The organism is Myroides pelagicus (assembly GCF_009711055.1).
GTDB lineage: Bacteria > Bacteroidota > Bacteroidia > Flavobacteriales > Flavobacteriaceae > Flavobacterium > Flavobacterium pelagicum.
Map to the genome: position 1 here is coordinate 57,672 of NZ_WMJY01000004.1, position 57,671 is coordinate 115,342.

Genomic DNA, 57,671 nt, shown 5'->3' on the forward strand with positions numbered 1-57,671 from the left:
CTCACAAAGTTCTTTACGGGCATCATATAAACGTCTTCCTAAGCGTAATCCTCTATATTTTGGATGAATAAAGACATCAATACCATAAAGGACATTTCCTTCTGGATCGTGAGTGTCAAACGTACTGTATCCTGTGATCTGATCATAGGTATGGGCAGACATAGCTTTCTTTTCATCAATAATCAAAGATAGTGCAGAGCCTACAACTACATTGTCTACTAAAATTACTAATTGACCTTCAGGAAAAACATCTAATAGCTTTTCTATCTCGTCTTTATCCCAATATGGGTCTTCCAAACCTTTATAAGATTCGAGCATTGAACGTTTAAGTTCTATATAATCGTCAATCTGTAGATTTCGTAGCTCAATCTTATTAATTGTATTATCCATGATTTTTTCTTGCAATTTACAAAGATTTAAAGATAGCTGTAGAGTAAAATAGATAAAATATTTGTAAAAATGTTAATTTCTGGTGTGTTTTTTGTGGTTGATTAGTACAGTAATACCACTTTTTATTCCTGAACTATTAATCTAAAATTATATAATTATGAGTTCATTAAAAAATCGCGTGCAGTTAATTGGACGTGTTGGTCAAGATCTTGATTTGAAACGTTTTGAAAGCGATAATATTCGCGCCAGTTTCTCTATTGCGATCAATGAAGTGTATTACAACGAAAAAAATGAGCGAGTGGAAAACACCCAGTGGCACAATGTCATTCTATGGGGAAAATTAGCTGAGATTGCAGAGAAATTTGTTGTAAAAGGAAAAGAAGTTGCTATTGAAGGTAAGTTGGTTAATCGGTCATTTACGGATAAGGAAGGCAATAAAAAGTATATTACTGAAATAGTGGTTGGTGAGTTATTGTTATTGGGTAGTAAATAAGCTTCTTTTTTTATATTCTAACACAAGGGTACTTATATGGTGTGTTTTTTGATACCTGTTTAAGTACTCTTATTTTATTTAAACAAAGCAAGGGTAAAAATAGTAACTTGCATAAAACTATAAATTTCTTACGGTGATTTCTATTTTAGTAATTGAAGATGATATTCGAGTAGCTGAATTATTGCAGCGCAGTTTGGAAGAACAGCACTATCATGTAGATGTTGTATACGATGGGTATATGGGAAGAAGGTTAGCGCTACAGCGTACGTACGATTTGATTATTACAGATGTGATTCTCCCCAAAATCAATGGGATTGATTTATGTAAGGAGTTGAAGAGGGAATTACCTCATATACCTATAGTCATGTTGACGGCTCTTGGGACTACAGATGATAAAGTAGAAGGATTTGATGCAGGAGCAGATGATTATCTTGTAAAGCCTTTTGAATTGAGGGAATTATATGTACGTATAAGGGCTTTGTTAAAGCGTTTTGAACACAAGAATACAACGCAATCAGCAGTATTGACATACGCTGATATGGCATTGGATTTAAATGAAAAGAGATTTACTCGTGATGGACAAGAAATACACTTAACTCCCAAAGAGTTTAACCTGTTGCAATATTTTATGGAGAATCCAGAGCGCGTTTTGTCTCGTAGTGAAATAGCGGAGAAGGTATGGGATACTCATTTTGATACAGGAACAAATTTCATTGATGTATATATTAACTATTTGAGAAAGAAGGTAGAGATTGACATTAATAATAAATTAATTCACACCAAATCAGGTATGGGTTTTATCCTGAAATTAAATGAAAATTAGAACACGCTTAACTTTACTTTTTACTGTACTTGTCGCTTCCTTGTTTATAGTTTTTGCCAGTATTTTATATTGGTCTTCTGCACAGCATAGAGAAAATGAGTTCTATGGGCAGTTAGAACGTGAGGCTATAACGAAAGCTAAATTATTTTTTGAGGCCAAAGTAAAACCTCAAACACTACATCGTATCTATAAGAATAATAGCCAACACATCAACGAGGTTGAAGTAGCCATTTATAACCGTGCGTTTGAATTACTGTACCACGATGATGTTGAGATTGATCGCGTTAAGGAAACTGAAGAAATGTTAGCTTCTATTATTGCAAATAAGATATTGCACTTTGAACAAGAAGAATGGCAGGTCGTAGGTTTGCGACTTACTTTTGACGATAAAGATTATATTATTACAGCTGCTGCCTACGATGAATATGGTTTTACGAAACTTCAAAATTTATTATATACTATCGCTGTACTGGCTTTATTATCTATTATTGTTATTGGTACAGCTGGAGTTTTTTTTGCGAATAGGGCTTTATCTCCTATTAAAAAAATGATTAATGAAGTTAATGAGATAACTGCGACTAGTCTAAACTTGCGATTGAGCCACGAACAAAATAAGGACGAATTAGCTCTATTGGCAAATACGTTTAATGAGATGCTCAACCGGCTGGAATATTCTTTTGATGCACAGAAGCAGTTTGTTTCCAATATCTCACATGAACTTCGTACACCATTAGCCGCTATTATTGCTGAACTAGAGCTGTCTTTAGCAAAGGAGCAAACAAGAGAGCAATATGTAATGACGATTGAAAATGCTCTAGCCGATGCGAGGCGATTAGTTCGACTGTCAAATAGTTTATTGGATTTCGCTAAGGCAAGTTATGACCCTACAGAAATAGCTTTTAAACCGGTATGCTTAGATGAGGTTGTGTTAGATGCTTGTCAGAAACTGCAACGCATTAATAAATCTTATAAGTTTAGTTTTTTTATTGAGGATTCGGTTAGCCGAGAAGAGATGATGGTTGTTTCTGCTAATCTTTATCTAATTCAAGTTGCCTTCGTGAATTTACTTGAAAATGCATGTAAATATTCTGAAAACGAGCAATGTAATGTATCAATTTTATATAAGGACAATCACTTAATAGTCAAAGTTAGTGATACGGGTATAGGGATTAAACCTGAGGATATGGAAGCCATTTTTGTACCTTTTTACCGTGGAGAGAACGAGTATTTTAAACAAGGAAATGGTATAGGTTTACCTCTAACGAAGAAAATTATAGACCTTCACAAGGCAAGGATTGCCGTAGAGTCTTTAGTAGGAAAGGGAACTACATTTACTATTCATTTTCCACCAGGCTAATTAATTTCTTTTACCCAATTTTGAGGGGATGTGTAGTTAATGTGTATATGTTCTAAAAAAGAAGCTTACCAAAGCCAATGATATTGGTTGTAATAGTGAAATTCTAAGTATTTTAAAGCTTTTAGTCTTTTTAGGAGTCTATTTATGAGTTAGTTAGTTAGGTAAGTTGGTCATTTAGGGAAATATTAATTAGGTTACAAAAAAACTGTATATTTGTATAGTACAAGTTTTAAAGGGGGTATAAATTATACTATTCAAAGCATAGAAACTTCTCTTTATTTAAGTAAAAAAATCAATACAAGAAAGTGTTTAATCTTCTCATTTTGCCCTATCTGTTTTGTTCAAATAGCTATCAAAAGTACAGCTAATCCTTGTGTTTACTAAGCTTTGTCCAATGTTTCTCTGAGTGTTCTTCGGTAACCCCCCTGATTTTTGAGACTTCTATCGAAGGTTCTCCGAATAACACTTGCATAAACCGTTTTGACCTCCTGATATTGTTGGGTTTGATGCTGGTTCGGTAGTTGTTGAACTAACTTTTCAGAATAAATTATTAAGGCTTTTTGCGAACAGTACAATACACCCAACAGAGGTTTGTATTAGCTTATAGATTTATACAAATCAAATATCATTAAAAGATCGATTTTTCTTAATTCAAAAACTTAATAGGATTGTCTTGGTTTATTATTTATAGCCGTACAAAGGTTTATTGTTTTTATTAAACAAACAATTTTTGAGTTAGGCCCTTGAATGTTTCCTTTTCGTACACATTTAATCTTTCTAATAGAATTCTAATTTTTTTCTAAAAGCTTTCTAATATGGTTTAGAAAGGGGAGTCAGTACTTTTGCCTCGTCAAAAAATAAAAATATGGACACAGAATCCCGATTGTATCACCCCGATTGTTAAACCATCTTTCTGAAAGACAATAATAAAAAGTTGCTCAGGAAGAGCAAAATTTTAAATCATGTTAATTTCAGTATTTATAGGAAGATTAGTTCTTGCATTTGTTTTAGGAGCTTTGATAGGAGTAGAAAGACAAGCAAGACAAAAAAGTGCGGGCTTGCGTACAAACACGCTAGTAAGCATAGGAGCAGCAGGCTTTGTATTAATGGCACATACGATAGGAGATGATGCTGTAGGACGGGTAGCTTCTTACGTTGTGAGTGGTATTGGTTTCTTAGGAGCAGGAGTCATCATGAAAGATGGTTTTAGTATTCGTGGCTTGAATACTGCTGCAACGATTTGGTGCTCGGCTTCAGTTGGATCAATGTGTGCAGTAGGGATGTGGAAGGAAGCTCTTGTCATGACGTTTTTGATTGTAGGGGCACATGTTTTACTTCGCCCAATTAGCGCTATCATTAATAAATTATCTTTTGCCACTGAGACTGATTCAGCTGAGGTTGTATATGAAGTTGTTATAGGATGTAAAGAAGAGATCGAAAACGATTTACGTGTGATGGTCTTAGGGCAATTAAAATCAGATAGCGAATTGCAATTGCGTTCACTTAAAAGTTCAGATAATGGTAACCCAGCTTTTTCTTATCTAAGATTTGAAATGTATTGTATTGGGAGGAAAGATGAAATTTTAGAAAGAATCACTAAGAAGCTTTCTTTAGAGCGTGGTGTTTCGGAAGTCTCTTGGGAGTTAAATACTTATTAATTAATCAATTATTTTTTAACATATTGCTAAACTAGCATAGTTATTGCGCTAACAATAGTAGATATGAAAAAAATGCGGATATAGGCTATGTATATTGAGCTATAGAAGATAAAAAGCAAGGGAATTGTGATTAGTATTAAATTGTCAGTAGCTAGAATAGGTGGCTTGTTTGCGATAATTAACAGAATAAGCTGTAAATTTATTGTTAAATACAGCTATATAAATAGAATTAAAGTAGAATTTTAAAATAACAAACATAATGGCTAAAAAAATACAACTAGCAAGTGTTTTAGGATTGAGTTTCTTATTGAGCTTTTGTGCAGATAAAAGTGAACAGAGTAATGATACAGCTCAGTATGTGGTGGAAAATAAAGTGATTTCACTAACTGAAAATTCAAATTTAAAGAGCAGAATAAAGACAATTCAAGTCAGTGAGGAAGACTTTACGTTTGATTTATTGACTGCAGGAGTAGTAAAAGCTATTCCAAACCATTATGCGGAGATTGCTTCTCCATTTTCTGGTAGAATCGTCAAATCACATGTGAAATTAGGACAAAAGGTAAGTGTCAATACACCTTTGTTTGAAGTTTCTTCCCCTGATTATTTTGAAGCACAGAAAGATTATTTTGACTCGAAACAAGAGTTCAAGCAAGCATTATTGAACTTAAAGCGACAAGCAGATTTATTAGAAAATGGTGTAGGAGTTCGTCAGGAATTTGAAGAAGCTGAGACTGAAAATTCGATAGCAAAGGCTGCTTTTGACAATGCTTCAGCAGCTATACGTATTTATAATGTTGAGCCATCTGGTCTTGTTTTAGGACAGCCGTTGATTGTTCGTTCGCCAATCTCTGGTGAAATCCTTGAAAATAATGTAGTTATTGGACAGTATATCAATGACGACTCAGAGCCCGTGATTAAAATCGCTTCGCTGAATAAGATATGGATTGTTGGAAAAGTAAAAGAAAAAGACATTCAGCATTTGTCAAAGATGGATAAGGTGCAAGTAGAGTTATCTGCTTATCCTAATCAGCCTTTTGAAGGAAAGATATTTCATATTAATGAAATTGTTGATGAAGACACGAGAAGTATAGATGTATTAATCGAAGTGAACAATGAACAACGTATATTAAAACCAGGTATGTATGTGAGTGTACGCTTTATTGATCAGCCAGAAAAAGTGATTCTAGTTCCCTCACGTGCTATTTTACAAGGAGAAGATGACTCTTATGTTTTTGTAGAAGTAGCGGAGAATAGCTATATCCGAAAAAATGTAAAAATTGGAGGAGTGTCTGGAGATAAAACAGTGATTTTATCAGGAATAGAAAAGGGAGATCGCGTAGTTAATGAAGGAGGAATATACTTACCACAACTTTAATAATTACAAAACACGGGAGAGATGAAGAAAAATATTATAGATACGGCTATTCATAAGAGATGGCTAGTTTCGGCTTTATTTGTACTGTTATGTGTATTTGGATACTACTCATGGAAGCAGTTATCTATTGAAGCATATCCAGATATTGCAGATACGACCTCTCAGGTAGTAACACAAGTACCTGGACTAGCAGCAGAGGAAATAGAATTACAAATTACGATACCGGTAGAGCGTGCGTTAAATGGAATGCCAGGAATGCACGTGATGCGTAGTAATAGTACATTTGGGCTATCCATGATTACATTGGTATTTGAAGACGGAATTGATGATTACTTTGCGAGACAACGTATTCAAGAACGTCTAAACGGACTTGATTTACCCTACGATGCAGTGCCAGAGCTAGACCCATTAACTTCGCCGATTGGAGAGGTGTATCGCTATATCATAGAAGGAGATGGGTATAGTTTAAGAGAATTGACAGATCTTCAAAATTTCGTGATTATTCCTAAGTTAAACCAAGTAGCAGGGGTAGCTGAGGTAACCAATTTTGGAGGTGTAACTACACAGTTTCAAATAGAATTAGATCCACATAAGTTAGAACAATACGACTTATCGTTAAGTGATATTACCGAAACTATTGAAGAGAATAACGTTAATGCAGGTGGAAGTGTTCTGACGAGAGGAGACTTAGGGTATGTAGTACGCGGGATTGGTCTTATCAAGGATTTAGAGGATTTAGGAAAGATTGTAGTAAAGGCAGAGAATGGGATTCCGGTATTTCTAAATGACTTAGGACAATTAAAATATGGAAATGTAGAGCGCAAAGGGGTATTAGGTTATTCAGATCGTGAACGAAATTACTCAGACAGTATTGAAGGGATTGTCTTGTTGTTAAAGCACGAAAATCCATCGGTTGTACTAGAGAAGATTCATCAATATGTAGATGAATTGAATAATGGGTTATTACCTGAAGGAGTGAAGATACATACATTTCTGGATCGTACAGACCTTGTTGACACAACCTTGAGTACAGTATCCACTACATTGATTGAAGGAATTAGTTTAGTTGTTATTGTCTTGATTGTTTTCTTGGGGAGTTGGAGAGGAGCTCTGCTAGTAGCAATTACAATTCCAGTATCACTTTTGTTTGCTTTTATCATGATGCGTTTTACGGATATACCAGCAAACTTACTGTCATTAGGCGGAATAGACTTTGGAATTATTGTCGATGGAGCGATAGTGATGATGGAGTCAATATTGAAGAAGCGTGAGGACAATCCTAAGGAGGAATTAAAAGAAAAATCCATTGCAGAACGCGCAAAAGAGGTTGCAAAACCAGTTTTTTTCGCTACGATTATCATCATAACTGCATATTTACCATTGTTTGCCTTTGAGCGTGTAGAGAAAAAGTTATTTACACCAATGGCTTTTACTGTTGGTTATGCCTTGGCAGGAGCATTATTGGTTGCCCTTATTTTAATTCCAGGCTTGGCTTATGCGGTGTATAGAAAACCGAGGAAAATTTACCACAATAAATGGCTAGAAAAGCTAACAGCTATATATCATAAGCGCATTGTAAAAATAGTAAGCAGACCGAAACAAGTATTTGTTCCTTTACTAGTTGTATTGGCAGTTACGATAGGATTAACAGTTAAGGTTGGGAAAGATTTCTTACCACCACTAGATGAAGGGTCGATTTGGCTTCAGGTCACTCTTCCTCCAGGAATTTCATTAGATAAGTCTAAAGAGTTGAGTGATACTTTACGTGCTAGAACAATGAAATATGATGAAGTAACGTATGTGATGGTACAAGCAGGTCGTAATGATGACGGTACGGATCCGTTTACTCCATCTCACTTTGAGTGTTCTATTGGTATTAAGCCGTATAAGGAATGGCCAAGTGGAAAGACAAAAGATGATTTGATTGAGGAATTAGCAGCAGAATATGAGAGCCTACCAGGTTTTACAGTAGGGTTTGCTCAGCCAATGATTGACGGAGTAATGGATAAGATTTCTGGCGCGCACTCTGAGTTGGTTGTTAAGGTATTTGGAGAAGATTTTCACGAGACAAGACGTATAGCAAATGAAGTATTGAGTACGTTGCGTACTGTAGATGGGGCTGTAGATTTAGCGATTGATCAGGAACCACCGCTACCTCAGTTACAGATTCATGCAAATCGCGATAAGATAGCACAGTATGGATTGAATGTTTCTGATGTAGCTGAGTTAATTGAGGTAGCGATTGGAGGAAAGGCTATTTCACAGATATTCATTGGTAATAAAGTGTACGATATTAGTGCTCGTTATACGGAGGAAAGTAGAAATACACCAGAAAAAATTGCGAACTTGATGTTGACTTCGAGTACTGGAGCAAAGATTCCATTATCACAAGTAGCTGATGTCAAAACGAGTACTGGAGAGAGTACCATTACACGTGAGATGAATAGACGCCATTTAACAGTTAAATTGAATGTAAGAAATCGCGATTTGGGTTCGCTATTGAAAGAAGCGCAACAAAAGATAGAGGAAAATGTTAGTTATGATCACGAGAAGTTCCATATTGAATGGGGAGGACAGTTTGAAAATCAAAACAGAGCATATAGTCGTTTAGCTGTTATTGTACCGCTGACATTATGTTTGATGTTTGTGCTGTTGTATGGGGCATTTGGACAGTTTAGACAGGCAGGATTGTTGATGGTCGTTGTTCCATTAGCATTATTTGGAGGGATGTTAGCTCTTAATGTGAGAGGTATGTCATTGAATGTTTCATCTGCAGTTGGTTTTATAGCCTTGTTTGGTGTTGCTATTCAGAATGGAGTGATTATGATTTCACATATAAACGATTTAAGGAAAAAGGGTACACAACTCAAAGAAGCAGTATTGTTAGGAGCCGAACAACGTTTTCGTCCGGTATTAATGACAGCTACGGTAGCAGTACTTGGATTGTTCCCAGCGTCTTTAGCAACAGGTATTGGGTCTGATGTACAGCGTCCATTAGCTACTGTAATTGTGTATGGATTATTATTCGCGACGTTATTGACCTTGTTTGTGCTACCAGCTTTGTATTATTTGGTAGAGCGCAAATGGGGGAAAGATAGTGATTTTGTAAAAAGTGAAACAGAAGAAAACTAAGCACTACAATGAGAGTATTGAAAAAATATATAGGAATAAGTCTAATTTTCTTTTCAGCAGGGACTAGTCTTGTTGCACAAGAATTGGAAAATACAGCGACAACGATTACATACAAGGATTTTTTAGGACGTATGATTACAAATAACCTTGCTTATTCTGCTGAACGGTTTAACCTTGATATAGCTGAAGCTGAGGTACAAGCGGCTAAGGCATTTCCTGATCCAGAGTTAAGTTTTGGTTGGGCGGATAATCAGCAGAAGCGTATGCAAATGGGCTATGCTTTTGAAGCAGAGTTATCATGGGATCTTGAATTAGGAGGAAAGCGAAAAGCGAGAAAGAATCTAGCAAATGATCAGAAGGTGTTAGCTGAATTATCGTTGCAAGAGTTTTTTCATACACTAAGAGCTGAATCAACTATTGTTTATTTAGAAGGACTTCAGAATAAGATGTTGTACGATATACAGAAAGATTCGTATTTGTCCATGATGCAAGTTGCAGAGTCAGATAGTATTCGTTATAAATTAGGGCAAATCAGTAAAGTAGATGCTATTCAAAGTAAACTTGAAGCTCGCTCAATGTTTAATGATTTGCAAGATGCAGCTGATGAATGGAAGAATAGTTTAGAGGAGATAAGAACGATTATTAGTGTAGTACACAATGATACACTATATACTCCAACGGGAAGTTTTGGAAAATTTGATCGCTTATTTACTCTTCAAGACTTGATAATAGAAGCACAAAATAATCGTGCTGATTTTCTAGTAGCAAGACAAAATAGAGTAGTTGCTGGTCGTCAAGTATCCTTGGCAAAAGCTGAGCGAGTGATCGATTTAGGACTTAATTTAGGAGTAGAGAATAATTCATTTGTAAAAAATGCTGTAGCACCAACTCCTGGAAATACCGTTGTTAAAGCAGGCATTAGTGTACCTTTGAAGTTTTCAAACCGAAAAGAGGCAGGTCTTAAGACTGCATTGTTTGAAGAAAAGCAAGCAGATTTAGAGTATGCATTAATAGAATTAGAGTTAGAAAAAGAAATAAAGCAAGCTTATCGAAATTATCTAACAAAGCAAAAGCAGATTAAGCAATTTGAGAAAGGTATGCTACAAGATGCAAAGACTGTGTATGAGGGGATAAAATATAGCTATCAACGTGGTGCGAGTAGTTTACTAGAAGTACTTGATGCACAACGTACATACAACGAGACACAACAAGCTTATGCAGAGACTTTATTTGCTTATGCATCTGCTTTAGTAGAATTGGAGAAAGCAGTAGGTATTTGGGATATCGACTTTTAAAACATTAGATCATGAGAAAGTATATAGTAAGTTTGTTATTATTAGTTACAACAATAGGAGTAGCTCAGGACATTAATGACGATTTGAAAGGGAATACAACTTTTGCTATTAAAGGAGGTTGGATACAATCAACTCTTAAAGGAGATGATTTAAGTTATTTGGCAGTAGATGGGAGAGTAGAAGCACGCAATAGTTTTTTTGGAGGATTAAGTGTTGATAATAGTATCGGAAAGTATTTTGGTTTAAAACATGAGTTGTTTTATCAAAATCAAGGAGCTTCTTTTACACGAGAGGTAGATGAAGTGTTATTAGATGCAACTTTGAGTATGCATAGTTTGCGTTTAAACCCGATTAGTGGGGTGTTTAAAATAGGTGGACTACAAGTTTATGGAGGACCTTATGTCAATATGCTGCTTTATTCGTCTATAACAGCAGTTGATGAAGCAGGGAATACATATAAAGATCACGGTATTTTTGGGAGTACAGAAGATGGGCAGTATTTACAAAAGATGGATTATGGTGTTGTAGCAGGATTGGAGTATCAGTTTAAATTTGGGTTAGTAATAGGAGCTCAATTTACTCGAGGCTTTGCCTCAATCTTTGATAACTCTAATACTTTTGGTTTAGAAGAAAATCCAGGAGTAGCTGATTTGAAGATATATAATCAGAATTTTAATGTATCTATAGGCTATCGTTTTTAAGTTAGCTATTTATATAACAAAAGCCTCCAATTTGGAGGCTTTTTGTTGTTTATAATAAGATATTTTTGACTTCTGAAAGTTTTTTGATCGTTTTGAAATTATTATGGATAATTGGGTGATCAACGTGTTCATGTAACCAAGTGGTATGAAAAGGCACATGCACGGCATGTCCTCCTAACTCTAAAACAGGTAACACATCAGACCTTAGGGAATTGCCAATCATAATAAATTCACTTGGATGAATATCTAGACGCTTAAGGAGTTTTTGATAGTCTATTTCCTCTTTGTCTGTCATTACTTCAATGTGGTGAAAATAAGAACCTAGTCCAGACTTGTGAAGTTTGCGGTGTTGATCTTTTAGATCTCCTTTTGTAGCGACTACAAGTTTGTACTTGGCTTGTAATTCTTCTAATATATTTTCAACATCATCGATTAGTTCAACTGGTTTTGTCAATAGTTCTTTTCCTAAATTTACAATTTTGCTGTAGATTGTTGGGTTGAGTGTGCCTTTAGAAATAATATTAGCAGATTCGATCATGGAAAGGGTAAAACCTTTAATTCCATAGCCATAGAGAGGTAAATTGTCGATCTGTGTTTTGAATAAGACTTGAGAAATACTTTGGTGCGTAAGATAGTCTTCAAGTAGAACACAGAAAGCTTTTTCAGCTTCATTAAAATAGGGTTCATTAACCCATAAGGTATCGTCAGCATCAAATGCAACTACTTTAATGTTCTTCATAGTAGATTAGTTTGCGTGTCATGCAAAGATAGGTGAAATTGTACCAAGGCAAGCCAATTTACTTTTCTTTTCGGATACGGCTTAGACTGACTTGTGTAATCCCAAGATAAGAGGCAATGTGTTTTAGTGGGACTCTTTGTAAGAGCGATGGTTGATTTTGTAAAAGCGTTAAATATCGTTCTTTAGCGGATAATACATCTCTCATGATCATGCGTCTTTCCACATTTAATAATTCTTTTTCGGCTAACTTTCTTCCCAAGTTAGCTAAGTGAATATCGGTTAGATAAAAATTAGTTAACTGGACAAAGTCAAGTTCATAAAGTTCGCAGTCAACTATGAGCTCGATACTTTCATAACTTTTTTTGTTTTCAACGTAATTCTGCATGGATAAGATAGTATCTCCTTCTTCTCCAAACCAGAAAGTACTCTCTCTTTGTTCACTTTGTGAAAATGCACGTACAACTCCTTTTTTGATGAAGTATAGTTTGTTTTCAATGCGGTCAGCATGTAGTAGAATATGTCCTTTTTGAAAATGTCTTTCTACTGCTATATCTTGTATCCGTTGAATCGAGGAAGGAGGTAGCAGATAGATAGTGTTGAGTATTTCTTTTAAGGTCATTTTGTGTAGAGTTATGCTTAGTAAAGATACTATTTTAGAAAGGACTGATTATGTAATCGAATCGTTTTTTGGATAAATAGTAGAGAAATCTGTTAGTCAAGTAGTAAAGAGGAGGGGTGCTGAGAAGCTTATTATATGCAAAGTTTTGAGTACAATGGATTTAAGGTGAGTTTATATTACTGTTAATATTTGTAATTTTAGGCAATGACTTTTTTTTTCAAAGAGTTACTTTAATAGATTTGTAACTCATAAATTACTTACAAGTAAAAAACACCTATAAAATGAATTTTAAATCAACTATGTATGCTGCTGTATGCTGCTTATTTTCAGTAGTAGCAATGGCAAATGAAACATTAGAAAAACCGAAATTAGTTGTCGGAGTTGTTGTAGATCAGATGAGATGGGATTATCTATATCGCTATTACGATCGTTACTCGGATGATGGGTTTAAACGTTTATTAAAAGAGGGATTCTCAAGTGAGAATAATTATATAGACTATGTTCCAACGTTTACGGCGATCGGACATAGTACTGTTTATACAGGAAGTGTACCAGCTATACACGGAATAGCAGGAAATGATTTTATTATTCAAGCTACAGGAGAGAGTATGTATTGTACACAAGATGATTCTGTAGTAGGAGTAGGTGGAGGAGAAGGAAAGATAGGAAAGCAATCTCCACGTAATTTATTGGTTTCTACTGTAACAGATCAGTTGAAATTAGCAACAAATTTTAGATCAAAAGTGATCGGTATTGCAATTAAGGATCGTGGAGGAATTTTACCAGCAGGGCATTTTGCTAATGCAGCCTATTGGTTAGATGGTAACACAGGAGATTGGATTACGAGTACTTACTATATGGAAGAATTGCCAAAATGGGTTAAGTCATTTAACAAGAAAGAGTTGGCAGATAAGTATTTTAAAGAGGGATGGAAAACATTGTATCCAATTAACAGTTACGTATTAAGTACGGCAGATGATAATGAATACGAACAGTCTTTTAAAGGAGAAGATAGACCAGTATTTCCTAGAAACTTGAAGAAACTAAAGAAAGACAATGGCTATGATTTAATTAAATCTACTCCATTTGGTAATAGCTTGACACTTGATTTTGCTAAAGAGGCTATTGCAAAAGAGTCATTAGGAGATAATGTTTATGGTGTTACTGACTTTTTAGCGGTTAGTTTGTCTTCCACAGATTATGTAGGACATCAATTTGCTATTAATTCTATAGAGATTGAAGACACTTATTTACGCTTAGATGCTGATATTGCGGATTTTTTAAACTATTTAGATGAGAAAGTAGGGAAGGGCAATTATACGTTTTTCTTTACAGCGGATCACGGTGCTGCTCACAACCCTAAGTTTATTTTAGACAACAAAGGAAAAGCTGGTTATTTTGATACGAAGGCAGTTAAGCAGTCTTTAAATGATAAATTGGCTAAGAAATTTAGACAAGAAGGATTAATTATCAGTTTGGCAAATTACCAAGTTCATTTAAACAATCCTTTAATTGAGAAAGAAGATTTAGAGGAAGAAGATATTTTAGAATACATTGTAAAAGAGTTGAAGAAAATAGATGGAGTTGCTTTTGTAACTGAAATGGACAAGGCAGGGACTTCAAGTATTCCTCACAAAATAAAAGAGCGTATAGTTAATGGATATAACATTAAGCGCAGTGGTGCGATTCAGTTTATCTTAGAGCCACAATGGTATAGTGGAAAAAAAGATGGAAAGGGGACGACACATGGTACTTGGGGATCATATGATGCACATATCCCTGCTATTTTTATGGGATGGGGTGTAAAGCCAGGTAAGACATTGAGAGAAACGCATATGACGGATATCGCGCCGACAATTGCAGAGATTCTAAAGATAGAAGTTCCAAATGGAAATATAGGAACACCCATTCACGAGGCAGTTGAAATAAAATAAAAAATTCTTTTAAAGGTTTGGAGAACGTCAGTATTGTGTAAATAATACTGACGTTTTTTTTGTATGTATTTGTTTTTTTATGTTGTCAAGTCAATTTTATTTATAGCTTTGATTGATCTACAATAATTATAATATGAAAAAAAGACTTTTAATTGTCGGTTTTATGTTGGCTATAAGTGCTACACTGCATGCTCAATATAAGACTATTACTAAAAAAGATGCTAATGGTTTCACTTATGAAATCGTTGAAAATGATCCATCAAAGGCGAGAGTTTATACTTTAGCAAATGGTTTAAAAGTATATTTAGCTCAAAATCACGATGAGCCACGTATCCAAACATATATACCGGTGCGTACAGGATCTAATAATGACCCTGAAGATAGTACTGGCTTAGCTCACTACTTAGAACATATGCTGTTTAAGGGAACATCAAATTTAGGTACTGTAAACTGGGAAGTAGAGAAGAAATTAATTAAACAAATTTCTGATTTGTATGAAGCACATAAAAAGGAGACAGATCCTGAGAAGAAGAAAGCTTTATATAAGAAAATAGATGAAATATCTAAGGAGGCGTCACAGTATGCAGTAGCAAACGAATATGATAAGTCAGTAGCTTCTATCGGAGCTTCAGGAACTAATGCGCATACATGGTTTGATGAAACGGTATATAAGAATGTGATTCCATCTAATGAGTTGGAGAAGTTCTTGATGATTGAGAAGGAAAGATTCTCAGAGCTTGTATTAAGGCTGTTTCACACCGAATTAGAGGCAGTATATGAGGAGTTCAATAGAGGTCAAGATAGTGATTATAGAGGTACTTATCAAAAGATGATGGAATTGTTGTTTCCTACAACAAACTACGGTATGCAAACTACGATCGGTACGTCAGACCATTTGAAGAATCCTTCAATGGAAGCAATACACAATTACTTCGATGAGTATTACGTACCGAATAATATAGCTGTTGTTTTGGTGGGTGACTTAGAATTTGATCCAACAATCCAGTTGGTAAATCAGTACTTTGGCTCGATGAAAAAAGGCGCTCAACCGAAAGAATATGTTGCAGTGGAACCTGCACTTACGAAAATACAAGTTGCAGAAGTATTCAGCCCACAGAGTGAGCGTGTAGAGATAGGATTCCGATTGGGAGGTGTTAAAACCGAAGATGCAACTTATTTATCATTGATCGATATGCTGCTAAGTAATGGACAGGCAGGATTAATCGATTTGGATGTAAATCAGAAGCAACGTGCATTATATGCAGGAAGTTCTCCAATGATCATGAAGGACTATTCAGTGCATAAATTTACAGGTATGCCGAATGAGGGGCAGTCATTAGATGAGGTAAGAGATATTTTGCTAGCGGAACTTGAGAAGATTAAAAAAGGAGAGTTTGACGAATGGTTATTAGACGCTGTGGTGAATGAGTTTAAAAAGAACTCTATGAAAGCATTAGAGAGTAATGATGCTATGGCAACTGAAATGTATGAAGCTTTTATTCATGGTAGAACATGGGAAGAAGCTGTTGCAGAAATTGATAAAATGGCCAAAATTACCAAGGCAGATGTTGTTAAGTTTGCAAATGAGAAGTACGGTGATAACTATGCGTTAGTGTATAAACGCCAAGGAGAGAATAAGGACTTAGTACGTGTTGAAAATCCTGGTATTACACCAATAGATTTGAATAGAGAGAGTGAGTCAACTTTCTATAAGGAATTAAATTCTGTAAAGGTTGCTGATATTCAGCCTGAGTTTGTTGATTTTGATAAGGCTATTAAGAAATCAAAAATAGGTAAACTTGGAGGTACTATGTACTTTATTGAAAATGTGACGAATGATTTGGCTACTGTAACCTACATAGCTAATGTTGGATCTGATCACGATAAGAAGTTAAGCTTAGCAATTGGGTATTTGGATTACTTAGGAACCAACAAATATTCAGCAGCTGATATTCGTAAAGAGTTTTATAAATTAGGAGTTGATTATTCATTCAGTGCTGATACAGAAAAGACTTATATTACACTTAGTGGTTTAAAAGAGAATATTCCTGCAGGAATATCTTTGCTAGAACACTTATTAACAGATGCTAAAGCAGATAAGGAAGCTTATGCAAACTTGGTTGATCAGATTTTAAAAAGCCGTTTTGATGCGAAGTCTAGTAAAGGAGGTATACAGAGCGCATTAAATAGTTATATTGTTTCAGGGGGTGAATTGTCTCGCTTTAAAGATATTTTAAGTGAAGAAGAATTGAAAGGAATTAACCCTGAAGAGTTAGTGAAATTAGTTCATTCATTCAGTGATTATAACCAAGATGTATTCTACTATGGTAATGACTTAACGACAACTAAAAAGGCAATAGAGAAGCATCATAATTTAGGAAAGAATAAAGTAGCTCCAGAGAAAAGAGTTTATGCAGAACCAGTAACTACAGGTAACGTTTACTTTGCTCCATATGATATGGTACAAGCTGAAATTTCTTATAGAGGAAGAGAAATGAAGTTTGACAAAGATTTATTAGCAACGAGTAGTGTGTTCAATAATTATTTTGGTGCAGGAATGGCATCTGTAGTATTTCAAGAAATACGCGAGTCTAAGTCATTAGCTTATTCTGCTTATGCATATTATAAGAACGCTGGTAAAGCGGATCGCTATAACTATGTAATGGCCTATGTAGGAACACAAGCTAATAAGTTGACACAAGCAGTCGATGCTATGATGGAGTTAATGAATAAAATGCCAGAAGCTGAAGGACAATTTGTAAATGCCAAAAATTCGGTATTAAAGAATATCGCTACACAGCGTTATACAAAAGCACAAATATTCTACTACTGGTTGTCATTACAAGAAAAAGGTATTGACTATGATATCAATAAAGATATGTATAAACAGATTCAGGAAATGGAGATGAAGGACTTAGTAGAGTTCTTTAATAAACACGTAAAAGGAAAAACATTTAATGTAGGACTTTTAGGTAAAAAGGAGAACTTAGACTGGAAATCTGTTAAGAAATATGGAGAAGTTAAAGAGTTAACGTTAGAAGACTTATTTGGTTACTAGTAATAGCTAATTGTCAAATAATAAGGGCTGTCTCACTTTGAAACAGCCCTTATTTTTGTTGTATATAACTGACTATTCGTTTAATAGTTCAATGTATTCAAGCCCTTGTTTGATAGATCTGACACTGTTAAAAGTTAGCAACAAACGCAATCCCGTTTTTGTTTGTTTCTCCTTCATTGTACAGATATTTGCACGTTGTTGAACGAAAAGCAATACTTTTCTAAACTTAGCTGATTGATAGAATTTTGATTGTTGATCGCCAATGAAGTAGCAGATCATCTTTCCTTGTTTCATGACTATTTTTTCTATTCCCATATTAATAGCGTATCGCTTTATGCGTAAACTATTATGCAGAGATACGGCCTGTCTTGGGAGTGCACCGAAACGGTCTATGAGGCGCTGTTCATACGCAATTAAAGTATCTTCAGTAGTGATTGTACTTAATTCGTTATACAGGTTAAGACGTTCAGTAATATTATTGATGTATTCATCCGGATAAAGAATTTCAAAGTCTGTATCAATTTGAACATCTTTTACAAATGTTTTGTCCTCTTCATTAGTTTCGTCTGTATATAAGTCTTTGAATTCATTTTCTTTTAGCTCTTCAATAGCTTCTTGCATGATTTTTTGATAGGTTTCAAAGCCAATTTCATTAATGAATCCGCTTTGCTCACCGCCAAGAATATCGCCTGCTCCTCTAATTTCTAAGTCTTTCATAGCAATATTGAATCCGCTTCCTAAATCACTGAATTGCTCCAAGGCTTGGATACGTTTTCGAGCTTCTTCTGTCATTGCAGAGTAGGGTGGGCAGATAAAGTAGCAGAAAGCTTTTTTATTGCTTCGTCCAACACGACCACGCATTTGATGTAGATCTGAAAGACCAAAGTTATTTGCATTGTTGATTAGAATTGTATTAGCATTTGGAACATCAAGCCCACTTTCGATAATTGTAGTTGCCACTAATACATCGAATTCACCATCCATAAATGCAAGCATAAGTTCTTCTAATTTCTTACCTTCCATTTGTCCATGACCTATACCTACTTTTGCATCAGGCACTAGGCGCTGGATCATACCAGCTACTTCTTTAATATTTTCAATGCGATTATTGATAAAATAGACTTGCCCACCTCTTTCTAGCTCATAAGAAATAGCATCTCTAATTATCTCTTCATTAAAGCCCACTACATTACTTTCAATAGGATATCTGTTGGGTGGAGGGGTATTAATAACGGATAAGTCTCTTGCTGCCATGAGAGAGAATTGTAGGGTACGTGGTATGGGTGTAGCAGTTAATGTTAGTGTATCTACATTTTCTGAAATAGTTTTTAACTTATCTTTTACAGCTACTCCAAACTTTTGTTCTTCGTCTATAATAAGAAGTCCTAGATTCTTGAATACAACGTTTTTATTGACTAATTGATGTGTACCAATGATGATATCTATTTTTCCTTCTGCTAGGTCTTTTAGAATTTCACTTTTTTGTTTAGCTGTTCTAAATCGGTTGATATAACTAATGCGAACAGGCATGTCTTTTAAGCGTTCTGTGAATGTTTTGAAATGTTGAAAAGCAAGAATAGTTGTAGGTACAAGAATTGCTACTTGCTTACCATTTTCAACCATTTTAAAGGCTGCACGGATGGCAACTTCAGTTTTACCAAAGCCTACATCTCCACACACCAAACGATCCATTGGACGTTCGCTTTCCATGTCTGCTTTTATTTCCTGTGTAGCTTTGAATTGATCAGGTGTGTCTTCATAGATAAATGAACTTTCTAGCTCGTGCTGGAGGTAACTATCTGGTGAACATTGAAATCCCTTTTTTAGTTTTCGTTTCGCGTACAGTTGAATAAGATTGAAGGCAATGTGTTTAACCCTTGCTTTGGTTTTGTTTTTTAAATTTTTCCATGCATTAGAGCCAAGTTTGTGGATTTTTGGTACGATACCATCTTTACCATTGTATTTGGCTATTTTATGTAAGGAATGGATGCTTACATAGACAATGTCATTATCAGCATAAACCAACTTGATTGTCTCTTGTGTTTTCCCTTCTACTTGTATTTTTTGTAATCCCCCAAACTTACCGATTCCGTGATCAATATGTGTTACATAATCACCAACAGATAAGGAGTTTATCTCTTTAAGTGTTATAGTTTGTTTTTTTGTATATCCGTTTTTAAGGTTGAATTTGTGATATCGCTCAAATATCTGGTGATCGGTATAGCAAGCTATTTGATTTTCTTCATCGATAAAACCTTCAAAGATTGGCTGTACGATTGTTTTATAGGACTGTACAGCTATTTGTTCTGGTGAATCTTTTAGAGAATTAAATATTTCTTTGAATCGCTTTGCTTGATTTTCGTTAGCACAGAACAAATAGTTTGTAATACCATTTTCAGTATTGTCATTGAGGTTGCGTACTAATAGGTCGAACTGCTTATTGAATGATGGTTGAGGTTTAGTGTGAAATTCATATGTGTTATTGACCTCAATTAATTTAGAGTCATCTAATTCTATGTAATTTAAGAGCGCTATTTTATCTAAAAACAGTGTGCTATTTACAAACATGTTTTCTGGTGACTTATGCGCTAAGTCCTTGTTTAGCTTTTCGAATATTACTGTTGCTTTGTCAAACAAACGATCTAATTGGTCTACAATTAATGCTGTGTTTTGAGCGATTATAACGGTCTTTTCGGAGATATAATCAAAGAAACTCTCCCTTGTCTCTGTAGAGAATTTGTTTTCAACATTTGGTATAATCGTGATTTTCTTTTTTTTCTCAATAGATAATTGAGTTTCAATATCAAAGGTACGTATACTGTCGATTTCGTTTCCAAAGAATTCTATTCGGTAAGGTTCATCATTTGAAAAAGAGAATACATCTACAATACCTCCTCGAACAGAAAACTCTCCTGGCTCAGAAACAAAGTCTACACGTTTAAAGTTGTACTCAAATAAAGTTTCATTGATGAAGTCTATGTCGTATTGATCGCCTACATTAACCTTTAACGTGTTTTTCTCTAGTACTTTTTTAGTAACCACTTTTTCGAAAAGTGCTTCGGGATATGTAACTATTATTGCTGGTTTTTTTCTCGAGCTAATACGATTTAACACTTCAGCTCTAAGTAGAATGTTTGCATTATCAGTTTCTTCTATCTGATACGGACGCTTATAAGAACCTGGATAGAAAAGTACATCTTGTTTGTTTAATAACGCTTCCAAATCGTTTAGATAATAAGCGGCTTCTTCTTTATCATTGAAGATTAGAAGATAGGGAATGTTTGTTTGCGAGAATAAACTAGCAATTTGAAAGGAGATAGATGAACCTACTAATCCTTTCATATGTATCTTTCTGCCATTCAACCCTTCTAGTTCTTTTATCAATTGAAGAGTGGTTGATGTATTGTTATAAAGTTGTTTGATATCCATGCTATTGCTCCTCTATTAATTTCCTGATTGCTCTTCAGGGTTTGCTCTTCTTTCGTCATTTAACAGTTCTAACATTTCTTCTTCACCTATTTCCAATGGGACTTTGGCTACTTCTAGGTTTTTTTCCATCTGCTTTGTTAGAATAGCTAGGTCTTTGTTTACTTGTTTCATCTGCGCGTCAACTTTTGCGATGTCTATAGGGTCTAGATTAAGAAACATATTTAGATTCTTAACTGAGTTAAAAAACACAGTCATTCTTGCTTTGACATCTCTTTCATCAAGCGCTTTAGGATATTTGATAAAGGTAATTGACTGAACTTTATTCTCTAATTGGCTTATTTTCTTTTGGTAGGCATCAATTGATGTAGTCGGTTTTAGCACGGCTTCTTTTTGAAACTCTTGCCAAGCATTCCACTCTTTTAATAGATTAGTAAGTTCTGGAGTTGTCTTTGGAAATTCTATTTTCCAATTTGTTTCAAGATAGTTGAATACACTGTCTTGATGTTGCATATATCGTTCACGTTGTGCTTGCTGTAATTGTTTGTCATCATTACACGAGGTAAGTACCCCAACTAACAAAATGATATTTAATAAAAAGAATAATGTTTTTTTCATCTTTGTACGAATAAGGCTCAAATTTACAAAGTTATCAGTATATTTATAGTAGTACTGTGTTATATTGTTATAATAGTTATAAACTGAATCGTATTAGGTGTATTTGCATTGATTTCTTTCTATAGTTCCTTTATATTTGTGCCTTATTTTAATTTCAACAAAATGGGAACCAAAATTCTTATCATCGGTGCTTGTGGACAAATAGGTTCAGAGCTTACACTAAAATTAAGAGGTATTTATGGTAATGATAATGTCATTGCTTCTGATATCCGCGAAGGGAATTCGAATCTTATGGAATCCGGACCTTTCGAAACTGTGAATGCTATGGATTTTGATCAAGTCTCCAGTGTAGTTGAAAAACATCAAATTGACGAAGTTTATTTGATGGCAGCTTTGTTGTCTGCAACAGCTGAGAAGAATCCCGCTTTTGCTTGGGAATTAAACATGAATTCATTGTTTCACGTTTTAAACTTAGCAAAAGAAGGTAAGATTAAGAAAATCTTTTGGCCGTCGTCGATTGCTGTGTTTGGACCGACAACTCCTCGTTTTAACACGCCTCAATATACTGTGATGGAGCCAAGTACTGTATATGGAATCTCTAAACAAGCTGGAGAGCGTTGGTGTGAATATTACTACAATAAGTACGGAGTTGACGTGAGAAGTATACGTTATCCAGGTTTGATTTCTTGGACTACTCCTCCAGGTGGTGGTACTACGGATTATGCTGTAGATATTTTTTATAAAGCTATTGAAGATAAACACTATAACTGTTTCTTGTCTGAACAGTCAGCTCTTCCGATGATGTATATGGACGATGCTTTGAATGCTACTGTGGGAATTATGCAAGCAGAGAAAGAAGATGTGAAGATCCGTTCATCTTATAATTTAGGTGGTATTTCTTTTACACCTGAAGAATTATATGCTGAGATCACAAAGCATATTCCGGATTTTACCATAGAATATGCACCGGACTTTAGACAGGCCATTGCTGATAGTTGGCCAGCTAGTATTGATGACTCAGCTGCTCAGAAAGATTGGAGTTGGAATCATAAGTATGATTTAGAAGCAATGACAACTGTAATGCTAGAGAATCTAAGTAAAGTCTTACAAACAAAATAAAATGAATGACGCCAGTATTTTTACTGGCGTCATTTTATTTTTTAAGCTTATTAAATACTAGTTTGTACAATGGTACAATAATAATGATTAGTGCAATTAGAAAGCAGACTGTACTCAAGCTTTCATTAAAAGTACCTTGTGCTTTCATGATAAGTGTTATTGCAAAAATTATTAATCCAAGTAATAATAGTTTTATATTGTTGTTCATTTTGTATAATTTGTCCAAAGATAGGCATTTAGTCAAAATATCATGACTTGATCGCTTAATTCATTATTTAGTAATTTAGTAATTAATGTGTTAAGGTGAGAAGTTGTTCATAGCAAAATAGTTTATTATGAAAAAAGAGATTATCGAAATTGTTGCCTGTGCGGAGCATTCTTTTCTTTCTTGGAAGAAAGTTTCAATTGAAGAACGCATAGCTTATTTAACTCAACTGAAGGTTAATTTATTAGCCAATAAGGAAGTATTCGGTCGATTAATGACTGAGGATATGAATAAACCTTTAGCGCAGGCTATTGGAGAGGTGGAGAAGTGTGGAAGGTTGATTGATTATTACATTGCTGAAGGGAGTCGTATTTTAAAGGGGCGTACTATACAAACGGATTGGTCTGAAGTATATACCGTGAATGAGCCGCTGGGGGTTATTTTAGGTGTTATGCCTTGGAATTTTCCTTTTTGGCAGGTTTTTAGATTTGCAGTTCCTACACTTTTAGCAGGCAATACTGTTATTGTAAAACATGCTAGTAATGTGCCTCAATGTGCTGAAGCTTTGGAACGTTGTTTTCACGTGGAAGGCTTTAGTCAAGTTTATTTTAATGCTATTCTTCCAGGGAGTGAGGTAGATGCATTAATTGAGTTAGACAGTATTAAGGGAGTATCACTTACAGGAAGTGAAAAAGCGGGAAGTGCTGTAGGGAGAAAAGCAGGAGAGTATATCAAACCGGTTGTACTCGAATTAGGAGGAAGTAATGCTTTTATTATTTGTGCGGATGCCGATTTAGAGCAGGTCGTTCCGTTAGCTGTCAATGCGCGTTTCCAAAATACTGGGCAAAGTTGTATAGCAGGAAAACGTATTTTAGTGCATCAATCGCTTAAAGAGGAATTTATTCGTCGTTTTGAGAAAGAAACTAAACGACTAGTTAGGGGGGATTTATTTGATTCATCGACAACTATTGGATTAATGGCTAGGGAAGATTTAGCAATTGAATTAGAGGACATCATGAAGGACTCTATTGCTCAAGGAGCAACGTTAGCTTTTGGAGGAGAGCGTGAGGGTTGTTGGTTTTCACCTACATTATTATGTGACGTGACCGATGATATGCGCGCTTTTAAGGAAGAAACTTTTGGACCTTTAGCCGTAGTAGTGACTTTCGATACATTTGAAGAAGCAATATCTTTAAGCAATGACTCACGTTTTGGATTGGGTGTTTCCTTGTTTAGTAAAGATGTAGCCTTTTTAAAAACGCAAGTGTGTAATTTTAATGAAGGAGCTGTTTTTATCAATGAAATGGTAATCTCTGATCCAAGAGTTCCTTTTGGGGGTAATAAGTTCTCTGGAATAGGTAGAGAGATGTCAGATGAAGGGTTATTGTCTTTTGTGAATAAGAAATCTGTAGTCATTAAATAATCATTTAGCTAAAATTGTTAATTTTGATTATAGTCTTAATGTTTTAGTTATGTTAGATTCTTTTTTAGAGTTTTATAATAAGATATACTTTGTCGATATTATTGAGTTCTGTGGAACTTTTGCTTTTGCAATATCTGGTGTGCGTCTAGCCTCAGCGAAAAGTGTAGATTGGTTTGGAGCTTATGTGATTGGTTTTGTCACAGCTACAGGTGGTGGTACTTTAAGGGATCTGTTGCTTAATACGACTCCTTTCTGGTTGCTATCTAGTGTATATGCATGGTGTACTATTTTGGCGCTGTTAGCTGTGATTTTATTTCGAAAGCAATTGGTTCGACTCAATAGTACCTTTTTATGGTTTGATAGTATAGGTTTAGGATTGTTCGTCGTTGTAGGTACAGAAAAGGCAATTTCTTTTGGTTATCCTTTTTGGGTAGTCGTTATTCTAGCAACTATAACTGGTACGGTGGGTAGTATTATCCGCGATATTATGATTAATGAAATTCCAGCGATGTTTAGACAAGAATGGTATGCATTAGTGTGTATTTTTGGAGTAATTATTTACTATGGTTTGAGTGCATTAAATGTTTCTGAAGCATTTGTTCAGATTATTACAGCAGCTTCTGTTTTTGTAATTCGCTTATTGGCAACACGTTATAAATTGGGCTTACCGACGTTGAAAGATGAGAGCTAAAAATGTAAATTTTTTATTTGCAAGTAAGAAAAAACGTTATATATTTGCATCGCAATAAAGGTAACACACCTTCCTCCTTAGCTCAGTTGGTTAGAGCATCTGACTGTTAATCAGAGGGTCCTTGGTTCGAGCCCAAGAGGGGGAGCAACAAGCCAGACAGAAATGTCTGGCTTTTTTTATGGCTTTTTCCTAGATATTTTTCCGTTTAGTTTGGATGCAACTGATATAATTTAGAGGTGGTCGGGATATTTTGACCTAAAATATCCCGACCACCTCTCGATCACATTTCGACCAAGTAGAAGCAATAGAAGGTTTCACTTGAATTTTGTGAGCTTTCCAAAAAGTTAAATTAATGAGTGAGGTAGAATTGCTCTGTATTGCTAGAAGTTATTTGCTAGCTTTATTTGATTAAGTACCTAAGTAGGACTATATAGTTATAGTTGAGTAGCAAGTAGTCGCTTTGGCTAATTATAAAATTTAATAGCGCAATTATAAAAAGCTACATTCTGTACTTTAATAAATGTTAGCTATTAAATTTAGCGTCATTATAGGAGCTTTTTTTTATCTTAGATAAAGAAATGAATTTTTGGGTAATAATACCTTTAAACGTCTTTAAAACAATTTAGAAAGGTTATTGATGTGTTGTTTCGATTATACTTTGTCAGATATGTTTATTTAGTTAATCAAAAAACGCTCTTAATCGTAAGGTTTAGTAGAGGTGTTGATTTGATAAGAAGATAATGCTTTATCGAGATTTACTCGCTTCGTTGTTAGATAGTGTCTCTATGTGTTGCATGTTTGTGATAGGTTGTTTTTAAATAATCGATTAGAACGATAGATGGATGGTGTTATTTGTATTGGGGTTAAAGGTGTGAGAAAATGTAAAAATTAGAATAAAACAAAAAGCCGATTCAACTTGTTGAATCGGCTTTTTTATTTTGAAAACTAACAATATTAGTTAGCTAAGATTATAACCTTGTTGTCACTTAGTTCAATCGTTCCTAGATTAATAGGTAAATGATAGGTATCATTACTAATCTTTTGGAATTTAGAAATAAATGCATCTTCAATAGAAATGTTAGACCCTGTAAACTTTACTTCACCTTTTGTTAGAATTGAAACAATAGGTGCGTGGTTATTTAACATTTGAAACTCTCCTTGAACTCCTGGAACTGATACAGAAGTAACTTCTCCAGAGAATAACGTAGCTTCAGGTGATACTATTTCTAACTTCATAATGATTAATTTTTAAGTGATTATTTAATTTCAGCAAGCATCTTCTCTCCAGCTTCGATAGCTTCTTGGATAGATCCTTTTAAGTTGAATGCTGCTTCTGGTAAATGATCTAATTCACCATCAATAATCATATTAAATCCTTTGATTGTATCTTTAATATCAACTAGTACTCCAGGGATACCTGTAAATTGCTCAGCAACGTGGAATGGTTGAGATAAGAAACGTTGAACACGACGAGCTCTGTGTACAGCTAACTTATCCTCTTCTGATAACTCTTCCATACCTAAGATAGCAATGATATCTTGAAGTTGTTTATATTTTTGAAGGATTTCTTTTACTCTTTGTGCACATGCATAGTGCTCTTTACCTAAAATTTCTGGTGTTAGGATACGAGAAGTTGAGTCTAATGGGTCTACTGCAGGGTAAATACCTAACTCAGCAATTTTACGAGATAATACAGTTGTTGCATCTAAGTGAGCAAACGTTGTTGCTGGTGCCGGGTCAGTTAAGTCATCTGCAGGAACGTAAACTGCTTGTACAGATGTAATAGATCCTTTTTTAGTAGATGTAATACGCTCTTGCATTGCTCCCATCTCAGTAGCTAATGTAGGTTGGTATCCTACTGCAGAAGGCATACGTCCTAATAAAGCTGATACCTCAGAACCTGCTTGTGTAAAACGGAAGATGTTGTCAACGAAGAAAAGTACGTCTTTTCCTTGGTCATCTCCAGCTCCATCACGGAAGAACTCAGCGATTGTTAATCCTGATAATGCAACACGTGCACGTGCTCCTGGTGGCTCATTCATCTGACCGAATACGAAAGTAGCTTTCGAGTCTTGCATTCCTGGTTTGTCTACTTTTGATAGATCCCATCCTCCATTTTCCATAGAGTGCATGAAGTCATCACCATATTTGATAATACCTGATTCTAACATCTCACGTAGTAAGTCGTTACCCTCACGAGTACGCTCTCCAACTCCAGCAAATACTGAAAGTCCTCCGTGTCCTTTAGCGATATTATTAATTAATTCTTGAATTAATACTGTTTTACCAACTCCAGCTCCACCGAATAATCCAATTTTCCCCCCTTTTGAATAAGGCTCAATTAAGTCGATTACTTTAATTCCAGTGAATAATACTTCTGTAGATGTTGATAAATCTTCGAATTTTGGAGCAGGACGGTGGATAGGTAAACCATTTGTACCATCTTTTGGTAGGTTTCCAAGACCATCAATAGCGTCTCCAACTACATTAAACAATCTACCAAATACCTCTTTACCAACGGGAACTTGGATAGGAGATCCCATAGCGATCACTTCGTAACCTCTACTTAATCCGTCTGTTGAGTCCATTGAAATTGTACGAACTGTATCTTCTCCAATGTGTGATTGTACTTCAAGTACTAATTTAGAACCATCTGGTTTAGTGATTTCTAATGAATCATAAATTCTTGGAAGTTCGGCATTCTCAGTGTTGAAAACTACATCAACTACTGGTCCGATAACTTGCGCAACTTTTCCTGTAACTTTAGACATTGCTTATGTATTTATTTAACAGCTATTTACGTTTATTGAAAAATTCTAGTTTTTCAGAGTGCAAAGATAGTTTTTTTCTCTGAAAATGAAAATGATTGATTTTTTATTTTAAATAAAAAATGCGAACCTATATTTGGAACGCATTTTTCCAATTATTCTACGGTCACTGATTTAGCGAGATTACGTGGTTGATCTACGTTGCACTCTCTCAGAACTGCTATGTGGTACGATAACAATTGTAGTGGTATTGTTGTTACAATTGGCGTTAATGCTTCAGATATACCGGGTACTTCAATTACATGGTCAGCTAATTCTCTAACTTGTCTATCTCCTTTGGTAACAATTGCGATGATTTTACCGTTTCTTGCTTTAATTTCTTGAATATTACTTACCACTTTGTCGTAGTGTTCTTGTTCTGGTGCTACAACGATTACTGGCATATGTTCATCAATTAATGCAATTGGACCGTGCTTCATCTCGGCAGCTGGATACCCTTCTGCGTGTATATAAGAGATTTCTTTTAGCTTTAAAGCTCCTTCTAAGGCTACAGGATAATTATATCCTCTTCCCAAGTATAAGCAGTTTGTAGCGTCTTTATATATTTTAGATATCTCTAGTATTGATTCATTTTGTGTTAATGCTTCTTCTACGCGTTCTGGAATTAATTCAAGTTCGTGTAAATATTTTAAATACTCTGAGTTTGCTAATGTACCTTTTGCTTTTGCTAAACGTAAGGCTAATAGCGTCAAAACAGTGATTTGAGTTGTAAATGCTTTTGTAGATGCTACTCCAATTTCTGGGCCTGCATGTGTATATGCTCCTGCATGCGTTTCTCTTGAGATAGAAGAACCTACTACATTACATACTCCGAATACAAATGCTCCTTTTGATTTCGCTAGTTTAATAGCAGCTAAGGTATCTGCAGTTTCTCCTGATTGAGAGATAGCAATGATTACATCTGTACTATCTATGATAGGGTTTCTGTATCTAAATTCTGAAGCGTATTCTACTTCTACTGGTATTCTTGCAAATTCCTCGATGATGTATTCTGCTACTAGTGCCGCATGCCATGAAGTTCCACAAGCTGCAATAATAATGCGTTTAGCATTTAAGAATTTGTCAATGTTATCTTCTATACCTGCCATGCGAATTAATCCTTGATCAGCTAGTAATCGACCTCTGAAAGTATCTTTGATTACTTCTGGTTGCTCATGGATTTCTTTAAGCATAAAGTGATCATATCCATTTTTCTCAATCTGTTCAAGGTTTAATTGTAACTCTTGTGCATAGTGATCAATTAGGCTATCATCTTTAATTTTTCTTATACGCAATGGTTTGTGCAAGCGAATAATTGCCATCTCTTCGTCTTCTAAATAGATAGCATTGTTTGTATATTCAATGAAAGGTGAGGCATCCGAAGTAATGAAGTATTCATTCTCTCCAATCCCTATAGCTAAAGGACTACCTAAACGAGCTGCTATGATTTCGTTCGGCTTTTTGATGTCCATTACTGCGATTGCATATGCTCCGATAACTTGGTTTAAAGCAATTTGTACGGCTTTACCTAGCTTTACACCTTGTGTTTTTTGTACGTCTTCTATTAAGTTTACAAGGACTTCAGTATCTGTATCTGATTTGAACGTGTATCCTCTTTTGATAAGTTCTTGTTTTAGTGAATCGTAGTTTTCGATAATACCGTTGTGTATAATCACTAACTCACCAGAGTTTGAAAAGTGAGGGTGTGAATTTACATCGTTAGGTACTCCATGAGTAGCCCATCTTGTGTGGCCAATTCCTGTTGTTCCTACTTTGATTGTATCGTCACTTTTTTCAACTAGATCCGCTACTTTTCCCTTTGTTTTACAAAGATTAATCTTTTCTCCATCAAAAATGGCAAGTCCAGCACTATCATAACCTCTGTATTCTAACCTAGACAATCCTTTGATAATTACAGGATATGCGTCTCTATGTCCTATGTATCCTACGATTCCACACATACTAATTCCGGTATTTTATTATTTTATAGCTCTTTTTGTTTTGTATAGAAAATTTCTAATTTCATTTTCTTGATTCCTGCCTCTTCTGTTGTACCGTTAATAACAGTTCCAATAGGTGTTGTAAGTGGCAAAGAAGGTATTTGTGTAATATCCTTTGGAGTGTTTTCAATTATAAATGACTGTCCACCACCAACGAATAAGTTTTTGTAATTCATGTAGCTTAATGTACTTGTATAGCTATTAGATACAGCTATTGCAAGTTTAGGACTTGATATTGTTTTAGACTTTAACAATGCTTGAATATGCCCTTTTATTCTGAAAGTATAGCTGTTTTTTTCGCGTTTAGAATCTTCAGCTCCTTTTTCATAAGCTCCACCGTATATTGGCTTTTGTCCTTGACTATCTGTAATGAAATCTATAACATTGCTAGTAGCGTCAAAGTTATATAAGTATAAGCGATCTGGATTAATTTCATCTGTCATTGACGTTTCATCAGTATAGACTGTCAGAAATGCGTCGTTTAATAAAAAACCATTCTTTTCAGCTTGTTCGCGAAGCTGTTTTAATTCTGCATAGTCATTTTCTTTGAATAGTTCAATGATTGCTAAACCACCTTCGCCACCACCTTTGATAAATAACTTACTATCTCCAGTTTCTTTGTTTGGTTGTTGTGGATATAGATCCTCAACTTTGTGTTCGTTACTTTCTAGGTTTACCAAGATGTTTTGCGACAATGCGATGTTTGGTAAGCTTGGATTAGCATATGTTACGAAAGGAAGTTTTAGTTCTCCTCTAACTGTTTTCTTAGTTTCTGTACCGTCTTCATTTGTTGTTTTCTCCTCTTTTGAATATGCGATACGTAGGTATCCTTGACCTGGATTTATAAGAGTAATAGTCCCTTTTCCATTTGCAGAAGGTAATGCTTTTAAGTATAATCCTCTAAAGTTATTCTGAAATTGCTCGCTGTTAGAGAATTTAACAAGTGCATTCTGGAAGTGATCTTTGTTTAGATCTATCCATAAACCTGGAACAAGTTTTTCTTTTACAACTTTTTTACCGTCCTCGCCTGTTTGGTCATTACCGTCTTTATCTTTCTGGTAGATAACAATAGACTTGTTATCTATTTCCATTGTTCTTTTAGAATTTAATACCTCAGATAGACCATTAGGACTGTTTTCAAACAAACCTTGTTGATTGCTGTAGTATTTTCTAGGTCCTCCTGCAGGGTCATCGTTGGTCATTAAATAGGAATGTTGATACACTTCAAGGTCGAATGTACCCTCTCCATATCTACCTTTTAGTTTGTAGGTAGTTACGTCATTTTCAGTTTTGTCTACTTCGGTATTGTAATAGGGAAGGTAAACATAAGCAGAGTCAACTTTAATTGTTTCGTCAAAATCTTTGATAACTGTAGGTGTTACAAAGTTTAAGGCAATGCTCTTAGACTTGTTTCCGTATACCCCATCTTTATATGAACCAATGGATACTTCAGGTAATCTAGCCGCATCAGTAGGGCCGTATGGCTGATTATATGCTTTGATGTCTTGTACGATATGTGACTCTATTGTAAAGTCTCCACCGCCTATGATGTCTGAGCCTGTCTCAGTAAAGTCAGTGTCACATGCTTGTAGCGACACTATTCCTAATGCAAGGACTAGTCCTTTGAAAATATTCTTTTGATTCATGTATAACTAACAGAATTTTTGATTAGTTGATCTTAAAAGAACTTTGCGTAAAATGCTGAATAAGCATCGGCAAATTGATCTTTTGCGACGTAAGGTAAAAAAGGTTTTTCAGAAGACTCTATATATTTTGTTAAATCTCCGTCAACATTTTCTGAGGCTACAATTACTCCATCTGAGTGATTAATTGCATTCTTCATGATACTTTCGTAGGTTGGTTGACCAAATTCAGCAATAACATCTTCTGGTAATTCATCAAACGCAACTTTTGCTTTCATATTGTCACTTAAGTTCCCTTCGAAGCCTTTTTCGAAAATTGAAGTAACAATTTTTGTATCTCCAAAGATCGTTTCGTCTTTGTAATAGTGTTTTAAGTAAACAGGTAATAATGAGGCCATCCAACCTTGTACGTGGATAACATCAGGAACCCAGTTTAATTTTTTTACTGTTTCGATAACTCCTTTTGTAAAGAATATTGCACGTTCATCATTGTCTGGAAATAAGTTTCCATCATCATCCGTAAAGGTAGATTTGCGTTTGAAATATTCATCGTTGTCGATAAAATATACCTGTATGCGTTCTTTTGGGATAGAGGCAACTTTAATGATTAAAGGCATGTCCATATCATTTACAACCAGATTCATACCTGATAGTCTAATTACTTCGTGTAATTGGTGTCTTCGTTCGTTAATACTACCATATCTTGGCATAAAAATTCTTATTTGCCCACCTTGGTCATTGATCATTTTTGGAGCATCATAAGACATTAATGAAACTTCATTCTCTGCTAAATAAGGTACCACTTCAGATGATACGTATAATATCCTCTTATCTTTCATCTTGATTTTAATTTCTTTAGTGAAATAATAAACGTTGCAAATTTACGAAATTTTATGGAGTTATTTTCTAATTAACTAATTTTGCCATTATTTTAAACACGAAGCAGATGTTTCTTTTTAGTACAAAAGCCGATTTACAAGCGTATTTAAAACCAATGCGTGATGAAAATAAGGCGATAGGCTTAGTGCCTACGATGGGGGCTATACATAATGGTCACCTATCATTAATGGAACAATCATTGAATGAAAATGATTGTACGGTGGTTAGTATTTTTGTTAATCCTACACAGTTTAACAATGCTGAAGACTTAGCTAAATACCCACGTACATTGGAGAGGGACATGGAGTTTATTGCCTCTCTATCTGATAAGATCGTAATTTTTGCTCCTGCGGTGGAGGAAATTTACGGGGATAATGCAATTGCTCAAGCTTTTGATTTTAATGGCTTAGAAAATGAGATGGAGGGTGCTTCGCGTCCAGGGCATTTTGATGGAGTAGGAACTATTGTTAGTAAATTGTTTGATTTGGTGTTGCCAAATCGTGCATATTTTGGAGAGAAAGACTTTCAACAGTTGCAAATTATCCGAAAAATGGTTGAGATAATGAAAACACCTGTGCAAATCATTGGTGTTCCAATTTTTAGAAATAATCAGGGATTAGCAATGAGCTCGCGCAATGAGCGTATTTCTGCTAAAGGACTTGAGGAGGCTACTTTCTTGTATGAAATTTTATTACAAGCTAAAAAAATGTTTGTGACTGAAAGTAGCGAAAAAGTTCAGCAATTTGTTGAGAATGAATTTAAAAATAATCCTACCTTTGACCTCGAATACTTTACAATAGCAGATGAAGAATCTCTGAAACCTATTTTACAGAAAGTTGAAGGTCACAAGTATAGAGGTTTTTTAGTAGCACATATTGAAGGTGTTCGTTTAATTGACAATTTATCATTTAACTAAATAAACTCAAGATGCAAGTTGAAGTAGTAAAATCTAAAATTCACCGTGTAAAAGTAACTGGAGCAGATTTACATTATATCGGTAGTATTACGATTGACGAAGTTTTAATGGAAGCTTCTAACATCATAGAAGGGGAGAAAGTTTCGATTGTAAACATCAACAATGGTGAACGCTTTGAGACTTACGCTATTCCTGGTCCACGTAATAGTGGCGAAATCTGTTTGAACGGTCCTGCAGCACGCAAAGTACACAAAGGCGATATCATTATTATCATTACTTATGGTATTATGGATTTTGAAGAGGCTAAATCATTTAAGCCTGCTATCATCTTTCCAAATGAAGAGACTAATCAATTAGGTTAATCATCGCATTGAGACAATTGATACGCAAAATAGCCAATATATTACTCCCACTTTTGTTGGGAGTTTTTTTGGTTTATTATGCATTTAGTCAGTTTACTTCTGAACAATTAGATGAAATGATTAGTCATTTCAAAGAAGCGAATTATAGCTACATTATAGCTGCCTCATTTTTTTCTTTAGTCAGCCTATGGGCTCGTGCTCATCGTTGGAAATACGCCCTAAGCTATATGGGATATTCTAGTAGTACGACGACAAACTTTATGGCTATATCTATTGGTTATCTGCTGAATTTAACCGTTCCTCGGTCTGGGGAAGTTTCACGGGCTTTAGTCTTGCAGAAGTACGAAGATATTTCCTTTGACAAAGGGTTTGGAACAATTGTTTCAGAGCGAATTATCGATTTATTCTGTTTGTTATTCTGTGTTTTGTTAGCCTTAGTTCTTCAATTTGAGGTGTTGAATAAATTCTTATTAGGTTATATTCCTTTGGAGAAACTTTCTTTTCTTGGACTTGTTTTTTTATTTGGTATTGTAGTTGTGTTCGCTGTTTTTAGATACGTTCAATGGAAAGTCATAGTCTTGATTAGACAAAAATTAAGAGGGTTAGGAGAGGGACTAGTAAGCGTCTTAAAGATGCCAAATAAAGGATATTTTCTTTTAGATACTTTTCTTATTTGGTTTGGTTATGTCGCGACCTTTTATTTTGGTATGTACGCTATTGAGGAGACTAGCGGTCTTAGTTTTCCTGTTGTTATGTCAGCTTTTGTGGCAGGTAGTTTTGCTGTTTCATTTACCAATGGAGGTTTTGGAGCCTTCCCTTTAGTTATCTCACAATTACTCCTTTTGTATCATGTGCCTCTAGTAGCGGGAACAGCTTTCGGTTGGATTTTATGGACAACACAAACAGCTATTGTTGTATTGTTCGGTGCTTTGTCATTTTTGTTTTTACCGCTTTATTACAAGGGTAAATAACCTTTATCTTCTTTTTTCGGTTTTAGGATTTGTTTCTCATAGTTTTTGAGAAAAGTACCGAGTGTTTTTTTTATAAGTAATCTTTTTTTGTCCTAAAAATATTTCAAAACCATCGTATTTGCTGCCAAGTTTGTGCTATGGGTGCAATATACGTGCAGTTTGCTTGCCCAGAAGTAGGTTCTTGGCAAGGAAGGTGCACGCATTCTGGAAGTATAGGTAAAGAAAGCAAGGAAAAAAATTGCCTGTAAGAAGGTTGTCAGTTGCAGTAATTTGATTGTTTTTAAAAAGTAATATAGACCCAAGTATTAGATAGTCTAATTTAAATGGCGTTTACGAATATCTGTTTGATGTAAGGAGGACGGCAAACACTTATAGTTGTTCTTTGTAGTGTTATGATGGCAAATACAGCAGTGATTTCACATTTGCTATAAGATCTAGCAGTTAAGCGTATATTAGTTTTCTGATTACGTGTAATTTTGTACTTTTAAGATTAAATATAGATATAGTTATGGCGAAAGTAAAGACCGCTTTTTTCTGTCAGAGTTGTGGGACACAATACCCTAAATGGTTAGGTCAATGTTCGGCTTGTAAAGAATGGAATACATTGGTGGAAGAGGTAATACAGAAAGAAGAGAAAACCGGATGGAAAGCAGCGGTGAGTTCTACGACAGGGACTAAATCTGTAGCAAAGCCATTGAAAGTTCAGGAGATTGATAGTACCGAAGAAATTCGTCTAAATACGATGGATGGAGAATTAAATCGAGTGTTAGGAGGGGGGTTGGTGCCTGGGTCTATGATTTTATTAGGCGGAGAGCCTGGTATAGGAAAGAGTACACTGTTATTACAAATATCGCTTAAGCTACCTTTTAAAACACTTTATGTATCTGGAGAGGAAAGTCAAAAGCAGATAAAGATGCGTGCTGAGCGCATTAACCCATTAAACGATAATTGTTATATACTTACCGAAACTAACACTCAAAATATTTTTAGACAAATTGATGAGATACAACCTGATGTGTTAATTATTGATTCTATTCAGACATTACATACTGATTTTATTGAGTCTTCGGCTGGTACGGTGTCTCAAATAAAGGAGTGTACAGCAGAGTTAACTAAGTTTGCAAAGGAGACAGGGACACCTGTATTTGTAATTGGACATATCACTAAAGATGGAAGTATAGCTGGACCAAAGATGCTGGAACACATGGTAGATACGGTATTGCAGTTTGAAGGAGATAGGAATCACGTATATCGGATTTTGCGTGCCAATAAAAACCGTTTTGGTTCAACAGCGGAGCTTGGGATTTATGAGATGCAAGGTAGTGGACTACGCGAGGTGAGCAATCCGTCAGAAATATTGATATCGCACAAAGAAGAGGAGTTGTCGGGTACTGCAATTGCTGCTACATTGGAGGGAATGCGTCCTCTTATGGTAGAGGTACAAGCTTTGGTAAGTACTGCAGTCTACGGTACTCCACAACGAAGTGGTACGGGGTATAATCTAAAGCGATTGAATATGCTGTTGGCAGTGTTGGAAAAGCGTGCTGGGTTTCGCTTGGGACAAAAAGACGTATTTTTGAATATTACGGGAGGTATCACAGTAGATGATCCAGCAATCGATTTGGGAGTAGTTGCAGCAATTTTATCTTCTGATCAGGACACATCTATTAATAAAGATTTGACCTTTGCAGGAGAGGTGGGATTATCTGGTGAAATACGTCCAGTAAGTCGCGTGGATCAACGAATACAAGAAGCGGAGAAGTTAGGGTTCTCGACTATTTTTATATCTAAATATAATAAAATCGCTTATAGCGGAACAGGTATAAAAGTGGTTTTGGTCACAAAGATTGAAGATGTAGTAGAATATCTATTTGGATAATTAAAAGGAAAAAGAGATGAAAATAAAGTTTAGTATTATAGCAATGGCCTTATGCTCTGTTGTTAATTGGGCGCAAAAGCCTGTGTTTACACAAGCAAAAATAGAGAGTGCTAGAGTGTATTTTAACGGGGCAGAACTGATGCATAAAGCAAAGGTGAAGTTGCCAAAAGGTACGTCGGAAGTGATTGTTTCTAACGTCGCAGATTATTTAAATGCCGAAACAGTACAGGTAGGTTCTACTAGTGGTGTTACTGTAATGGCTATACAGTTCAATAACCGCTATGTAGAAGAGTATGATAGCGTGGTCGATTTACCGTTGTTGAAGCCTGTTCGCGATAGTATTACATTGTTGCAAACAGAGCTGAGAAAAGTACAAAATGCTTTAACAGCTGAGAGAAAGACAATTGATGTATTAGACTCAAATACCAATGTAGGAGTACAAAATGGTAGTAGTGTTCTTGAAGTAACCAAAATGGTAGATTACTACAAAACAAAGCGCTTGCAATTGACAAATGAAGTTGATCGATTGACTGATAAAGAAAGAAGTCTGACCGATAAACTTACAGCATTGAAGAATAAGTTGGAATTTAGTAAAGATAAAAGTGAGAAATCGAGCAAAGGAAAACTTATATTACAAGTGATGAACGATGTAGAGGGAGAAGTACCATTGCAAATTAAGTATTACACGAATCAAGCAGGTTGGAAACCTTTTTACGATTTACGTGTTGAGAAGATTAATTCGCCTATTAAGGTGGTGTATAAGGCAGAGGTAAAGCAACAAACTGGTGTGGACTGGAAAGGAGTAAACCTGAGCCTAACAAGTGGGGTTGCTAATCAATCGAATAGTTTGCCTAAGTGGAATACATGGTTTTTGAATTATGGAAATTCTTCATCATCAGCCTTCCAAGAGATTTCTTTAAATGGGTATATTTCAAAGAGGATGAAAGCAACAGCGTCTTACGATATGGCAACAGAAGAAAATGTTGTTTACGAAGAAAGTACAATGGAAAACTTTACACAGGTAAATGAATCGCAGTTGAATGTGTCGTTTGATATTAGTATTCCATATACGGTACTTACAAATGGAAAGCCACATAGTGTAACACTAAACGACTTTAATATGCCTGCAGAATATAAGTATTATACTGCGCCAAAGTTGGATAGTAATGCGTATTTAGTGGCAACGATTAGAGATTATGGCAACTATAATTTGTTGCCCGGTATTGCAAACGTAATATTTGATGGGGTGTATGTAGGTAAAACAGCACTTGATCCTGCTAACACAGAAGAAGAGATGAAACTAAATATGGGTAAAGACCCGAAAGTGGTGGTAACTCGTACAGTAGTAAAAGACAAATCGGGAACAAAGATATTGTCGTCTAAAAAAACGCAAAAATTTGTGTATGATATTGCAGTGAGAAATAACAAAGCAGAGTCGATAGATATTCAGATAGAAGATCAATTTCCTATCAGTTCTAATACAGATATAGAAGTAGAGTTGACCGATACAGCTTCTGGAAAAGTGGATGTAGACAAGGGAGGAATAAAATGGGAGCTGAAGCTTAAGGGGAATGAAAACAAAATATTGCGCTTTGGCTACCAAGTGAAATACGATAAGAATCAGTATTTAAGTTTATAATAGAAGAGTGGTACTACTTGTACCACTTTTTTTTGTGAATGATTTTGTATAGAAGATTAAATAATCATTTGGTAATCATGTGTTAATTGTGAAGTAACAATTAGGCAGTTACTTTGGAGTATAACAAAAAAAGCAAAATGAAAAATAATCAATTAGATAGGAGAAAATTCTTACGAAACTCTTTACTAGCAACAGGAGGAATGTTTATAGCACCTGTAATTGTTAGTTGTTCAAATGATGATCAAGTTGTAGAACCGAACCAAGAGGTCGGGGAATATACGATGAAAGGTTTTAGTTACGGAGTGGCTAGTTTTGATCCAACACCACAGAGTGTGATTATTTGGACACGTTATGACTTAGCTGGAGAAGTAGTAACGTGGGAAATTGCAAAAGATATTGAATTTAAAGAAATTGTTCGACAAGGTGTAGCAACTGCGTTTGGAGAGACAGATAACACGATATCTATTGAGGTAAACGATCTAGAGGCAAAAGGAAAGTATTTTTACCGTTTTTATCAGAAAGGACGTAAAGAGATTTCTGTAATCGGAGAGACAATTACTCTTGCTGCTCAAGGTGATTCATCGTCTGAGGTGAGGTTAGCTGTATTATCGTGTTCTAATTATCCAGCAGGTTTATTTAATGTATATGAGGCAGTAGCGAAATCAGATGTAGATGTAGTGATTCATTTGGGAGATTATATCTATGAATATGGTCAAGGAGAATATGGAACAAACGCTTCTACAACAGTTTTAAATCGACAACCTAAACCTAGTCATGAATTAGTGTCATTAGACGATTATAGAACACGATATAAACAGTATCGCAGTGATGAAGATTTAAAATTGGCACATCAAAAAAAGCCATTTATCTGTGTATGGGATGATCATGAGATCGCGAATGACACCTACAAAGATGGCGCAGAAAATCATCAGAGTGATAAAGAGGGAGCTTTTGAAATCAGAAAAGCATCAGCAATACAAGCATATAGTGAGTATATACCAATGAAGACAGGAAAGGGTAAGCCTATTTATCGTGCCTTTGAATTTGGTTCAGTACTTTCTATGTATATGTTGGATACACGTGTTCTAGCTAGAGATAAGCAGTTGGAGTATGCAGATTACTTTACAGCAGAAGGCATGGATGTTCCTAGGTTTACAGCTGATTTAAGTAATCCGAACAGAAAGCTTCTTGGTATGGAACAAATGAATTGGCTAGCTAGTCAAGTGAATTCAAGTACCGCTAAGTGGCAGGTACTAGGGCAACAAGTATTGATGTCTAAAATGACTTTGCCATTGTCATTGTTACTATACGTACAGCGAGTAATGCTTGAATTTTCGGCAACTGGTACAGTACGTCCAGAGACTACTCAAGGTTTGTTTGTAGAAGCACAGCGATTGATAATGATTAAAGAACGTCTAAAACAAAATGATCCAACTTTAACACAAGAAGAGATTATGTCGGTCAAGGCGGTCGCACCATATAATTTAGATGCATGGGATGGTTATCCAGTTGAGCGTGAAATGTTGTATAAACTGTTTAATAATAAACAAATAATTACATTGGCAGGTGATACCCATAATGCTTGGTATAACACGCTTACTGATCAAGATGCAAATGTGATTGGTCATGAGTTTGCTACTTCTTCTGTTAGTTCTCCAGGTATGGAAGAGTATCTAGGCATTCAAGATGTTAGTCAGTTAAAAATGGTAGAACAAGTTTTTGAGTCGTTAGTAGATGATTTACAGTATTGCGACTTATCAAATAGAGGATATTTATACATGAACTTTACGACGAGTAGTATTCATTCCGAATGGCGTTATGTTTCGACTATTTCATCTAAAGACTATTCAATTAGTGTAAAAAAACAAGTAACAATATAATGAGAAATAGTATACCATACTTGTTTCGACGCGTATGGTTTGTTGTTTTAGAGTTTGTCTTAATGTGCCTGCTTATTCAATAAGTATAAGGCACATTTTTTTATTGTGATTTGGATTAAAAAGTACCCATTAAAGGCTGTTAATCTTTAGGAATTAAAGTATTTGTTGTCTTTTTTATTGAACTGTTAATTATATGGTTGATTTTATTTTTTTTTGATATACATTTGATAAAGAAAAAAGTTAAAATTTATGAATAAACTTGTATTTACTGTTGCAGTTATGTTATTAGGAATGACATCTGTACATGCTCAATTTGGTAAGTTTCGAGGGAAAAAACTTGATGCTATTACAACAGCTGTAACTGCTTTTACGGTATCAGATGAAGAAATCGCTGCTTCCGCTACCGAAGCTGTAAAGTGGATGGATGAGAATAATCCGGTATGTGAGTTAAACTCCAAACAAAAAGATATGCGTGAGTACGCGGAACGTTTAGAGCGAATTTTCGGTCCTTACAAAAACTATGATGGATTAGATTTAAATTATAAAGTGTATTATGTGACAGATATCAATGCATTTGCTTGTGCAGACGGAAGTGTACGTGTGTTTTCATCTTTAATGGATATAATGACAGATGATGAGTTGTTGGCTATTATTGGTCACGAGATAGGACACGTTAAGTTAGAGCATACAAAGAATGCTTATAAACAAATTCTATTGACAGAGGCGGCATCGAAATACGTTGGATCTACAAAGGGAACTGTTGCGGATTTAATGAATTCTGATTTAGGAGGAATGTCTCAGAAGTTGTTTGGAGCTTCGTTTTCAAGAAAGCAAGAGACCGATTCAGATGATTATTCATACGCTTTCCTAGTTGCTAATGGAAAAAACCCACAAGCATTAGCTGATGGCTTTCAGAAATTTGCCGATATGGAGAAAGAATATGGGGCAGATAAGTCTCTTGGTGCAAAAATGTCTTCAAGTCACCCAGATAGTGAAAAACGCGTTAAGCGTGTAGAGGATAAAATTAAGAAAAGCGCGAAAAAATAATAGCTGCTATAAATAAAAAGAGCCATCTTGCTTAAGGTGGCTTTTTTTATTTATCCTTAGGTGGTTTATTTGTGATGACGAGATATTTAATATAACCTGATAAGATTATGAAAATGAACGCATCAATGAATATTAAGAAGAAATAAGTCTTGGCGTAAATTACATGCCAAAACGTTAGCAGTACAAGTCCTATTTGACAGAATGCTAAGATTCTCATTCTTGTAGTAAAATACTTTGTTGATGGTTTTGTCATAAAAAATGAGGGTTACTTTTTAAATGTTTTCAACAAAATATTCCTTTCAGTAATCACGAGTACTAAACCAAAGATGAGAATAGCCGAAATACCTATGTAGTAGTTTCCTCTAAAACAATAAAAGTAAATAAAAGACAGGGTGATTGCTAACCCCATATAACCTCCAATTGCTTTTTTGTCATACGGTATTGGGTAGTATTTTTGACCTAAAAGGTAAGATATTAGCATCATAGAGCCATAAGCAATCAAGGTGGCTATTGCCGATCCCATATATCCCCAAATAGGAATAAGAATATAGTTAAACACTAAAGTTAGGATAGCCCCCATAATTGATATATAAGCACCTACCATGGTTTTGTCCCTTAGTTTGTACCAAACAGATAGGTTAGTATATATTCCCATACACAAGTTAGCTAAGATGATTAAAGGTACTACTATCATAGCGTCCCAATACGATTCGTTGCGAATAAAGAGTACTTTTAAAATGTCTGAAAATACAATGACCCCTAGCATAATGGCACTTCCAAAAATAGCAAAGTATTTAGTGATTGTTGCGTATTTAGTTGGAGCATCTTCATTTTTAGCATAGTTGAAAAAGAAGGGTTCGATTCCTAAAGTGTAAGCTTGTCTAAATAATACCATAAATAAGCCTAGTTTATAACAAGCAGCATATTTTCCTACCTCAGACAAAGCAATATCTGCTGGTAGTAAACGCTCCAATAAGATTTTGTCAAAACTTTCATTGATAGCGAAAGCAAGTCCTCCAATCATAATAGGGAAGCTATATACTAACATTTCCTTCAGCAATACTTTGTTGATGCTTAGTTTAATACGAAGATAATCTCTGTAAAAAACAAGGAAAGTGAATAGACTAGCGATGAGGTTGGCAATGAAGATATATGAAACTTGGTAGTTTTCAATATAAATAGTTTGAGTAAAACTATTTGGATGATTGTTATTTATGAGAGGTAAAAAGTATAAGAAAAATACATTTAAACCTGTATATATACAGACATTCGCAATGCGAATAATGCTGTAACGCATTGGTTGTTGATCAGCGCGTAGTTTGGCAAAAGGAACAATTACTAGTGCATCGAGGACTAGAATAATGAGTACATACTGAAGAATGTCTCGTGGAATATCTAAGAGTGTAACCCAATATTCTAAAGTAAGCATGCCAATGATAGCAAAAATGATCGTAGTAGTAGTTAGGAATAGTAGGCTGTTATTAATAACCTCACTTTTATTATCCTTTTTATTGTAAAATCTAAAAAAGGTTGTTTCCATTCCAAATGAAAGAACAACGTTAAGAAACATCATGATGGAGAAAATGACACTGTACTGACCATAAGCGTCATTTTTCATTAAGTCTGTATGAAATGGAACTAGGAAGAATCCAATTACTTTAGGGAATACAGCTGCTAATCCATAGATTGCAGTTTGCTTAAATATCTTTTTGTATATGCTCACGATTTTCTATTTTTAGAATCAAAACCCCCTTTATTAATTGGATTGTCGAATTGGAAGATCTTTTTTTGAAATATCAATAACGATGAAAGAATCTATTTCACTTTTATTAAAAACAACTTCATCAACTTTGTCTGTAAAGGGGTAATTATTTGGATTTATAAAAGTCATAATGAAGGTGTCTTCTAAGATAAAGATGTCTTCGGGGTATTCTATTTTACCTTGATTATCTTTTAGGTCCTCATAATAGTCTAGTTTGTCTGCAAGAAGTTTTGACAGTGAGTCCCAATCACTGAAAATGTCGTCTTCGTCAATTTCTTTTCCTGATTTTAGGTCATAGATTAAGCTTTTTTTTCCTTTGAAGCCATGAGCTCCACCAGCAAAAGTGTAGTAGTCCAATTCTATGGCAAGGATATTAGCATTGTAAAAGGTAGTTGACGCTTTGATTTTTGCATTCCACGCCAAGTCATCATCTGGGAATTGTTGAGAAAAATCAGTATAAGCTTGAAGAAAAGACTTAATTAATTCATCATAAGAATTTGTTTCGTCTAGGTCGTTTTCAAAAGAGATAAGTTCTGTGATTTCTTTAAGTATGTGTTCGTTTATTACTTGAACGACAGGATTGTTTTCATCTACAATCACAGGGACATTAATTTTGACTTCTGTAGTGCCAACTTCATTTTGTATCGTTGCTTCATAATGTTTGTCTTTAAAGAAAAGTGCAGTTGGAGTCTCCTTTTTTTCTTCTTTACACCCTATTAGGATCATACCTATGAATAGTAAGTAGAGTATTTTTTTCATATCAATCAATTTTTACAAAGCTAAATAATATACTATAAAACCCTCCATTAATTCTAAAAATATCTATTTTAAATTTACACAAAGAGGTAAGTTGAATAGATTTGCTAAGAAAGTATATTTTCTTAATTTAGTACTGCTACTAATCTATACATGGAAAGTGTATTTTTGGTTAATAGTCGATAAGATTAAGAAAGATGTTGATAAAAACAAAGGCGATTGTATTAAGCGCATTAAAGTATCAAGAGAAAAGTTTGGTAGTACGGTGTTTGACTAGAGAGGTAGGAGTGCAGACATTCTTTGTAAGGAATGCTTTTGCTAAAGGGAAAAGTGCGCAGAAGAACGTTTATTTTCAACCTTTAACGAATTTGGATATTGAGTTTCTACATAAGAATAAAGGAGGGATGGAATATTTAAAAGAGGTTAGAGTAGGGTTTATATATCAAGATATCTATTACGATTTTGTCAAAAATAGTATTGCTATTTTCATAAGTGAAGTATTGCATAATATTGTTAGTGAACAAGAGAGAGATGAACAACTTTTTGACTTTATTGAAGTAGCTCTTTTGTGGTTAGATACACATCAAGAGACAGCAAATTTTCATTTAATTTTAATGAAAGAATTGACCAAGTACTTTGGCTTTTATCCTGATACAACGGAGGATAAGCAGTATTTTTTTAATTGGGTAGAGGGGGAGTTTAGCGCTACGTTTGACAATAGATGTTTTGATGCAGAAGAGACTTACCTTTTTAAAAAATTATTGGATTTAGGTTTTGAAGATAATCAACACGTGTTTACGGGGAGAGATCGAAAAGTATTATTAGATTTGTTGATAAGGTATTTTGAAGAACATTTAAGTTCTTTTAAAAAGCCGAAATCACTAGAAGTATTAAAAGAAGTATTTAGCAATTAGTAGTTTTAATGTTTATCCAACCAATTAATTAGGTTGTATTTAAAGTAAAATGCTTAAATTCGCGCAATTGATAAAAAATAGTATAATTATAACAATGAGCACTAAATTTACAGAATATAAAGGTCTTGATTTGACGGGGGTAGCATCAGAGATGCTTGATTTTTGGAAAGAACAGTCAATATTCGAGAAAAGTATTAGTTCAAGAGAGGACAACAAACCTTTTGTGTTTTTTGAAGGACCACCTTCAGCAAATGGGAAGCCAGGAATTCACCATGTGATGGCTCGTGCGATTAAAGATATTTTTTGTCGATATAAAACATTAAAAGGATACCAAGTTAAGCGTAAAGCTGGTTGGGATACTCACGGGTTACCTGTTGAGTTAGGGACTGAGAAGGAACTTGGAATTACGAAAGAAGATATTGGAACGAAGATAACTGTTGAAGAATATAACCAAGCATGTAAACGCACAGTAATGCGCTATACTGACTTGTGGAATGACTTGACAGAAAAGATGGGATATTGGGTTGATATGAATGACCCTTATGTGACATATAAGTCTAAGTATATGGAGTCAGTATGGTGGTTGTTAAAACAAATTTACGACAAAGACTTATTGTACAAAGGCTATACCATCCAACCGTATTCACCAAAGGCTGGTACTGGTTTATCTTCTCATGAGATTAATCAACCAGGATGTTATAAAGACGTTACAGATACTACGATAGTTGCACAGTTTAAAGCAGTTGAAGCTACTTTACCTGCTTTTTTACAAGGCTATGGTACAATTCACTTTTTAGCATGGACAACTACTCCATGGACACTTCCTTCAAATACAGCTTTAACAGTTGGACCTAAAATTGACTATGCATTAGTAAAATCATATAATCAATATACTGGAGAACCTATTACCGTTGTTTTAGGTAAACCGCTTATTGGAAAACAGTTTACAGGTAAGTTTGTGGCTGTTGAAACAGAAGATGAATTAAATGCTTACACAGAAGGAGATAAGAAGATACCTTTTTTCGTCGTAAAAGACTTTAAAGGAGCAGATTTAGTGGGTATTAAATACGAGCAATTGCTACCATATACGTTGCCTTATCAGAATCCAGAGAATGCATTTAGAGTGATTGCAGGTGATTTTGTAACTACAGAAGATGGTACTGGTATTGTACACACGGCACCAACGTTTGGAGCAGATGATGCCAAAGTAGCAAAAGAAGCTACACCTGAAGTACCAGCAATGCTTATTTTAGATGCAGATGGTAATGCGGTTCCTCTTGTTGATCTACAAGGTCGTTTCGTTAAAGAGATGGGAGAAATGGGAGGTAAGTATGTGAAGAATGAATACTATGATGAGGGACAGGCTCCTGAGCGCTCTGTAGATGTGGAAATTGCTATTCGTTTAAAAGAAGAGAATAAGGCATTTAAAGTAGAGAAATATGTTCACAGTTATCCACATTGTTGGAGAACGAATAAACCAGTCTTATATTACCCGCTAGACTCTTGGTTCATCAAAATAACAGAGGTTAAAGATCGTATGTTTGAATTGAACGAAGAGATTAACTGGAAGCCAAAAGCAACAGGAGAAGGACGTTTTGGTAATTGGTTAAAAAACGCAAACGATTGGAACTTATCACGTTCAAGATATTGGGGTATTCCATTGCCAATCTGGAGAACTGAAGATAAAACGGAAGAGATAATTATCGGTTCTGTAGAGCAATTAGTAAGTGAAATTGAGAAAGCAATGGCTGCGGGACTACAAGAAGGAAATCCTTTTGACGGTTTTGTAGTAGGAGATATGACAGAGGAGAACTATGACAAAGTTGACTTACACAAGAATGTAGTTGATAACGTAGTGTTAGTTTCGCCATCAGGTAAGCCAATGTATCGTGAGTCTGATTTGATTGATGTATGGTTTGATTCAGGATCAATGCCTTATGCACAATGGCATTACCCATTTGAAAATAAAGAATTAATCGATAATAACTTATCTTATCCAGCAGATTTTATTGCTGAGGGTGTAGATCAAACGCGTGGGTGGTTTTATACATTACATGCAATAGCTACTCTAGTATTTGACACAAAAGCATATAAAAATGTTGTGTCAAATGGATTAGTATTGGATAAGAATGGATTGAAGATGTCTAAGAGTTTAGGGAATACTGTAGATCCATTTGAGACATTAGCAGAGCACGGACCAGATGCTACACGCTGGTATATGATTTCTAATGCAAATCCATGGGATAATTTGAAGTTTGATTTAGATGGTATTACAGAGGTTAGAAGAAAGTTTTTCGGTACTTTATATAATACTTATAGTTTCTTCGCGTTGTATGCCAATATAGACGGATTTACGTATAAAGAAGCAGATGTACCTTTAAAAGACAGACCAGAGATTGATAGATGGATTCTTTCAGAGCTGAATACTTTGATTCAGAAAGTGGACGAATATTATGCAGAGTATGAGCCTACAAAGGCTGCTCGTGCGATTACTGAGTTTGTTACAGAGAATTTAAGTAACTGGTATGTGCGTTTATGTAGAAGACGTTTCTGGAAAGGAGAATACGGACAAGATAAATTGGCTGCTTATCAGACACTTTATACATGCTTAGAAGTGGTAGCAAAATTAGGAGCTCCTATTGCACCATTCTTTATGGATAAACTTTACCGAGACTTAACATTAACTTCTTCAAGAGAATCATTCGAATCTGTACATTTGGCTGAGTTTCCGAAGTTTAATGAGGCGCTGGTAGATGAGAGTCTGGAAAGTAGAATGCACAAAGCTCAGATAATTTCTTCATTAGTGCTATCATTGCGTAAAAAAGAAATGATTAAAGTACGTCAACCATTACAACGAGTGATGATTCCCGTGTTAGATCAAAGACAGAAAGAAGAGATTGAAGCTGTTGCTGATTTGATTAAAGCTGAAGTTAATGTAAAAGAAATTGAGTTGTTAGATGATGCTTCAGGTATCTTAGTAAAGCAAATCAAACCTAATTTTAAAGTTTTAGGACCGAGATTTGGTAAAGATATGGGGTTGATTTCTAAGGAAATACAGAAGTTTTCTGCTGAACAGATTAACGAAATCGAAAAGAATGGAGAAATTTCGGTTACTTTAACAGAAAAAAGTGTTATCTTAACAATAGAGGATGTAGAAATCACGTCACAAGATATCGAAGGTTGGTTAGTCGCAAATGAAAGTGGTTTGACAGTAGCTTTAGATATTCAAATTAGTGATGAATTAAGAAAAGAAGGAATAGCACGTGAATTAGTGAATAGAATTCAGAATATCAGAAAAGACTCAGGGTTTGAAGTTACTGATAAGATTGCTGTTACTTTAGAAGAACAAAAAGAAATAAAAGAGGCGGTTTTAGCAAATGAAGAATATATAAAATCTGAAACGTTAACTTCAAGTTTAAGTTTTCTACCTGTTTTGGCGGATGGAGTAGAATTAGAGTTTGACGGGTTAAAAACGCGAGTGTTGGTTATAAAATAAGTTTAAATTATGAAAGAAGCAGGTGAATTAGTACGCTACTCTGATGCAGATTTAGCGGAGTTCAGAGAGCTTATTCAGGCGAAAATCGTGAAAGCAAAAGCAGACTTAGATTTGATTAAAAGTGCTTATATGAACGATTTGAACAATGGTACAGATGATACGTCACCAACGTTTAAAGCCTTTGAAGAAGGAAGTGAAACAATGTCAAAAGAGGCAAACTCTCAATTAGCTATTCGTCAAGAGAAGTTTATTAGAGATTTGAAGAATGCTTTAATCCGTATTGAAAATAAGACATACGGTATTTGTAAAGTGACAGGAAAGCTAATCGATAAAGAACGATTGAAGTTAGTTCCTCATGCGACAATGAGTATTGAAGCAAAAAATATGCAACGTTAATGTTTATTAAATTTAAAACGCTCAAATATTGAGCGTTTTTTTTATATCTTAAATTAATTTACATTTGTCAAGTAAAATTTGAAAAATGTCATTAAAGAAAGCAGGTATACTTGTATTGGTCATATTGATTTTAGACCAGTGGTTAAAGATTTATATAAAGACTAATTTTTTATATGATGATTACGTCTTAGTGTTTGACTGGTTTAGAATTCATTTTATAGAGAATGAAGGCATGGCATGGGGAGTTGCATTACCTGGTATGTATGGTAAACTAGCACTCACTCTTTTTCGTATTGTAGCTGTTTGTGGGATATTCTGGTGGTTAAGGGACTCTGTTCGAAAAAAGCAATCGAATTATCTAATCATTTCGATCGCATTGATTTTAGCTGGAGCAATTGGCAATATTTTAGACTCTGTCTTTTATGGCGTAATTTTTAGTGAAAGTACTCCTTCTCAGATTGCAACATTGTTTTCTGACGAGCCTTATGGTACTTGGTTTCACGGTAAAGTAGTAGATATGTTTTATTTTCCTATATGGAGAGGAACTTTGCCTGAATGGTTGCCTATTTGGGGTGGAAAGTATTTTACTTTTTTCAATGCTATTTTCAATTTAGCAGATGTTGCTATCTCTGTTGGTGTTGGAATTTTGATTGTATTCAATAAGAAAATATTTAAAAACTAAAATAAACAAAAAGCGCTTCTATTACGGAAGCGCTTTTTTTGTTCATTATTTTAAAACTTTTAAAATTTCTTGTATTGCCCTTTCTAGTTGAGGGTCTTTATCGTTCAGACGATCAAGGAATGTATTCTTGACATATATGTCTGGAGCCACTCCTGTTTTTTCTAAGTTTTGATTATCTAGTGTATATGTACCCCAAGCAGGTAATCTATAATTTGAACCATCAACTAATGATTTTCCTGAAGTAAATATTATCCATCGGTAAGTCTCTTGACCTATAATAGTTCCCAGTTTTAGGGCTTTGAACCCTGCTGCTGTCATTTCAGCATCACTTAAAGACGCTTCGTTGATTAATAGTACAATTGGTTTTCCACTAGGAGTAAAGTTACTTTGAATCGCATATTTACCTTCTCTGTACTTCCACTTTAAATAAGGACGTTGAGAAAGGAAGTTTAGCACTTTATCGTGTACGTTACCGCCAGTATTGTATCTCAAGTCTAGTATTACTCCTTCTTTTTGATTTTCTTGAGCTACCATATCTAGTAGAAATGTGTCTAATTCACTTGTCGTCATGTTTTTCATGTAAGTATAGACTATTCTATTGTCGCTTAGTTGATCGACACGTTGTTTGTTATTGTAAATCCATTCATCATATAGCAAACCTTTGAAAGAATTATACGATATAGGATGTAACTTTACAGTATGCTCTTTGCCTGCTCTGTTAAAAGTTAAGGCAAGTTCTTCTTGTTTATTAGGGAAGGTAAAGTATTGGTCTCTATTCTTTGAAGCCTCCACTTTGATACCATTAACCTTTATTAATTCATCTCCAACTTGAATATTAGTTTTTCTTGCGAAGACAGGAGATTTACGTACAATACGATCTACTTGATAAGGATTGTTTGTGTTGAATACAAGTCCTGTCTCGTAAGTGATAGCTTTATAGTCGGTTTTTTCGTCATTACCTCTCGTAGAGAAGCCTAAATGAGACGAGCCTAACTCACCTAGCATATCGTTAAGAAGCACGCGTAAATCGCCTCTTTGTGTTACGTATGGCAATTGTTTTGCAAAGTCTTCTTTTGTTTTAAACCAATCGATTCCATGGAAGTTTTCATCATAGAAGTTTTCTTCTACTCCTGCCCAAGTCTCATAATACATCTGGTTAAATTCATCTGTTAAGTTTTTCGTAAACGAATATTTGAAAACTATTTTTTCAGCATTGCTTTTAGATAATGAAAATTTATAGATATCTCCTTTACTCAGTGCGTATAAGTTTTTTTCCTTTTTGACGATGTCCCATACTTGTAAGTCATTTACTTTTTCTGTTTTTTCTTCCTCAAACGGCTCGTATATTTTGCGGTATAATGCTGATTTGCCATTTTCTTGGTTTGATAAGTAATAAACATACTCTTTGTTATCATCTTTAAATACAATAGGGGCACGTTGGTTTCCAAAGCGATCACTGACTAACTCTATGCGATCAAGAATATCCACAGTATTTACATTAATTGTTTTTTGTGTAGATTTTTCTTTGTTCTCTTTATCAGTAGCTTTCTGTTTGTTTTTTTTGCGCTTTTTTAAATCAGTTTCTGCCGTTTTTTCTTCTTTGAATAGTTTAGTGTATTCGTCTGAACGGAATGGCTCACTATACCAATCCAATGCCAATCGGTAGATTTTTGGGTTTTGTGCGCCTAGTGGGTATGATGGATTGAATCGATCACTTGTAAAATAGATATGCTTTCCGTTTGGAGACCATATGGGGTTAGATTCAGCGACACCTGTATTTGTTAGATTAATCGTTTCCCTCTTCTCTATATGGTGAATAAAGATGTCATCTTCAAAGTTTCGCTTAGCAGTGAATAATACATATTGATCATCTGGAGAGAACGATGGCGCAGAGTTTTGAAAAGCCCATATTTCATCTTTTACTAATGTAGTCGATACAAATGTTTTTAAGTCAAGTAATCGTACTTCATCTCGTCCACTTATATAGACGGCCTTGTTGCCCTCTTCATTTAAGACTAAGTCGCGGTTATTTCTGTGGTCCTTTGTTATTTGTTGAGGTTTTTCTGTGCCATTGGTTTTTACTTTGTACCAGTTTTGATACCCTTGGTAAGTCTGGCTAAATAGAACCGTCTGGTTATCTTTAAGCCATTTTACTTCCATGACACGTTCTTTTCCATCTGTGATCTGCTGAATGAATTTTCCTTCAATATCTGACACGAAAAGAATACCGCGACTTACAAAAGCAATTTTTTTATCGTCAAAGGCTACGTCAAAGGCACTTATGTTTTTGTCAATGTCATAGGCTTGTTGTTTTTCGATAGCTGTGTTAGTATGGATATTGACCGCCAACTTTTCAGATGTGTTTGACGCTGTATTGTATAGGTATAATTCATAGTCTTTTTCAAAGATAACTTTACTACCATCAGCTGCTGCATATGGCGTCTTGATTGATGTATCAAATGATGTTAGTGCTGTTTTTACACCGTCTTTGATTGTGTATAAATTATAGTTGCCATTGTTTTCATCAGAGATGAAATAGATATTACCTTCTCGGTCAACAGTAGGATTGAAATCTTTACCGTTGTAGGTAGTATGTGACTTAAATGTGTTTGTTTTTGGATTGTATCCAAGGATATCAGGATTATTTTCCCCTTTGTATCGTTTACGCGCTGTTTGATTAGCACTTTCCATTGAACTAGTGAATAAATATTCGCCATTAGGTGTTGTCACTAAACCATTGGTGTAGTTAAAATAGTTTGTAAATAATGGCGTAGGGGTACCACCATCTCTGCTTATCTCAAATGAAGCAAAATTGTTATAGGCGTTTGTAGTAAAATATATTTTTTTGCTATCCCAGCTCCAACTTTCCATTTCTTCATTGGCTTGGTGATAGGTCAGTTGAATTATTTTGCCACCTGTTAATGGCATTACAAATACATCTTTGTTGCCGTATTGTGTTGATGTAAATGCTATCCATTGTCCATCAGGTGATACTCTTGGATTAGTAGCTTCTCCTTCCAGAGCTGTAAGTCGTAAGGCTTCACCGCCTTGTGTAGGTACTTGCCAAATATCTCCATTGTAGGTGAAGTAGGCTGTTTGTCCATCTGGACTTAAAGAAGGGGAAGATAAAAACTTCGCTTTATCTTGTCCCCATGCCGTAGTTATTAGCGTAAGTGCTAGTAATGTGATTGTGTTTTTGATCATTAGGGTTTAATTTTTTCTAAACTTAAGAAATAATTTTTTTATCCCTAGCATGAATATACTGAATGGTCAAAAACACAAGATGAATTGTTTTTTTGTAACGATTCTTTTAAAAAGTGTAAACTTTAGAAGGTGTTATACAATAGTCTAAAGGGAAGTCACCTTCGTATATATCCGTAATTTCTGTTTCGGGACAAAAGAAGCTTAATCCTACTTTTATAGTTTCAGGTTTACACTTTGCTAAAAAGCGATCGTAGAATCCCTTTCCATAACCTATGCGATTTCCTTTTCGGTCATAGGCAAGTAGTGGTACAAATACAACTTCAAGTTGACTTTCTTGGATTTGAATTCCATCTATAGGTTCTGGAATGCCGTAGTTATTGAGTTTTAAGCGTGTATTGTCTGTCAATAAATAGTGTGTCAGTTCCCCTGATTCAAAGTCTGACTTTGAAATGATAATGTTCTTGTCTTTACCTGCTAATACTTGTAACAAGTATTCTGTGTCTATTTCTTTTTTGTTCGCTATTGTTAGAAAAAGATGGTAGTTAGTCTTTTCCCAAATCGGAAGTTGTAATGCTTGGTTAGCGATGTCTAAGCTAAAGTTGTCTATAGCTTCCTCGGAAAGTTGATCTCTTAGTGTTTTGTATTTTTTACGTAAGCTAGCTTTGTCCATTATTTTAATGTTTTTGAAATATGAAAAACAGCATCTCCTTGGAAGGTTATAGGTGCGTCATTTACATTGATGATGTATCCACTACACGGTGCCTTGATCGCTACGTTTTCTGCGCCATAAGGGTCTGATATTTCTGCTAAAGTACTGCCTTTTTCTACAAATGTGCCTATCTCTACTTGATCGTGTAGCAATCCTGAACGTTTTGATCGTACCCATTGTGAATTAATGATGGTAATCATCTCTTTTTCTTCCTCTTTTACATTGAATTCGTTTCTTAGCATATCGAATGAACGGAGGAAACGCTTCGTTCCTTCTACCCCCATCGTTGATACTTCTTTGTTAATGTCCATTGACTTCCCTCCTTCAAAAAGTAACATTTTCACACCTAGTTTTGCACAAGCATTTCTGAATGAACCTGAGATTTGAGCAGAATACAATAAAAAAGGTGGGTGAAATATCTTTGCTAGGTTTTCTAATTCGTCAATACCTGGAGCGATTCGAAGTTGGGGTGCGTTGAATCTGCTTTGTCCTCCAGCGTGAAAGTCTATAGCATAATCCACATAAGGGATTATGTGTTTTAGTAAATGATGAGCAAATCGACCGGCTAATGAGCCTGACTTGCTTCCTGGAAAGACGCGATTCATGTCTCGTCCGTCTGGAAATTCACGGCTTTGATTGATAAATCCAAATATGTTTATAACTGGAATACAGATGATTGTTCCTCTTTTCGGTATATTGATGCGCTGGTGTACGATTTGTCTGACGATATCTACCCCGTTGATTTCATCTCCGTGAAGTCCTGCGGATAATAGTACCGTAGGGCCTTCTTGCTTAGCTCTTGATACGATTACAGGGATCTTTAACTTAGTTGCGGTATGCAGTCTTGCGATTTCTAAGTTGAGTGTTTTTGTTTCACCAGGGTGTATTGTTTCATCTAATATTTTCATGACAGCAGCATTTTTTAAAAAGTGAAGATATTAAATCTTTTTGAACGATTGTTCATTGTTTATCGCAAAAGACGTACCTTTTTTCATGACTATTAGCTTTGTTTTTAAATCTGTTAGTTATTGAAAGTGTGACGTGTGTCATCTGTGTTGTTTTGAACTTGTTGTATTTATTTTGTGGGTTGTTGTTTTTACAAGTAATAGTTTCATTTTTAATGGGTCAGGAAACTTGAATAGTGAATTAGATAGTTTATTTTTGTTTGAATATTATATGATTATGCAGGTTTCACCTTCTTTAGCGATACAAATACAAACATTACCTGACCAACCAGGGGTTTATCAATATTATGATAAAGACGATAAAATACTCTACGTTGGAAAGGCTAAGAACTTAAAGAAAAGAGTTAGTTCTTATTTTAATAAAGTACACGACAATGCCAAGACGAATGTATTGGTCAAAAAAATTGTTACGATTAAACATATCGTTGTACCTACAGAGACTGATGCTTTGTTGCTGGAGAATAACTTGATTAAGAAGTTTCAGCCTCGTTATAATGTATTACTTAAAGACGATAAGAGTTATCCTTGGATTTGTATTAAAAAAGAACCTTTTCCACGGGTATTTATGACGCGCCGTATGGTGAAAGACGGTTCTGAATATTTTGGTCCATATACCAATATTAAGACAGTTCATACTTTAATTGATCTGATCAAAGAGTTATATCCTTTGCGTACGTGTACACTTGACTTGACCACGAGCAATATACGCGCTGGTAAGTTTAAGGTTTGTCTCGAATATCACATAAATAACTGTAGTGGACCTTGTGAGGCTTACGAGACAGAGTTACAGTATGAGCAAAAAATTTTAGCTATTAGAGATATTCTTAAAGGGAACTTTAAGGAGAGTCTAAAAGGGTTTAAAAATTATATGATGGAATTGGCCTCAGAGATGGAGTTTGAAGAAGCTCAGAAGATCAAGGAGAAGATAGACTTATTAGAGAACTATCAGGCGAAATCTACCATTGTAAATTCAAAGATTAGCAATGTTGATGTATTCAGTATTATTTCTGATGAATCTGCTGCTTATGTCAATTTCTTGCAAGTTTCCTATGGTTCTATTATTCGTTCTCATACTATGGAACTGAAGAAGAAGTTAGACGAGACAGATGTAGAATTGTTAGAATTAGCGATTGTAGAGATGAGAGAGCGTTTTCACTTAAATTCAAAGGAAATCATTGTACCATTTGAAATAGAAGTGCCCGAAGGGATAAAGGTTACTGTTCCTAAGCTTGGCGATAAGAAACAATTGCTAGAGTTGTCTATTCGAAATGCAAAGTTTTACCGTGTGGATTTAATGAAACAAATGAAAATTGTTGATCCAGAGCGCCATGTCAATAGGATTATGCAGCAGATGAAGAAGGATTTAAGGTTGCCGCATGAGCCTCGGTACATTGAGTGTTTTGACAACTCAAATATTCAAGGTACAAATCCTGTATCGGCTTGTGTAGTGTTTCGCGATGGTAAACCTAGTAAAAAGGATTATCGACATTTTAATGTCAAAACTGTTGAGGGACCAAATGATTATGACACGATGGAAGAAGTCGTATATCGTCGATATAAGCGACTTGTAGAAGAGCAAGCCCCATTACCTGATTTAATTATAGTAGATGGTGGAAAAGGACAGTTAGGAGTTGCGCTTAAGAGTTTAGAAAAGCTAGGGTTAAGGGGAAAGGTTCCTATTATTAGTTTGGCAGAGCGTTTAGAGGATATTTATTTTCCTGGAGATAGTGTGCCAATGTATATAGATAAGCGATCTGAGACGATGAAAGTGATCATTCAGTTAAGAGATGAAGCTCACCGTTTTGGTTTGACTTTTCATCGCAATCAACGCAGTAAAAATGCTATTACGAGTGTACTCGATACTATTCCTGGTATAGGAGAAAAAACAAAATTGTCTTTGATGAATCACTTTAAGTCGGTTAAACGCATTAAAGAAGCTTCATTAGATGATTTAGAAAAAGTTATAGGAAAAGCTAAATCAAAGATTATAATTGAATATTTTAAATTAAATTAGCGTTAAAAAAGAGTGAATCATGAAAAAACTATATATAACTTTTATTGTGGTAATGCTTGTTGCTCTTGGTGTACATGCCCAAGAAAAAGAAGCCTCCGCACAGCGTCCTAAGGTTGGACTTGTTCTGAGTGGAGGGGGGGCAAAAGGACTAGCGCACATTGGTGTGTTAAAAGTGCTAGAGCGAGAAGGCGTGAAAGTTGACTATGTAGCGGGTACTAGTATGGGGGCTATAGTGGGGGGACTATATTCTTCAGGTTACACTGCGAATGAATTAGATTCAATTTTCAATTCGATTGAAGTATCTGCTTTAATTAGAGACTATATACCGCGTATTTCGAAGTCATTTTACGAAAAAAAGAATGATGAAATCTATGCTTTGACGTTGCCTTTCAATGGCTTTAAACTTGGTTTCCCGAAAGCATTATCTAGAGGAATGTATAATTATAATCTCATGAATACGTTGTTGGCTCATGTACGTCATGTCAGGGATTTTAATGAATTAGAGATTCCTTTCCTGTGTATAGCTACCGACGTTGAGACCGGGAAAGGGGTTGTTTTAAATAAAGGATATCTACCTCAAGCAATTTTAGCGAGTGGTGCTTTTCCATCATTATTTGCTCCAGTAGAGATTGATGGACGATACTTAATTGATGGTGGGGTAGTGAATAATTATCCATTGCACGAACTGAAAGAGATGGGGGCTGATATCGTTATTGGCGTTGATGTACAAGATGGACTCAAGACAGCTGATGAGATGCAAGGTGCTCCTGATTTACTCTTACAAATATCGAATTTCTCGACTATTAGACAGATGAATGAAAAAAAGCCATTTACAGATGTTTATATCAAGCCTGATATTACGGGATATTCTGTTGTGTCTTTTGATTCCGGTGATGTGATCATCAAGCGAGGGGAAGAAGCTGCTGAGAAGGTAATTGATCAGTTGCGCGAAATAGGTGGTACACCGAATGTCTCAGAAGAACATTATGTGACCAAGTTTCATGATTCTCTATCCGTTAAAAATATTCATATCAGTGGATTGAGCAAATATACCCAGCGTTATATACATGGTAAGTTAGGGTTTAAGCCTTTTCATAAGGTTTCTTATAACCAATTATCAGAAGGTATTACAAAGTTGAACGGTACAGAGAACTTTAGTAGTATTTCCTATAAATTTCATGAGAGTGAGACGGGGTCTGGCGATGATATGGAGTTGGATTTAGTCGAAAATCCTATACACCGTTACTTGAAGTTAGGGTTGCATTACGATGGGTTGTATAAGGCTGCGGCTTTAGTGAATTTGACTCAAAAGAAGCTTTTCATGAAGAGTGATGTGGCTTCTTTTGATTTGGCACTTGGGGACAATGTACGTTATAATTTCAATTATTTTGTGGATAATGGATTTTACTGGAGTGTTGGAGTAAATTCAAGGTTTAATAAGTTTAGTAAAGATTTACCATACGAAATAATCGTTGCTGCAACTGGTGGAGACTTATCAATTACAGACGCACCAAGTAAGTTTAATGTAGAGTATGCCGATTTAGAAAATCACATTTATTTTCAGACTTTTTATCAACAAAAATATCTGTTTAATATCGGTATTGAGCATCGTTATTTAGACATCACAAGTAAGACTCTGAAGATGGATCAGCCTCGTTTCGACGCAGGTCATTATTTTGGTGGGTTTGCTAATG

41 protein-coding genes and 1 tRNA gene (2 of these 42 cut by a window edge) are annotated in these 57,671 nt (G+C 35.1%); 27 read left to right on the plus strand and 15 right to left on the minus strand.

Going from position 1 to position 57,671, the window contains the following annotated elements; genetic code table 11:
• Positions 1-390, minus strand: the beginning of a protein-coding gene (locus GJV77_RS02930) for a bifunctional GNAT family N-acetyltransferase/carbon-nitrogen hydrolase family protein (RefSeq protein WP_155034858.1). Its footprint begins 1,137 nt before the window's first position; only the first 390 of its 1,527 coding nucleotides appear in the window; it begins with the start codon at positions 388-390; its stop codon lies beyond the left edge, outside the window.
• A gap of 157 nt (positions 391-547) precedes the next feature.
• On the opposite strand from GJV77_RS02930, the gene GJV77_RS02935 reads away from it, so the two are divergent.
• The 8 genes from GJV77_RS02935 to GJV77_RS02970 all read left to right on the plus strand — a co-directional run bounded on the left by GJV77_RS02935 (position 548) and on the right by GJV77_RS02970 (position 11,224).
• On the plus strand, positions 548-883 hold the full coding sequence (locus GJV77_RS02935; protein WP_155034859.1) for a single-stranded DNA-binding protein: 336 nt from the start codon (positions 548-550) through the stop codon (positions 881-883).
• Between the two features lie 133 nt (positions 884-1,016).
• Positions 1,017-1,706 (plus strand): response regulator transcription factor, encoded by a 690-nt coding sequence (locus GJV77_RS02940; protein ID WP_317162542.1) that lies wholly within the window; start codon positions 1,017-1,019, stop codon positions 1,704-1,706.
• On the plus strand, positions 1,696-3,063 hold the full coding sequence (locus GJV77_RS02945; protein WP_155034860.1) for a sensor histidine kinase: 1,368 nt from the start codon (positions 1,696-1,698) through the stop codon (positions 3,061-3,063). The genes GJV77_RS02940 and GJV77_RS02945 overlap by 11 nt, the downstream gene beginning before the upstream one ends.
• Before the next feature lie 962 nt (positions 3,064-4,025).
• Entirely contained in the window at positions 4,026-4,721 is a 696-nt protein-coding gene (locus tag GJV77_RS02950; protein ID WP_155034861.1) for an MgtC/SapB family protein, read from the plus strand.
• Positions 4,722-4,980: 259 nt separating this feature from the next.
• Complete coding sequence (locus GJV77_RS02955; protein ID WP_155034862.1) at positions 4,981-6,096, plus strand: efflux RND transporter periplasmic adaptor subunit; 1,116 nt, start codon at positions 4,981-4,983, stop codon at positions 6,094-6,096.
• Between the two features lie 21 nt (positions 6,097-6,117).
• Positions 6,118-9,228 carry an efflux RND transporter permease subunit gene (locus GJV77_RS02960; RefSeq protein WP_155034863.1) on the plus strand — a complete coding sequence of 1,037 codons (3,111 nt, stop codon included), beginning with the start codon at positions 6,118-6,120 and terminating at the stop codon, positions 9,226-9,228.
• An 8-nt stretch (positions 9,229-9,236) separates the two neighbouring features.
• Positions 9,237-10,523, plus strand: coding sequence for a TolC family protein (locus tag GJV77_RS02965; RefSeq protein WP_155034864.1), 1,287 nt, complete (start codon positions 9,237-9,239; stop codon positions 10,521-10,523).
• Positions 10,524-10,534: 11 nt separating this feature from the next.
• Entirely contained in the window at positions 10,535-11,224 is a 690-nt protein-coding gene (locus tag GJV77_RS02970) for an outer membrane beta-barrel protein (RefSeq protein ID WP_155034865.1), read from the plus strand.
• 49 nt (positions 11,225-11,273) lie between these two features.
• Here GJV77_RS02970 and GJV77_RS02975 read toward each other — a convergent pair whose 3' ends face one another.
• Both GJV77_RS02975 and GJV77_RS02980 read right to left on the minus strand, forming a co-directional pair.
• Complete coding sequence (locus GJV77_RS02975; protein ID WP_155034866.1) at positions 11,274-11,963, minus strand: HAD family hydrolase; 690 nt, start codon at positions 11,961-11,963, stop codon at positions 11,274-11,276.
• A gap of 58 nt (positions 11,964-12,021) precedes the next feature.
• The gene (locus GJV77_RS02980) at positions 12,022-12,582 is read right to left on the minus strand and encodes a Crp/Fnr family transcriptional regulator (protein ID WP_155034867.1); all 561 of its coding nucleotides are present in this window, start codon (positions 12,580-12,582) and stop codon (positions 12,022-12,024) included.
• A 281-nt stretch (positions 12,583-12,863) separates the two neighbouring features.
• On the opposite strand from GJV77_RS02980, the gene pafA reads away from it, so the two are divergent.
• Positions 12,864-14,516, plus strand: a complete 1,653-nt coding sequence (gene pafA / locus GJV77_RS02985) for an alkaline phosphatase PafA (protein ID WP_155034868.1) — start codon at positions 12,864-12,866, stop codon at positions 14,514-14,516.
• A 133-nt stretch (positions 14,517-14,649) separates the two neighbouring features.
• Positions 14,650-17,574, plus strand: a complete 2,925-nt coding sequence (locus GJV77_RS02990) for a M16 family metallopeptidase (RefSeq protein ID WP_155034869.1) — start codon at positions 14,650-14,652, stop codon at positions 17,572-17,574.
• A gap of 72 nt (positions 17,575-17,646) precedes the next feature.
• On the opposite strand, the gene mfd is transcribed toward GJV77_RS02990, so the two are convergent.
• Positions 17,647-21,003, minus strand: a complete 3,357-nt coding sequence (mfd, locus tag GJV77_RS02995) for a transcription-repair coupling factor (RefSeq protein ID WP_155034870.1) — start codon at positions 21,001-21,003, stop codon at positions 17,647-17,649.
• Positions 21,004-21,018: 15 nt separating this feature from the next.
• A complete protein-coding gene (locus GJV77_RS03000; RefSeq protein WP_155034871.1) occupies positions 21,019-21,618 on the minus strand; it encodes a hypothetical protein in 600 nt (199 codons plus the stop codon).
• Between the two features lie 162 nt (positions 21,619-21,780).
• Here GJV77_RS03000 and GJV77_RS03005 point away from each other — a divergent pair, with 162 nt between their 5' ends.
• The 4 genes from GJV77_RS03005 (at position 21,781) to GJV77_RS03020 (ending at position 25,201) form a co-directional block, all read left to right on the plus strand.
• Positions 21,781-22,737 (plus strand): NAD-dependent epimerase/dehydratase family protein, encoded by a 957-nt coding sequence (locus tag GJV77_RS03005; protein WP_155034872.1) that lies wholly within the window; start codon positions 21,781-21,783, stop codon positions 22,735-22,737.
• Between the two features lie 335 nt (positions 22,738-23,072).
• On the plus strand, positions 23,073-24,365 hold the full coding sequence (locus tag GJV77_RS03010; protein WP_155034873.1) for an aldehyde dehydrogenase family protein: 1,293 nt from the start codon (positions 23,073-23,075) through the stop codon (positions 24,363-24,365).
• A gap of 49 nt (positions 24,366-24,414) precedes the next feature.
• Positions 24,415-25,056 carry a trimeric intracellular cation channel family protein gene (locus GJV77_RS03015; RefSeq protein WP_155034874.1) on the plus strand — a complete coding sequence of 214 codons (642 nt, stop codon included), beginning with the start codon at positions 24,415-24,417 and terminating at the stop codon, positions 25,054-25,056.
• A 71-nt stretch (positions 25,057-25,127) separates the two neighbouring features.
• Positions 25,128-25,201, plus strand: a tRNA-Asn gene (locus GJV77_RS03020).
• Between the two features lie 809 nt (positions 25,202-26,010).
• On the opposite strand, the gene GJV77_RS03025 is transcribed toward GJV77_RS03020, so the two are convergent.
• The 5 genes from GJV77_RS03025 to GJV77_RS03045 all read right to left on the minus strand — a co-directional run bounded on the left by GJV77_RS03025 (position 26,011) and on the right by GJV77_RS03045 (position 32,345).
• Positions 26,011-26,292, minus strand: a complete 282-nt coding sequence (locus GJV77_RS03025) for a F0F1 ATP synthase subunit epsilon (RefSeq protein WP_155034875.1) — start codon at positions 26,290-26,292, stop codon at positions 26,011-26,013.
• 20 nt (positions 26,293-26,312) lie between these two features.
• Entirely contained in the window at positions 26,313-27,827 is a 1,515-nt protein-coding gene (atpD, locus tag GJV77_RS03030) for a F0F1 ATP synthase subunit beta (RefSeq protein ID WP_155034876.1), read from the minus strand.
• 152 nt (positions 27,828-27,979) lie between these two features.
• The gene (gene glmS / locus GJV77_RS03035; protein ID WP_155034877.1) at positions 27,980-29,824 is read right to left on the minus strand and encodes a glutamine--fructose-6-phosphate transaminase (isomerizing); all 1,845 of its coding nucleotides are present in this window, start codon (positions 29,822-29,824) and stop codon (positions 27,980-27,982) included.
• A gap of 23 nt (positions 29,825-29,847) precedes the next feature.
• Positions 29,848-31,509 (minus strand): DUF4270 domain-containing protein, encoded by a 1,662-nt coding sequence (locus tag GJV77_RS03040; protein WP_155034878.1) that lies wholly within the window; start codon positions 31,507-31,509, stop codon positions 29,848-29,850.
• 32 nt (positions 31,510-31,541) lie between these two features.
• Positions 31,542-32,345, minus strand: coding sequence for a glycogen/starch synthase (locus tag GJV77_RS03045; protein WP_155034879.1), 804 nt, complete (start codon positions 32,343-32,345; stop codon positions 31,542-31,544).
• A gap of 107 nt (positions 32,346-32,452) precedes the next feature.
• On the opposite strand from GJV77_RS03045, the gene panC reads away from it, so the two are divergent.
• The 7 genes from panC to GJV77_RS03080 all read left to right on the plus strand — a co-directional run bounded on the left by panC (position 32,453) and on the right by GJV77_RS03080 (position 41,079).
• Positions 32,453-33,301: a pantoate--beta-alanine ligase gene (gene panC, locus GJV77_RS03050; protein ID WP_155034880.1), complete on the plus strand. Its 849-nt coding sequence runs from the start codon at positions 32,453-32,455 to the stop codon at positions 33,299-33,301.
• An 11-nt stretch (positions 33,302-33,312) separates the two neighbouring features.
• A complete protein-coding gene (panD, locus tag GJV77_RS03055) occupies positions 33,313-33,663 on the plus strand; it encodes an aspartate 1-decarboxylase (RefSeq protein WP_155034881.1) in 351 nt (116 codons plus the stop codon).
• Between the two features lie 8 nt (positions 33,664-33,671).
• On the plus strand, positions 33,672-34,634 hold the full coding sequence (locus GJV77_RS03060) for a lysylphosphatidylglycerol synthase transmembrane domain-containing protein (RefSeq protein ID WP_155034882.1): 963 nt from the start codon (positions 33,672-33,674) through the stop codon (positions 34,632-34,634).
• 508 nt (positions 34,635-35,142) lie between these two features.
• Positions 35,143-36,513, plus strand: coding sequence for a DNA repair protein RadA (gene radA, locus GJV77_RS03065; protein ID WP_155034883.1), 1,371 nt, complete (start codon positions 35,143-35,145; stop codon positions 36,511-36,513).
• A gap of 16 nt (positions 36,514-36,529) precedes the next feature.
• Entirely contained in the window at positions 36,530-38,152 is a 1,623-nt protein-coding gene (locus GJV77_RS03070) for a DUF4139 domain-containing protein (RefSeq protein ID WP_155034884.1), read from the plus strand.
• A 137-nt stretch (positions 38,153-38,289) separates the two neighbouring features.
• A complete protein-coding gene (locus GJV77_RS03075) occupies positions 38,290-40,032 on the plus strand; it encodes an alkaline phosphatase D family protein (RefSeq protein ID WP_155034885.1) in 1,743 nt (580 codons plus the stop codon).
• Positions 40,033-40,281: 249 nt separating this feature from the next.
• A complete protein-coding gene (locus GJV77_RS03080) occupies positions 40,282-41,079 on the plus strand; it encodes a M48 family metallopeptidase (protein ID WP_155034886.1) in 798 nt (265 codons plus the stop codon).
• A 265-nt stretch (positions 41,080-41,344) separates the two neighbouring features.
• On the opposite strand, the gene GJV77_RS03085 is transcribed toward GJV77_RS03080, so the two are convergent.
• Together GJV77_RS03085 and GJV77_RS03090 are read right to left on the minus strand one after the other, a co-directional pair.
• On the minus strand, positions 41,345-42,802 hold the full coding sequence (locus GJV77_RS03085) for an oligosaccharide flippase family protein (RefSeq protein ID WP_162521552.1): 1,458 nt from the start codon (positions 42,800-42,802) through the stop codon (positions 41,345-41,347).
• 33 nt (positions 42,803-42,835) lie between these two features.
• Positions 42,836-43,600: a PdaC/SigV domain-containing protein gene (locus GJV77_RS03090; protein WP_155034887.1), complete on the minus strand. Its 765-nt coding sequence runs from the start codon at positions 43,598-43,600 to the stop codon at positions 42,836-42,838.
• A 194-nt stretch (positions 43,601-43,794) separates the two neighbouring features.
• Between GJV77_RS03090 and recO the strand changes: the two genes are divergently transcribed.
• From recO to GJV77_RS03110, 4 genes are all read left to right on the plus strand, one after another.
• Positions 43,795-44,511 carry a DNA repair protein RecO gene (gene recO / locus GJV77_RS03095; RefSeq protein WP_155034888.1) on the plus strand — a complete coding sequence of 239 codons (717 nt, stop codon included), beginning with the start codon at positions 43,795-43,797 and terminating at the stop codon, positions 44,509-44,511.
• A 94-nt stretch (positions 44,512-44,605) separates the two neighbouring features.
• Complete coding sequence (gene ileS / locus GJV77_RS03100) at positions 44,606-48,007, plus strand: isoleucine--tRNA ligase (RefSeq protein ID WP_155034889.1); 3,402 nt, start codon at positions 44,606-44,608, stop codon at positions 48,005-48,007.
• Positions 48,008-48,016: 9 nt separating this feature from the next.
• A complete protein-coding gene (locus GJV77_RS03105; protein WP_155034890.1) occupies positions 48,017-48,403 on the plus strand; it encodes a TraR/DksA family transcriptional regulator in 387 nt (128 codons plus the stop codon).
• Between the two features lie 85 nt (positions 48,404-48,488).
• Complete coding sequence (locus GJV77_RS03110; protein ID WP_155034891.1) at positions 48,489-49,085, plus strand: lipoprotein signal peptidase; 597 nt, start codon at positions 48,489-48,491, stop codon at positions 49,083-49,085.
• A 45-nt stretch (positions 49,086-49,130) separates the two neighbouring features.
• Here the strand turns inward: GJV77_RS03110 and GJV77_RS03115 are convergent, their stop codons facing one another.
• The 3 genes from GJV77_RS03115 to GJV77_RS03125 form a co-directional block, all read right to left on the minus strand.
• Complete coding sequence (locus tag GJV77_RS03115) at positions 49,131-52,289, minus strand: S41 family peptidase (RefSeq protein WP_155034892.1); 3,159 nt, start codon at positions 52,287-52,289, stop codon at positions 49,131-49,133.
• Positions 52,290-52,395: 106 nt separating this feature from the next.
• Positions 52,396-52,959, minus strand: a complete 564-nt coding sequence (locus GJV77_RS03120) for a 5-formyltetrahydrofolate cyclo-ligase (RefSeq protein WP_155034893.1) — start codon at positions 52,957-52,959, stop codon at positions 52,396-52,398.
• Positions 52,959-53,906, minus strand: coding sequence for a succinylglutamate desuccinylase/aspartoacylase family protein (locus tag GJV77_RS03125; protein ID WP_155034894.1), 948 nt, complete (start codon positions 53,904-53,906; stop codon positions 52,959-52,961). The genes GJV77_RS03120 and GJV77_RS03125 overlap by 1 nt, the downstream gene beginning before the upstream one ends.
• A 274-nt stretch (positions 53,907-54,180) precedes the next feature.
• Between GJV77_RS03125 and uvrC the strand changes: the two genes are divergently transcribed.
• The gene (gene uvrC / locus GJV77_RS03130; protein WP_155034895.1) at positions 54,181-55,977 is read left to right on the plus strand and encodes an excinuclease ABC subunit UvrC; all 1,797 of its coding nucleotides are present in this window, start codon (positions 54,181-54,183) and stop codon (positions 55,975-55,977) included.
• A 19-nt stretch (positions 55,978-55,996) separates the two neighbouring features.
• On the plus strand, positions 55,997-57,671 hold the 5' portion of the coding sequence (locus tag GJV77_RS03135; RefSeq protein ID WP_155034896.1) for a patatin-like phospholipase family protein. It continues 563 nt past the right edge of the window; the window shows 1,675 of its 2,238 coding nt (coding positions 1-1,675); the start codon lies at positions 55,997-55,999; its stop codon lies off the right edge, out of view.

What these genes read in the sequence shown, in the direction of transcription:
- GJV77_RS02975 (WP_155034866.1), bottom strand. Translation starts at nt 11,963, where the DNA reads ATGAAGAACATTAAAGTAGTTGCATTTGATGCTGACGATACCTTATGG.
- GJV77_RS03080 (WP_155034886.1), top strand. Translation starts at nt 40,282, where the DNA reads ATGAATAAACTTGTATTTACTGTTGCAGTTATGTTATTAGGAATGACA.
- GJV77_RS03110 (WP_155034891.1), top strand. Translation starts at nt 48,489, where the DNA reads ATGTCATTAAAGAAAGCAGGTATACTTGTATTGGTCATATTGATTTTA.
- GJV77_RS03070 (WP_155034884.1), top strand. Translation starts at nt 36,530, where the DNA reads ATGAAAATAAAGTTTAGTATTATAGCAATGGCCTTATGCTCTGTTGTT.
- mfd (WP_155034870.1), bottom strand. Translation starts at nt 21,003, where the DNA reads ATGGATATCAAACAACTTTATAACAATACATCAACCACTCTTCAATTG.
- GJV77_RS02990 (WP_155034869.1), top strand. Translation starts at nt 14,650, where the DNA reads ATGAAAAAAAGACTTTTAATTGTCGGTTTTATGTTGGCTATAAGTGCT.
- GJV77_RS02945 (WP_155034860.1), top strand. Translation starts at nt 1,696, where the DNA reads ATGAAAATTAGAACACGCTTAACTTTACTTTTTACTGTACTTGTCGCT.
- GJV77_RS03025 (WP_155034875.1), bottom strand. Translation starts at nt 26,292, where the DNA reads ATGAAGTTAGAAATAGTATCACCTGAAGCTACGTTATTCTCTGGAGAA.
- GJV77_RS02965 (WP_155034864.1), top strand. Translation starts at nt 9,237, where the DNA reads ATGAGAGTATTGAAAAAATATATAGGAATAAGTCTAATTTTCTTTTCA.
- radA (WP_155034883.1), top strand. Translation starts at nt 35,143, where the DNA reads ATGGCGAAAGTAAAGACCGCTTTTTTCTGTCAGAGTTGTGGGACACAA.
- uvrC (WP_155034895.1), top strand. Translation starts at nt 54,181, where the DNA reads ATGCAGGTTTCACCTTCTTTAGCGATACAAATACAAACATTACCTGAC.
- GJV77_RS03005 (WP_155034872.1), top strand. Translation starts at nt 21,781, where the DNA reads ATGGGAACCAAAATTCTTATCATCGGTGCTTGTGGACAAATAGGTTCA.
- GJV77_RS02935 (WP_155034859.1), top strand. Translation starts at nt 548, where the DNA reads ATGAGTTCATTAAAAAATCGCGTGCAGTTAATTGGACGTGTTGGTCAA.
- GJV77_RS03000 (WP_155034871.1), bottom strand. Translation starts at nt 21,618, where the DNA reads ATGAAAAAAACATTATTCTTTTTATTAAATATCATTTTGTTAGTTGGG.
- GJV77_RS03105 (WP_155034890.1), top strand. Translation starts at nt 48,017, where the DNA reads ATGAAAGAAGCAGGTGAATTAGTACGCTACTCTGATGCAGATTTAGCG.
- GJV77_RS03090 (WP_155034887.1), bottom strand. Translation starts at nt 43,600, where the DNA reads ATGAAAAAAATACTCTACTTACTATTCATAGGTATGATCCTAATAGGG.
- GJV77_RS03045 (WP_155034879.1), bottom strand. Translation starts at nt 32,345, where the DNA reads ATGAAAGATAAGAGGATATTATACGTATCATCTGAAGTGGTACCTTAT.
- GJV77_RS03010 (WP_155034873.1), top strand. Translation starts at nt 23,073, where the DNA reads ATGAAAAAAGAGATTATCGAAATTGTTGCCTGTGCGGAGCATTCTTTT.
- GJV77_RS02960 (WP_155034863.1), top strand. Translation starts at nt 6,118, where the DNA reads ATGAAGAAAAATATTATAGATACGGCTATTCATAAGAGATGGCTAGTT.
- glmS (WP_155034877.1), bottom strand. Translation starts at nt 29,824, where the DNA reads ATGTGTGGAATCGTAGGATACATAGGACATAGAGACGCATATCCTGTA.
- pafA (WP_155034868.1), top strand. Translation starts at nt 12,864, where the DNA reads ATGAATTTTAAATCAACTATGTATGCTGCTGTATGCTGCTTATTTTCA.
- panC (WP_155034880.1), top strand. Translation starts at nt 32,453, where the DNA reads ATGTTTCTTTTTAGTACAAAAGCCGATTTACAAGCGTATTTAAAACCA.
- GJV77_RS02980 (WP_155034867.1), bottom strand. Translation starts at nt 12,582, where the DNA reads ATGACCTTAAAAGAAATACTCAACACTATCTATCTGCTACCTCCTTCC.
- GJV77_RS02950 (WP_155034861.1), top strand. Translation starts at nt 4,026, where the DNA reads ATGTTAATTTCAGTATTTATAGGAAGATTAGTTCTTGCATTTGTTTTA.
- GJV77_RS03115 (WP_155034892.1), bottom strand. Translation starts at nt 52,289, where the DNA reads ATGATCAAAAACACAATCACATTACTAGCACTTACGCTAATAACTACG.
- atpD (WP_155034876.1), bottom strand. Translation starts at nt 27,827, where the DNA reads ATGTCTAAAGTTACAGGAAAAGTTGCGCAAGTTATCGGACCAGTAGTT.
- GJV77_RS03125 (WP_155034894.1), bottom strand. Translation starts at nt 53,906, where the DNA reads ATGAAAATATTAGATGAAACAATACACCCTGGTGAAACAAAAACACTC.
- GJV77_RS02970 (WP_155034865.1), top strand. Translation starts at nt 10,535, where the DNA reads ATGAGAAAGTATATAGTAAGTTTGTTATTATTAGTTACAACAATAGGA.
- GJV77_RS03075 (WP_155034885.1), top strand. Translation starts at nt 38,290, where the DNA reads ATGAAAAATAATCAATTAGATAGGAGAAAATTCTTACGAAACTCTTTA.
- recO (WP_155034888.1), top strand. Translation starts at nt 43,795, where the DNA reads ATGTTGATAAAAACAAAGGCGATTGTATTAAGCGCATTAAAGTATCAA.
- GJV77_RS03015 (WP_155034874.1), top strand. Translation starts at nt 24,415, where the DNA reads ATGTTAGATTCTTTTTTAGAGTTTTATAATAAGATATACTTTGTCGAT.
- GJV77_RS02955 (WP_155034862.1), top strand. Translation starts at nt 4,981, where the DNA reads ATGGCTAAAAAAATACAACTAGCAAGTGTTTTAGGATTGAGTTTCTTA.
- ileS (WP_155034889.1), top strand. Translation starts at nt 44,606, where the DNA reads ATGAGCACTAAATTTACAGAATATAAAGGTCTTGATTTGACGGGGGTA.
- GJV77_RS03040 (WP_155034878.1), bottom strand. Translation starts at nt 31,509, where the DNA reads ATGAATCAAAAGAATATTTTCAAAGGACTAGTCCTTGCATTAGGAATA.
- panD (WP_155034881.1), top strand. Translation starts at nt 33,313, where the DNA reads ATGCAAGTTGAAGTAGTAAAATCTAAAATTCACCGTGTAAAAGTAACT.
- GJV77_RS03120 (WP_155034893.1), bottom strand. Translation starts at nt 52,959, where the DNA reads ATGGACAAAGCTAGCTTACGTAAAAAATACAAAACACTAAGAGATCAA.